Origin of the sequence: Sphingomonas plantiphila (genome assembly GCF_046000505.1) — a bacterium.
GTDB classification, from domain to species: Bacteria; Pseudomonadota; Alphaproteobacteria; order Sphingomonadales; family Sphingomonadaceae; genus Sphingomonas; species Sphingomonas plantiphila.
On the sequence record NZ_JBELQC010000001.1, the window covers coordinates 57,672 to 113,396 of the forward strand.

The window sequence follows — 55,725 nt, forward strand, 5'->3', positions numbered from 1 at the left end:
TCGCGACGGACCGATCGGCGCGCGCTAGGATCGGCACGCATAAGAGGGGGCCGGAATGAAGTTCGATCACCGCGCGGTACCGATCGCGCTCGCCGCAGTGCTGATCGATGCGATCGGCTTCGGGATTGTCATCCCGGTGCTTCCGACGCTGATCGTCGAATTGACCGGCGACACGCTGACGGATGCAACGCGAACCGGCGGATGGCTCGCCATCGTCTTCGCGCTGGCCCATTTCTTTGCCGGCCCGGTGCTGGGCAACCTCGGCGATCGTTTCGGCCGTCGCCCGGTGATCCTCGCGGCGATGCTGATCTTTGCGATCGACTATGCGCTGATGGCATTTGCGCCGACCATCGCCTGGCTCTTCGCCGGGCGGCTGATCGCGGGCATCGCAGGAGCGGTCTACGGCCCCGCCAACGCGATCCTCGCGGATGTGACCCGGCCCGAACGGCGCGGCGCGGTCTTCGGGCTGATGGGCGCTGCATTCGGGATCGGATTCATCATCGGCCCGGCAATCGGCGGGCTGCTCGCCGAGTTCGGGCCGCGCGCGCCGTTCATGGCTGCCGGGGCGCTGGCGGCGCTCAACGCGACATGGATCTTCTTCATTCTGCCCGAGACGCTGGCACCCGAACATCGCCGTCCGTTCAACTGGAAACGCGCCAATCCGCTGGGCACCTTCGGCCCCCTGTTCGCGATGAAGGGAGCACTGCCGCTGCTGGCGGTGGCGTTCATCTGGCAGCTGGCGCACCAGGTCTATCCATCGACCTGGGCCTTTTATGCCGAGCTGGCGCATGGCTGGGACAGCCGCGCGATCGGCTGGTCGCTGGCCGCGTCGGGGACCGCGATGGCGCTCACCCAGATTTTCGTCACCGGCCGCGCGATCGCCGCGCTGGGTGAGGCGAAGACGCTGATGATCGGGCTGGTCGTCGGCACGCTTGCCTACGCCGCTTATGCCTTCGCCACCGAAGGGTGGCAGGTCTATGTCATCCTGACATTCGGCGCGCTCCAGATGCTCGCCTATCCCTCGCTCAATGCGATGCTGAGCCGCCGGGTGGATGCGGCCAATCAGGGCGCGTTGCAGGGCGGGATGGCGAGCATCGCCAGCGTCGCGGCGATCCTTGGCCCGCTCAGCCTGACGCAGACCCTGGCCTATGGCGCCGAGCGCGGCTTTCCGGGAGCGGCCTTCGCGCTCGCCGCGGGACTGACGACCATCGCGGCGGGGATCGTGCTGATGTTCCTGCTCCGGCGCGGGATCGAACCGGCGCCGGTTGCGTAAGAGCGCGCTCACCCCATCTGTCCGCCTTAACGCTGGAGACCCGCGCCCATGATCGACCTGCATTACTGGCCCACGCCGAACGGCCACAAGATCACGATGTTTCTCGAGGAGGCGGCACTCCCCTACACCATCCAGCCGGTAAACATCGGGCAGGGCGAGCAGTTCAGGCCCGATTTCCTGAAGATCGCGCCCAACAACCGGATGCCGGCCATCGTCGATCACGAACCCGCCGATGGCGGCGAGCCGATCAGCGTGTTCGAGAGCGGCGCCATCCTCGTCTACCTCGCCAACAAGACCGGCAAGTTCTTCGGCCCCGGACAGCGCGACAAGATCGTCCAGATGCAGTGGCTGATGTGGCAGATGGGCGGGCTCGGCCCGATGGCGGGGCAGAACCACCATTTCAACCGCTACGCGCCCGAGCAGATCCCTTACGCGCAGAGGCGATATATTGACGAGACCAACCGCTTGTACGGCGTGCTCGACCGCCAGTTGGCGGGCAAGCCGTTCGTCGGCGGCGAGGATTATTCGATCGCCGACATGGCGATCTATCCGTGGATCGTCCCCTACGCGGCGCAGAGCCAGAACCTCGACGACTTCGCGCATGTGAAGCGCTGGTTCGAGGCGGTCGGCGCGCGGCCGGCGACGGTGCGCGCCTATGCCAAGGGTGAGGAGGTTCGGCCGGGCAATCCGGCGATGACCGACGAGCAGAAGAAGGTGCTGTTCGGGCAGACGGCGGCGGTGACCAAGGGGTGAACGTCCGCATTGATCAACGGTGCCCGCTCACATCAGCGGGCTGAAGCATCAGATAGCCGGCCGGCCGGTCAGAGGCCTGCCTTTTCGATCGCGATGGCGAGTTCGCTGGCGGCCGACTGGTCGTCCGCGGGCCGCAATCGGTTCAGCGCCGTCTGCACCCGTGTCTGCGCGACCTGCAGCGTCTTGTACCGCGTCTCGCGCGCGAGATTGGTGCGCCATGACGGGCTTTTCCCGAGCAGCGGCAACCATTTCGCCTCTTCGGTGGCGAGTATTTCAAGCGCAAGCCGCAGGCCGTCGCGTCGGCCATGGTCGTAGTCATCGGCCATTCGTCACCTCCTGCGCGGCGCGATTGACAGATCGCGACGGCGCAGAACAGCGATAACGCGTCGGTCGGACGTTCTATGTCGCAGAGGAATGCCCTTCCTTTCCGCACCGCTTCCGCTCGCGGGGACGGGCTTTACCCCCGCCCTGCCCCGGTCGCGCGGCAGCGATCGGAGCAGTATTTGACGTTCTCCCAGTCGCGCTCCCATTTCTTGCGCCAGGCGAACGGGCGGGCGCAGGCCACGCAGAGCTTGGTCGGCAGGGTGAGCTTCTTGTGCGCCACCTTCAGCCCTTCCCCGGTCTCCGCGACAGCCCCACATCGAGATGCGCGCCAGCATCGAGCAGCATCACTTCGCCGGTGATCACGCGGCTGGCGGGATCGAGCAGGTTGACGATCGGGCCGGCGATATCCTCGGCATGCGCCGCCATCGCCATCGGAGTCTGGCTGGCGATATAGGCTTCGAACTTGTCGAACGCCTCCGATGTCATCCGCTCGCTGAACCACCCGGTGCCGACATAGCCGGGCGCAACTGCGTTGACGCGGATCGCCGGAGCGAGGACGCGGGCGAGGCTCTTGGTCATCGTCGCCAGCGCGCCCTTCGACGCGGCATAGGCGACCGAGGAGCCGTTGCCGAACACGCCGGCGACCGAGGCGATGTTGACCACCGCGCTCGCCGGGCCTTCGCGCATCGCAGGGGCGCAGGCGCGGATCATCTGGAACGGCGCGACGGCGTTGAGCCGGTAGATGTCGAGAAAGTCGTCGGCGGTCAGCGCTTCCAAGTCCTCGTGATTGGCGAACTTGGTCTTGCCGGCATTGTTGACCAGCAGGTCGATGCGGCCGAACGCATCGCTCGCCGCCTTGGCCAGCGCGCGGCACTGGGCGTCGTCGGCGATATCGGCCTGTACCGCGATAGATCCGTTGCCGATCTCCGCCGCCAGCGCCTCGGCGGCATCGCGGCTGTTGGCATAGTTGATGACGCAGCGCACGCCGCGCTCCGCCAGCCGCCGGACGACCGCGGCGCCGATCCCGGTCCCCCCGCCGGTGACGATCGCCGCCATGCCTTCCATGGTCATGCCTTGGCGCTTTCCCGCGCGGTCACGCGCCGGTGCCAGTCGTTGAGCCGGGCATGTTCCTCGGCGATCGACAGACCGATAAAGGTGCCGAAATCGATCGTCGTGAGCAGCAAAATGTCTGCCATCGAATAGGTTTCGCCCGCCAGGAACGGGGTTTCCCCCAGCGCATCGTCGAACAGCGCGTGCGCCCGCGCCACCAGCGCCCGATTGCTCTCGCCGAATTCCTTATACTGATGCGGGTTCACCCGCGCGGTGAAGGGGTGGGTATGCACCCAGATCATGCCGGTCGGAACCATCAGGCGCAGCTCGACGCGACGGCTCCACATTTCGATCTGCGCGATTTCTGTCGGAGTGGCGCCGAACAACGGCGGCTGCGGATGCAACGCCTCGAGGTAGCGGCAGATCGCGACGCTTTCCGACAGGCAGACCCCCTCGTCGGTCTGAAGCGCGGGGGTCTGGCCGAGCGGGTTGATCGCCTTGAACGCGTCGGTCTTGTGTTCGCCCTTCAGGATCGACACGTCCTGCCGGGGCAGGTCGATCCCTTTCTCCGCCGCGAAGATGCGCACGCGGCGCGGATTGGGGGCTGGCATCGCCGAATCGTAGAAGATCATTCGTCTCTCCGCGTCGTTTTTCGAAGATCGCGTATGGCAGCGATTGGCGGTTTCGCATAGCAGTCGATCCGAATCGAGGAGAGAGAATGCAGACGGCACGCAAAATCCTGGACCTGCCTTTCGGCACGCTGCCCGACCTGATCGCCGCCCATGCACGCGAGCGCGGGGACAAGCCGGCGGTGGTGCATGGCGATGCGACCCTCAGCTATGCGCAGCTCGACGCGCGCATGGATCGCGTGGCGGCGGCGCTGCAGCGCGACGGACTGACGCGCGGGCAGGCGGTGACGATCGTCGGTGCGACCAGCATCGACTATGCCGCGATCTTCCTGGGCGCGATCCGGGCAGGCGGCGCGCCGGCTCCGATCGCACCCTCCAGCACCGGCGAGCAGATGGCGGCGATGATCGCCGATAGCGGCGCGGGCATGCTGTTTCTCGACGCCGATGCGGCCGCGACGCTTGGCGATCGAAAGGTACCCGCGCGCCGCGTCGCGCTGGATCGGAGCGATGCGGGCGAAGCGCTGGAAGCGTGGCTGGCCGACGCAGGCGCCCCGCGCCCCGTCACAATCGCTCCCGAAGACCCGTTCAACATCATCTATTCGAGCGGCACGACGGGCACGCCCAAGGGGATCGTCCAGCCGCACGCCATGCGCTGGGCGCATATCGCGCGCAACGAGGCGGCGGGGTTCGGCGACGCGGTGACGATGATCGCGACCCCGCTCTATTCGAACACGACGCTGGTGAGCTTCATCCCGACGCTTGCCTGGGGCGGCACCGTCGTGCTGCTCGGCAAGTTCGACGCACGCAAGTTCCTGGAGGCGGCGGAGCGGCATCGCGCCACGCACGCGATGCTGGTGCCGGTGCAATATCAGCGCATCATGGCGATCGAGGATTTCGACCGGTTCGACCTTGGCAGCTTCAGGCTCAAGACGTGCACCAGCGCACCCTTTTCCGCCGCACTGAAGGCCGATGTGGTCGCACGCTGGCCGGGGCTGCTGGTCGAATATTACGGGATGACCGAGGGCGGCGGCACCTGCATCCTCAATGCGACGACGCATCCCGACAAGCTCCACACCGTCGGCCAGCCCGCCCCGGGCCATGACATCCGCCTGATCGACGAGGACGGGAACGAGGTCGCACGCGGCGAGATGGGCGAGGTCGTCGGCCGCAGCCCGGCGATGATGAGCGGCTATCACGGACGCAAGCAGGCCAGCGCCGAGGCGGAATGGTTCGATCCGGACGGCAATCGCTTCATCCGCCACGGCGATGTCGGGCGGTTCGACGCCGACGGCTTCCTGATCCTGATGGACCGCAAGAAGGACCTGATCATCTCGGGCGGGTTCAACATCTACCCCAGCGACCTCGAGGCGGAACTGGCCAAGCATCCGGGCGTGCGCGATTGCGCGGTCGTGGGCGTGCCGTCGGAGCAATGGGGCGAGACGCCCGTGGGCTTCTATGTCCCCGCCGATGCCGCGCCGGCAGCCGACATCCTTGCGACGGTCAACGCAACGCTGGGCAAGACCCAGCGGCTGGCCGACCTGGTGGCGATGGACGAACTGCCGCGCAGCGCGATCGGCAAGGTGCTCAAGCGCGAACTGCGCGATCTGTACATGGAGAAGACCCCGGCATGACCTCGCTTCCCCGATTGCTGGCCGATGCGGTACGGACCGAGAGCGGCTTCACCACCGAGATCCCGGCCAACTGGCTGCAGGGGCGCACCGCCTATGGCGGGCTGTCCTCGGCGCTGGCGCTGAGCGCGGCGAAGCAGGTCGAGCCCGATCTGCCACCGCTGCGATCGGCGCAGGTGGCGTTCGTCGGGCCGCTGGCGGGGCCGGTGACGGTCACCGCGACCAAGCTGCGGCGCGGGCGGAATGCGGCGTTTATTCAGGCGGATATCAGCAGCGAGGCAGGCCTGGGCCTGCGCACCAACTTCGTGTTCATGGCGCGAATGGAGTCGGCGATCGACCATGACGGCACCGCACGCACTCCGCACGCGCCGCCAGCTGCGGATACCGCGCTGTACACCGGGCCGAAGGAGTTCTTCACCGGCAATTTCAACTTCTTCGACCTCAAGGCCGAAGCCGGGCCGACCGAATGGCTGCGCTGGGGCCGGCTGATCGACCGAGCGGGGCTGGACCCCGAGGTCGAGCTGATGGCGATGGGCGACGCGCTGCCCCCGGCCGCCTTCAAGCTGTTCGCCAAGATGACTCCGCTGTCGTCGCTGACCTGGCAGGTCAATGTCCTCCAGCCCGCCCCCGCGACGCAGGATGGCTGGTGGCTGCTCGAAGCGGAAACGGACAGCGCGCGCGGTGGCTATTCGAGCCAGACGATGCGGATGTGGAGCGCCGACGGGACGCTAGTGGCGGAGGGCATGCAGGGGGTCGCGATTTTCGGCTGACGCCGACACATTTTGCGACACTTTCCCGTCCGGCTGACAAATGGCTGCGACAGGCGGCGTTCAGAAGGGGCATCACAGCGGCTGCCCCTTGCCGCCTGACAGGAGCCACCGATGAAGACCTTTCTCACCACTGCAGCGATCGGCGCGATGCTGACCGCGGGCGTCGCTGTCGCGATGCAGAATCCGGCGCCGACCACGCCGAAACAGCCGATTTCGAAAGCCGAAATGCTCGCCCGTGCGGACGCGCGGTTCGACCGGCTGGACACAAACAAGGACGGCCAGCTGAGCGCCGACGAGCGCAAGGCCGGCATGGACGCCGCACGCGCGGCGATGGCCGAACGCAAGGGCGGCGAGTTGCAGGACTTCATGCCCGGCGGTCGTCGCGGCGGTGCCCGCATGGCCGAACGCATGATGAAGCGCGTCGACACCAATGGCGATGGCATGATCAGCAAGGCCGAGAACCGCGCCATGGTCGAAGCCCGCTTCGCCCGGATGGATGCCGACAAGGACGGCATGATCGAGCAGGGCGAGCGGCGCGGCGCGGGCAAGGCCAAGTGGAAGCGCGGCGGCGAACGGCGCGGCGCATCCAAGGGCATGGGCCGCCGCGGCGGCGCGATGGCGATGATGAAGGCCGACACCAATGGCGACGGCGCGATCAGCAAGGCGGAATTCGACGCCATGTCGTCCGCGCGCTTCGCCAAGCTCGACACCAACAAGGACGGCAAGATCGACGCCGCCGAGATGCAAGCGCAACGCGCCAAGGCCCGCGAGCGCATGAAGACGATGCGCGAGCGTCGCGGAACCACGCCGCCCGCCCCTTCCCCCGAAGGCGAGTAAGCGGCGATGCCGGGCGGGATCGACGACCTCCTCCGTGCCCGCCCGGCACTTCCCGAGCGGATGGAATCTGCTAACCACGGCGAGATGACCGCCGAGACCCCGCATCTGCTGCTCGTCGACGACGAGCGTTCGATCCGCGAGCCGCTCGCCCAATATCTCACCAAACAGGGCTTTCGCGTCACCCAAGTGGGGGATGCGGAGGCGGCGCGGGCGCGCTTGTCGGCCTATTCGATCGACCTCGTAGTGCTCGACATCATGATGCCGGGCGAGGACGGCCTCAGCCTGACGCGGCATATGCGCGCGACGGGCGATACCCCGGTGATCCTGCTGACCGCGCGCAGCGAAGAGACCGACCGCATTGTCGGCCTCGAAATGGGCGCCGACGACTATGTCGTGAAGCCCTTCTCCCCCCGCGAACTGTCGGCGCGGATCAAGGTGGTGCTGCGCAGGTTGCAGGCGGGCGGCACGCGCCAGCACGCCCCGGAGACCGGCAGCTACGCCTTTTCGGGGTGGGTGCTGAAGACCAGCGAGCGCGCGCTGGTCGACCGCGACGGCGTGTCGGTGCCGCTGTCGACCGGCGAATATAATTTGCTGCTTGCCCTCGTCATGCGCCCGCGTGCGGTGCTGACCCGCGACCAGCTGCTCGACCTGACCCAGGGTCGCGAGGCGGCGGCGTTCGATCGTGCGATCGACAACCAGGTCAGCCGCCTGCGCAAGAAGATCGAGCCGGATGCGAAAAACCCGACGCTGATCAAGACGGTGTGGGGCGGCGGCTATACCCTCGCGAGCGACGTGACGCGCCTGTGATCCGGCGATGAGGCGGTTCGTCCCCCGCAGCCTGACCGGGCAGATCGCGCTGATGGTGGCGCTGGCGCTGTTCGTCGCACAGGCGATCAACTTCGCCCTACTGCTGCGCGAACGCCGCATGCTGCGCTTCGAGCAGGTGACCGCGCCCGCCATCACGCGCGTCGTCGACGCCGCCGAGCGGATCCGCGACGGCCGCTTTCGCGAGCCCCCCGAACAACGCCGGACGCGGTTGCGGCTGGAGCCGCGCAACCCGATCCCGCCCGGACTGCGTCGCCAGCCGGATGTCGAGGAGGGGCTGCGCCAGGCGCTGGCGGAAGCAGGCATTCCGGTCGGCGGAATCGTGACCGGGCTCAGCCGCATTTCCGAAACCGACCCGCGCTTTGCCCGCATGAACGCCCTGCGCGCGCAACGGATGAAAAGGCTGGGCGGCGAGTTGTTCGTCGCGGTCGAGCTGCCGGGACACGGATGGCTGGTGCTCAAATCGGGCTGGCCGTTCAGCGATCGCGACATCATCTGGCGGCTGATTTTTCAAACGCTGATCATCTATGCGATCGTGCTGGTGCCGGTGCTGTGGCTCGGCCACCGCGTCGCGCGCCCGCTGCGATCGCTCGCCGCCTCGGCGCGCGACTTCAATCCCGCCACGCCGCACGAACCGATCGAGGAACACGGGCCTGGCGACGTGCGCGCGGTGATCGCCGCCTATAATCTGATGAGCCGCCGCGTGACCGCGATGCTCGATGAAAAGGACCAGATGCTCGGCGCGATCGGCCACGACCTGCGCACCCCGCTCGCGGCGCTGCGCGTCCGCATCGAATCGGTCGAGGACGAGGAAGACCGCCTCCGCATGGCCGACACGATCGACGAGATGAACGGCACGCTCGACGATATCCTCAGCCTGGCACGGCTGGGACGGCCCAGCGAGGCGCCGACCGAAACCGACTTGTCCGCGCTGATCGACGCGGTGGTCGACGATTTCCGCGATCTGGGCCATGCCGTCGACTATGAGGACGGGCAGCGCGTGATCCTGCGCCTGCGCCCCTCGTTGATGCGTCGTGCGGTCCGCAACCTGATCGAAAACGCGGTGAAATATGCCGACGGCGCCGATGTGGCGCTGCGCCGCGACGCCGGGAGCGTCCGGATCGAGGTCGCCGATCGCGGCCCCGGCATTCCGGCCGATCAGATCGCGGCGGTGTTCGATCCCTTCACCCGGCTCGACGCGTCGCGCAATCGCAGCACGGGCGGCGTCGGACTGGGGCTGACCCTGGCCCGCGCGATCGTGCGCGAGGCGGGCGGCGATATCACCCTGGTAAACCGCGATGGCGGTGGACTGTGCGCGACGATCACCTTGCCGGGGCGATAGCACACCATTGACAACCCGCGTGGCTAACCCGACCAACCGGATCGGGGAGACATGACGTGAGCGGGTTCTAATTCATCTTTTCGCTGTTCTGTGCGATGCTGGACATGCTCGCATAAAAGATCCGTTGACTACATATGTAGTCAACGGATCGGCCGATGAACAGATTTATGCCGATCGTCCTTGTTGCCGGCGCGACTGCACTGCCGGCTGCGGCGCAGGACCACATCTCCGGGCAATGGATCGTCACGGTTGATCGCTTGGGGACGCCTGAATATTCGACGCTGAATCTGCGTCGCGACGGCGATGCGCTGCGCGGCGACTGGGACGGCGAGTCGGTCACCGGCACGATCAAGGGCCGCGGCGTGGTGCTGACGATCCGCGACCGGCGTACTGCAGTCTATCGCTTCACCGGGACGAGCGGTCGCGATGGAATCAGCGGGGTCGCCGACTATCCAGATAACAACCACCCGGAGTTGCGGCTGCGCTTCGGCTTTTCGGCGCGGCGCGTTCCCGACCGACCGCCTACCGGGCCACAGGTGCATGTGTTCACGCCCGCCGATTATTCGAACAGCTTCTCCGCCGAACGCCGCCCGGTCCTGACCATCTGGCCGGGGGATACGGTGCGTACCACCACGGTGGATTCGGGCGGGATGGACGCGCAGGGGGTGACGCGCGCACTGTTCGGCAATCCACAGACCGGCCCGTTCTTCATCGCGGGTGCCGCTCCGGGCGACACTGTCGTCGTCCACATTCTCAAGCTGCAACCCAATCGCGATTGGGCGGAGAGCCTGGACAGCATCGTCGGCCGGGCGCTGGGCACGGCGCTGGTGCCCAAGGCAGGAGCACTGGGAAAGACGGTCAGGTGGCGGCTCGACCGTGAGGGTGGATTTGCGACCCCGGCGGAGGCGAGCGGACGGCTCAAGGACTTCCGCGTCCCGCTGCGCCCGATGCTCGGCGGCCTGTCGCTCGCACCCGGCTTCGCGACCCCGCCGATGTCGACCGGGGACACCGGTCGCGCAGGCGGAGACATGGACTTTCCGGAAGTGATCGCGGGTAACGCCGTGCTGCTGCCGGTCCAGCAGCCGGGCGGCCTGCTTTATCTCGGCGATGGTCATGCGGCGCAGGGCGACGGCGAGACCAGCCAATATGGGCTGGAGACATCGATGGACGTGGAGTTCCGCGTCGAACTGATCAAGGGCCGCGCAATCGGGATGCCTCGCGTTGAATCGCCCACCGAGCTCATGGTGCTGGGGCAGGCCGGGTCGCTGGACGAAGCGCTCAAGAGCGCGACGACCGGCCTGATCCTGTGGCTCCAGCAGGATTACGGACTCACGCTGTCCGAAGCGGCGCAGGTGATCGGCGCGGCGATGCGCTATTCGGTGCCGAACTTGGCGGGTCGCAGCGTCGGGGTTGCCGCGCGGATCGGCAAGGCGCTGCTGCCGCCGCGCGAACCGCCCAGGCCCTGACGCAAAGCGGGCCGGAGTTGCCCCCGGCCCGCTTCGCGTTTGTCAGGTGATCGGATCGATCAGCCGACGATCTCTTCCGGCTTGAAGAAGTAGGCGATCTCGATCGCCGCATTCTCGTCGCTGTCCGAACCATGGACGGTGTTGGCCTCGATCGACTCGGCCAGTTCCTTGCGGATCGTGCCCGGCTCGGCGTTCGCCGGGTTGGTCGCGCCCATGATGTCGCGGTTGCGCTGCATGGCGTTCTCGCCCTCGAGCACCTGCACCACGACCGGGCCGGAGATCATGAATTCGACCAGCTCACCGAAGAAGGGGCGCTCCTTGTGGACCGCGTAGAAGCCCTCGGCCTGCTCGCGGGTCATGTGGATGCGCTTGGAGGCAACGACGCGCAGGCCGGCTTCCTCAAGCATCTTGGTGACCGCGCCGGTCAGGTTGCGGCGGGTGGCATCGGGCTTGATGATCGAAAAGGTACGGGTCACGGCCATGGCCATGCGGCTCCTGTCATATGGGGGATGGGATTGCGCGCGCCCTTAGAGACAGGCGCGGGCGGTGGCAAGGGGCCGCAGGTGCGCCGTGTCAGGCCGCCTGCCCCCAGCGTCCGTTTTCGTCCTGTTTCCAGTAGCGGCGCTCGACGCCGTCGCGTTCGGCAAGGGTCTTCCACGCGATCCGCGCCGCGCCGATGCTGTCTTCGCCGAAGAAGTGGAAGGCGCGTTCGAAGCTGAGCGCGTCGTCGCGCCATTCGCCGTCGATCAGGGCGACGTGGCGCGCGCCGTTGCCCGGGGCGACCGCTTCGCCGATCAGCACCGGCTGCAGCCTGTCGTCCCCTGCCCCCGCCTGTGCATGCGGCAGGAAACTGTCGGGGCGGAAGGTCCACAGCAGCTGGTCGATCCGGCGACGCTGTTCGGCATCACCGGAGACGATAAGCAGGCGCTGGCCGCTTTCCACCACCTTGGCCGCGATCTGCGGGAGCGCGCGCTCCAGCGGGGTCGCGGTCAAGTGGTAGAAATCGACCTGCATGGCTCCCAGCTCAGCGCTCGAAATTGTCGCGGACGAAGCGGTCGAGCAGGCGCACGCCATAGCCGGTCGCGCCCTTGTCGTAGTTCGGACCGGGCTTGTCGGCCCATACCATGCCGGCGATGTCGAGATGCGCCCAGCGCACGCCGGGTTCGACGAAGCGCTGGATGAACTGCGCGGCGGTGATCGACCCCGCGCCGCGCGGCCCGACATTCTTCATGTCGGCGATCTGGCTGTCGAGCAGCTTGTTATACGCGTCGCCCAGCGGGAAGCGCCACAGCTGATCCCCGGTCGCGCGGCCCGCCGACAGCAGCTGCTCGGCAAGGCCGTCATCGTTGGCGAACAGGCCGCCATGTTCGTTGCCGAGCGCGATGATCATCGCACCGGTCAGCGTAGCGAGGTCGACGATGGTCCTGGGGCCATGCGTCTTCTGGACCCAGGTGATCGCGTCGCACAGCACCAGCCGCCCTTCGGCGTCGGTGTTGATCACCTCGATCGTCTGGCCCGACATCGACGTGACGACGTCGCCGGGACGCTGGGCATTGCCGTCGGGCATGTTCTCGACCAGGCCGCACACGCCGATGACGTTGACCTTGGCCTTGCGCAGCGCCAGCGCCTTCATCGCGCCCGCGACGGCACCCGCGCCGCCCATGTCCCACTTCATGTCTTCCATGCCGGCCGCGGGCTTGATCGAAATGCCGCCGGTGTCGAACGTCACGCCCTTGCCGACCAGCGCGACATCGACGTCGCCTGCATCCTTGCCGTTCCAGCGCATCGCCAGCAGGCGCCCGTCACGGCGCGAACCCTGCGCCACGCCCAGCAGCGCGCCCATGCCGAGCTTTTCCATCGCGGCGCGATCGAGCACCTCGATCTCGATGCCGAGATCGGCGAGGTGACGGCAACGCTCGACGAAGCTTTCCGGGTAGAGGATGTTCGGCGGCTCGGACACGAGCGTGCGCGTCAGCTCCATGCCCTCGGTCACTGCGGCATGCGCGGCCCAGGCCTCGTCGCTGCCCTCCGGCGCGCCGACAATCACCAGCGTGTCCAGCGTCGGCTTCTGCTTCTCGGTCAACTTGGTGCGATAGGCGTCGTGGCGCCAGCCGCGCTGCTTTGCCGCTGCGGCAAAGCGGGCGACGGCACGCGCGGTCGGCGCGCCGCCCAGCGCTGCGAAGTCGACCGTGATCGTGGTCACGCCCGAGGTCAGGAAGCGCGCGGTCAGCGCGCCGCCGGCGCGTCCATAATCGGCTTCGCTCCCGGCGCCCACGCCGACCAGCAATACGCGATCCGCGCCATCCTTGCCCGGCACGAACACTTCGGCGATCGATCCCACCTCACCCTCGAAGCGCCCCGAACGCGCGGCGCCGCGCACCAGCGCCAGCGTCGTATCGTCGAGCGTGCCGCCGGGCATCCGGTCCAGCCCGTCCTTTTCGACCGGCAGAGCGAGCACCGCCGCGTCGGCGGGGCGGGCGGCGGAAAATGTTACCTGCATGAAGCTTCCTGTTCCTGTGGGTCACCGCTTATGGCGAGTCGACCCTATCTAGGGAAGCGCATGCGATGGGGCAAAGGCCGTGCGCGGCGGGTGGCGATTGCGAAGCGGCGCGCACGGTGCGATAGGGCCAGGGAACGGATTGGTTCGGCCCTGCGCGGGGCAGTGTTTGTACAAGGGGTAGAACGACGTCGTGACGCGCAAGGCTCTGCTGCTCGCCGGGATCGTGCCGCTCGCGCTGTGCCTGTCGCCGGGCGCGACCGCACGGAGCGCGCAGGACCTTCAGGATCGCGCGGTCGAACCACCCCCGCCGTCCGAAACGCCGCTCCCGGACGACCCCAACCAGATCCAGTTCTCCGCCGATCTCGCCGAATATGATTCGAGCGGCGACGTCGTCACCGTGACCGGCGATGTCCGCATGTTCCGCGACGGCAACCGGCTGCGCGCCGACAAGGTGGTGTGGAACCGCAAGACCGGACAGGTCGTGGCCGAGGGCGATATCGCGGTCACCAACCCGGAGGGTGACACCGCCTACGGCGATCGTATCGAACTGACCGATTCGCTCAAGGACGGCATGATCGACAACATGCTGGTCGTGCTCGAGCAGGGCGGCCGGCTCGCCGCCGAACGCGGCACGCGCGATGATGGCGGCGTGATCCGCGTCGATCGCGCCGCCTATACCCCCTGCGCGGTCGTCGATTCGGGCAATTGCCCCAAGGAACCGTCGTGGAAGATCACCGCGGTGCGCGTCGTCTACGATCCGGTGAAGCAGCGCATCCGCTACACCGGCGCGCGCGTTTCGCTGTTCGGCATCGCGTCCCTGCCGCTGCCGGTCTTTTCGCATTCGGTCGGCACCGAAAATGCCAGCGGCCTGCTCGCGCCGGAGCTGCGCTACGATGCGGTTAACGGGTTCGAGGTCGCACTCCCCTATTATTTCGACCTCGGCCCCAGCAAGGGGCTGACCGTCACCCCCCGCGTCTTCACCGGCGCGCTGCCGATGCTGCAGGCCGAATATCGCCAGCTGTTCGACAAGGGCGCGTTCCGCGTCACCGGATACGGCACCTACAGCCGCCGCAGCGATGACTTCATCTCGCCGACCCCCGGCGTGTCGAGCGAGAATGCGTTTCGCGGCTATATCGACGCCGCCGGGCGGTTCCAGTTCGACCCGAACTGGAGCGCGAGCGGGTCGGTGCGGCTCGCCAGCGACCGCACCTTCCTGCGCCGCTACGATATTTCCAGCGACGACCGGCTGCGCAACAACCTGCGCGTCGAACGGATCGACCGCGATTCCTATTTCTCGATCAACGGCTGGTTCGTCCAGACGCTGCGCCCGACCGAGAATCAGGGGCTTCAACCGGTGGCGCTGCCCGAAATCGACTATCGCCTGCGCTTCGGCCAGAACCTCATCCCGGGCGGCCGGTTCGAGCTCCAGGCAAACAGCCTGGCGATCAGCCGCGGACAGGGACAGGACACGCAGCGCGCCTTCACCTCGCTGCGCTACGACCTGCGCAAGCTGACGGCATGGGGACAGGAGGTCACGCTGACCGCCTATGGTCGCGGCGATCTGTATAACACCCAGGATACGCTCGCGACCACGGTGGCGAGCTATCGCGGGCTCGAGGAGTTTCACGCCCGCGCGATCGGCGCGCTCGCGCTCGACATGAAATGGCCGCTGATCGGCGAGGCGTTCGGCGGCACGCAGCGGATCACGCCGCGCTTCCAGATCGTCGCCGCGCCCAAGCTCGAGAATTTCGACGTGCCGAACGAGGACGCGCGGTCGGTCGATCTGGAGGATTCGAACCTCTTCGCGCTCAATCGCTTCCCCGGATATGACCGGTTCGAGGATTCGACGCGCTTCACCTTCGGCGTCGACTATGCGCTGTATCTGCCGGGTCTTTCGGTCGAGGCGAATGTGGGCCAGAGCTATCGCCTGACCTCCCGCCCCGCCATCCTGCCCGACGGAACCGGGCTCGACGATCGCCTGTCCGACTTTGTCGGGCGCACCGTCGTACGATTCCGCGACTTCGTCGCGTTCACCCACCGCTACCGGCTCGACAAGGACAATCTGGCGATCCGCCGCAACGAGATCGACGCGACAGTCGGGTCGCGCGCCACCTTCGTCACGCTCGGCTATCTGCGGCTCAACCGCAATATCGGGTTCGCGCTGGAAGATCTGCAGGATCGCGAGGAGGCGCGGGTAGGCGCGCGCGTCCAGATTTCGCGTTTCTGGTCCGCCTTCGGTTCCGCCGTGGTCGATCTCACCGACAAGGAAGAGGATCCGACCTCGCTCGCCGACGGGTTCGAACCCATCCGCCACCGCCTGGGGGTGGAATATGAGGATGACTGCCTGCGGATCGGACTGACCTGGAAGCGGGATTATCGCACGACCGGCGACGCGCGGCGCGGCAGTTCCTACCTGTTCACGCTGGCTCTCAAGAATTTGGGGCGCTAAACGCGATCGCGCGTGGACTGGTACCCGCGATAAAATCATGTAAGCCCCAGTTCAGGCACAATTGACGATTAGACGGCGTCCGTTCGCAGAATCGGATTCGTTTCAGGCACAGGTGAAGATGACCTCGAAAGTCGCGCGTTTCGGCCGTTACTCGGCTCTTTTTCTCGGTATCGCAGCAAGCACCGCGATCGGCGCCCAGACGGTGCCCGACAGCGAAGTGCCGTCGACCGCCAATCTCAACCTGCCGCAGAATTTGCAGTTGTTTGCGAAAGCTGACCCCAATATCCGCAAGCCGACGGCGATCGTGAACGGCTATGTCATCACGCGCACCGATATCGAGCATCGCGTCAATCTGTTCATGGCGCTCAATCAGCTCAAGCTGACCCCGGCCGAGCAGGATCAGCTGCGCCTTCAGGTGCTGCGCCTGCTGACCGACGAGACGATCCAGATCCAGCAGGCCAAGGCGAAGGATGTCACCATCCCCGCCGAGCAGATCGAGCGCAGCTTCATCGGCATCGCGCGGCGCTATGGCCGCTCGCCGGACGAGATGCGCGCCTGGTTGCGCGACATCGGCTCGTCGGAGCGTTCGTTCAAGCGCCAGATTGAGGGTGAACTGGCGTGGCAGAGCCTGATCCGCCGCACAATCAACCCGTTCGTCAATGTCGGCGAAGAGGAAGTCAACGCGATCATCGCGCGCCTCGAGGCTGCCAAGGGCACCGAGGAATTCCAGCTGCGCGAGATCTATATCTCGGCAACGCCCGAACGCGCGGGCGAGGTGTTCCAGGGCATGCAGCAGATGATCCAGCAGATGCAGCAGGGTCGTCCGTTCGAATATTTCGCGCAGTTCTCCGAAGCCACGACGCGTGCGCAGGGCGGCGATCTCGGCTGGGTGCGCGCCGAAATGCTGCCGGCCCCGCTCGCGCAGGCGACGCAGCAGATGCAGGTCGGTCAGGTGGCCGGACCGGTCGAGGTTCCGGGCGGCTTCTCGATCCTGTATCTGGTCGACAAGCGCCAGGTGCTGATGTCCGATCCGCGCGACGCTCAGCTCAGCCTGCGTCAGATCACCGTCAAATTTCCCAAGGGGATCACCGAAGCGCAGGCGCAGGCGCGGGTCGCCGAATTCGCCGGAGTGCTGAAATCGACCAATGGCTGCGGCGCGGTGGGCAAGGCCGCCGAAACGCTGGGCGCCGAAGTGGTCGACAATGACTCGGTTCGCGCCCGCGATCTTCCGCCCCAGCTTCAGGACATCGTTCTGGGCCTTCAGGTCGGACAGGCCACGCCCCCGTTCGGATCGCAGACCGAGGGTGTGCGCGCGCTGGTACTGTGCGGACGCGACGAGGCGCAGGCATCGAACCAGCCGTCGGGCGAGGCGATCCGCAACGAGATCGAGGAGCGCCGCACCAATCTGCGTGCCCAGCGCCTGCTGCGCGATCTGCGCCGCGACGCGATCATCGAGTATCGCTGAGCCGTGAGCGGCGCCCTGCGCCCGCTCGCGGTCGCGATGGGCGATCCCGCCGGGATCGGACCCGAGATCATTGCCAAGGCATGGGCGGCGCGCGCGCTGCACACGCTCGCGCCCTTCTTCGCGGTCGGCGAACCGACGGCGGTCGCGAAGGTGTGGGACGGCCCGATCGCGCGGATCGGCAGCCCGGATGAGGCGGCACGCGCGTTCGATACGGCGCTGCCGGTGCTCACCGTTGCCTGTACCGAAGAGGTAAATCCCGGAACGCCGGACGTCGCGGGTGCGCGCTGCGCGCTCGACAGTCTTGAGCTTGCCACCGGGCTGACGCGATCGGGTGCGGCGGGCGCGCTGGTCACGGGCCCCGTGTCGAAGGCTCAGCTCTATCGCATCGGGTTCACCCATCCGGGCCAGACCGAGTTCGTCGCCGAACGCTGCGGCATCGCCCATGCCAACGCCGTGATGATGCTCGCCGGCCCCACGCTGCGCGTCGTCCCGGTGACGACGCATATCCCGCTGATCGAGGTGGCGCCGTCGCTCAGCGTCGAGCTGGTCCTGGCCAAGGCGCGGGCGACGGCGCGCGGGCTCGCCCGCAATTTCGGCATCGCAGCGCCGCGGCTCGCCTTTGCGGGTCTCAACCCCCATGCGGGCGAGGGCGGCGCGATCGGCCATGAGGAAATCGACATACTGGTGCCCGCGATCGCGCAACTGCGCGCCGAGGGGATCGACGCGACCGGCCCGTTCGCGGCCGACACGATGTTCCACGCCCGCGCCCGCGCCACCTACGACGCCGCGATCTGCCTCTATCACGATCAGGCGCTGGTGCCGCTCAAGACGCTGCATTTCGACGAGGGCGTCAATCTGACGCTTGGCCTGCCGATCGTGCGCACTTCGCCGGATCATGGCACGGCATTCGGCATCGCGGGGACCGATCAGGCGGAACCCGGCGCGATGATCGCGGCGATCCGCATGGCCGCGCAGGCCGCCGAACACCGCGCCGTCTACGACGCAGCCGCCGCGTGAGCCCCCTCCCCCCGCTGCGTGAGGTCATCCGCAGACATGGCCTGTCGGCCAGCAAGGCGCTGGGCCAGAATTTCCTGTTCGATTCGCAGTTGCTCGACCGGATCGCGCGCGTCCCCGGCGATCTGAACGGTCAGGAGGTGTTCGAGGTGGGCCCCGGCCCCGGCGGCCTGACCCGCGCGCTGCTCGGAGCGGGCGCGCAGGTGACCGCAGTCGAGCGCGATCGGCGCTGCATCCCCGCGCTGGAGGAACTGGGCGAGGCCTTTCCCGGCCAGCTGCGCGTGATCGAGGGCGATGCGCTGGAGGTCGACGCTCCCGCGCTGTTCGCCACCAAGCCGCACATCGCATCCAACCTCCCCTATAATGTCGGCACGGCCCTGCTGGTCGGCTGGCTGTCGGCGGACTGGCAACCGTGGTGGGCGAGCCTCACCTTGATGTTCCAGAAGGAAGTCGCCGAGCGCATCGTCGCCGCGCCCGGAACCGACCATTACGGCCGCCTCGCCGTGCTCGCCCAATGGCGCAGCGCCGCGCGGATCGCGATGCCGGTCCATCGCAGCGCCTTCACCCCACCGCCCAAGGTGATGTCGGCCGTGGTCCATATCGTCCCGACCGATGAGCCGCCGGGCGTGCAATTCCGCGTCCTCGAAAAGCTGACCGCCGCCGCCTTCGGCCAGCGACGCAAGATGCTGCGCCAGAGCCTGAAGGGCGTCCCGGGCGCGGTGGAGGCCGCCGAAGCGCTCGGGATCGATCCGACCCGCCGCGCGGAGACGGTCAGCGTCGCCGAATTTGTCGATCTGGCGCGCGCATTGTCCTAAGCCGAGTGCACCCGGACTAAAGCTCCAGGCCGGGTCGGGCTTCTCGCGGAGGCGCTATGGTTTTCGTCAGCATCACCCGGTTGCGCATCCGCGCGTGGCGCTTCATGCCCGGCTTTACGGTCGACGCGCTTCGCACGCGCGCGCAGGTCAGCCGTGCCGAGGGCTTCCTGACCGGATCGCTCCTGCCCGATCGCCAACGCACCTTCTGGACGATGACGCTGTGGCGGAGCCAAGCGGACATGCGCAACTACATCACCAGCGGATCGCACCTTAAGGCGATGCCCAGGCTGATGAACTGGTGCGACGAGGCCAGCATCGTCCACTGGGAGCAGGAAGATGCGGTAGCGCCCGACTGGACCGAGGCCGACCGCCGCATGCGCGCCGAGGGCCGGCCGTCCAAACTCCGCCACCCCTCAGCCCGACATCTCGACCTGAGCTATGCCGCGCCGCGAACGGACCGGGCGGCCCCGATCGTCCCCCGGTACCCGCCCGCGCGGCGCGCCTAGTTCTTCTTTTCCTCGGCCTTGGGCGGAACGACCTGCGCCGTGGCGGTCGCGGGCGGGCCCTTGGCGATCGCGGCGGCAAGCTGGGTCGCGTCGGCACACGTACCGCACAGCGTCTTCACGCGCGCCAGATTCTCCTTGGCGCGTTCAACCGCGCCCTTCTGCACCATCGCCTCGCCCTGGCCGCGCAACGCGACGAGGTCGTTGGGCTCCAGCGTCAGCGCCTCGCGATAGAAGCGGATCGCCTTGCCGGGCAGTCCCTGCGCACGCGCGATCTCGGCGAGCACGATATAGGCCTGGCGGTTGCGCGGATCGACCGCCAGCGCGCTCTCCACCAGCCCGTTGGCGTCGGCAAGATTGCCTGCACCGCGCGCAGCCTTGCCCTTTTCGAGCAGCGCGATCGAGCGCGCATCGATCTGGTCGTCCGCCCGCTGGCCATAGAGCGAGGTCGAAACGCTGAGCAGGGCGAGTGCGGCTGCGGCCGACACCAACGTGATACGCATGACGGTCTCCAACTTCGGAACGGGCATGGCTATCACGCGCGCACCAGCCGCGCGACAAAAAACCCGTCGGTTGCATCGTTGAGCGGGGTGAGGCGCATGCCCGGTCCATGCGGCGTGCCCAGGGGAAGCGCAAGCGGCTCGACACGAAACGCCGGGTTGCGCGCGAGAAAGGCATCGACCTGCCCTGCTCCTTCCGCATCGAGCAGCGAGCAGACGATATGCACCAGCGCTCCCCCCGGCCGCACCAGCCCCGCCGCGACGTCGAGCAGCCGCGCCTGCGTCTCGACCAGTCGGGCGAGCCGCGCCGGGGTGAGCCGCCAGCGCGCCTCGGGATTGCGGCGCCAGGTGCCGGTCCCTGAACAGGGCGCATCGATCAGCACGAGATCGGCGTTGTCACTCCAGTCGGCGAGCGCATCCGCCTCCGCTCCGGGGTTGAGCAGGCGCGTCTCGACGATCGCCACGCCGGCCCGCCGCGCACGCGGTTCGAGCCGCGAGAGCCGCGGACGATCGGTATCGGTGGCAAGGATCTCGCCGCGTTCGTCCATTCCGGCAGCGAGCGCGAGCGTCTTGCCACCGCCCCCGGCGCACAGGTCGACCACGCGCATGCCCGGCTGCGCGGCGGCGGCGAGCGTCACCGCCTGACTGCCCGCGTCCTGCACCTCGACCGCGCCGGCGGCATAGGGCTCGCTCGCCTCGAGCCTGGTGTCGGGCGGCAGGCGCAGGGCGAGTGCCAGTCCGGGGGTCGGCTGCGCGTCCGGGAACGCGTCCTGGATCATCGCCACGGAAGCCTTGGCGGGGTTGACCCGGATATCGAGCGACGCCCGCCCGAGCAGCGCCGCCGCCTGATCGCCATCGACGCCCGAAGCGGCCAGCGCATCGATCAGCCAGGCGGGCGCGACACCCCCGGTCGCCACTGGTTCGCCGAAAGCGATCGGCGCAGGCCCATAGGACGAGCCGTCGAAGCTTTCCGCCACTGCCGGGTCGTCAGCCGCGACTGCCAGCATCGCCGCCCGCCCGGACTGCGGCACCTCGCCACAGCGCCGGATCGCCTCATAGATCAGCGCGCGGATGGCGCGGCGATCCTTCGACCCGGCATAGCGCCGCGCCGCCATCGCGCGCGCGATCAGCACGTCCGCCGACGCACCCCCCTCCCGCGCGGCGGCGATGATGGCATCCAGCAGTTCGATGGCAGTTTGGGTGCGCGCGGCGGGGGTCATGCGGCTCCCTTATGGGACGGACACGGGTTCGGCGAGGCTTGCCGGAAAGGCCCGCAGGATCGCAGGCGCAAGCTTCGCCGCAAGCGCCGCGGGCGCGTCAGCCTTGGTTCCCTCCGCCTGCGCGGTCAGCGCACTTCCGCGCCACACCGGCTGCAGGTCCGCGCGCGCGACCAGCTCGATCGTCAGCTGCGTCACGATCAGCCCGCGCAACTGGCGCTTGTCGGAGGGCAAGGTGACGCCGAACGCACCGCCCCAATTGCCGACGCTGCCGCGCGCGCCCTGCTCCGGCCCGTTCGAGGCGACCGCACCGCGTGCCGCGCGGGTGATCGCGAAGCGCGCGATATAACGCCCGCGCGCCTGACCCGGCAGCGCGGTGAAGCGGGCGTCGAGCAGCGCCTGTTCGATCGCATCGGCGAACACGCTGCGGACCGGTGCGGGGGCGGCGTCACCCTCCGCCGCCTCGACCGTCACGGTCCCTGGGGTGAGCGCGGGGGCTTCGTCTTGCGCCGCTGCCGGGGTCGCTACCATCATCGCCAGTGCCGCAATCCACATCGTCCGCTTCCTTTTCGTTACCCTTATTCGACCGACACGGTCCGCAGCTCATAGATGATCTTGATCCGCACCCACTCACCGACCTGATACTGGCCGCGCAACCGGGGCGGGCGGACGCGGAATTGCCAGGCAGCGGCGAGCACCGCGCGGCCGATCTGCGCCCCGTCGGGATATTCGTCGAGCAACGCGCAATTGTCGACGCGAAACTCCGCCACGGTGCGGCACGCGATCAGCGCCCAGCCGGGGGGACGTGCGGTCGACAGATAGCCGCGCAACTCGCTGTCATAGGGCTCGCGAAACCAGCTTGCGGCATAGAGCGGCTCGCCATTGGGCCCGCGTCCCTCGACCCGGCGGCTGTCGCGCGGATCGGCGGGCGGTGCGGCGGGACCATAGGCGCGCCGTGCCGGGGCGGGCGCTCCGGACGCGCGCGGCAGCGTCGCGATATCGGGCATGCCGCCCAGCGGGATATCGAGCATCGCCGGCGGCTGGGGCGCCGGGGGAAGCGGCGCTGCGGGCGGCGCCGCTTCGGGTTCGGGACGCGGCGGCACGGGGTCGGCGCGCTCGGTCGGCGCCGGCGGCGCCGATTCGGTATCCTCGGGGTCCGGGTCGGGAACCGGGTCGGGCGTGACCCCGAACACCGCCATCGGCACGGTCTCCTCGGGCGGAGCGAGCAGCTTCGGCGCGATCGAGAGCAGGACGAGGCCCAGCGCCAGTTCCACCGCGATCGCCAGCGCCACCGCCAGCGCACGGTCGCCAAAACGCGCGCGCAGCCGCTGTTTCAGCGGGCGCGGGTCGTGGTTCGGTTCGGGATGCTCGGCGCTCGACAAGGCGGGGCTGCAATGCCGCGCCATTGCGTCGAAATCATGTCGGGGCGCGGTTCACGCGTTCGCCGGTACCGCCTCCGCCAGCGCGCGGCGCAAGTCGCCCTGGGTGAACGGCTTGGCGAGCCGCTTGATCCGTGCAGACACGTCGGCGGGCGTCTCGCCATAGCCGGTCGCGAGGATGATCGGCAGATCGGGTCGCAGCGCGCGCGCATGTTCGACCAGCTGGCTGCCGGTCATCCCGGGCATCGCCTGATCGGTGATGAGCAGCCCGATCTCGCCATGCGTCTGCAACTGCGTCAGCGCTGCCGCGCCCGAATCCGCTTCGAACACCTGATGCCCGAGATCGACGAGCAGGGCGGCCGTGTTCGTCAGGACCAGCGGATCGTCGTCCACGACCAATATCGTGAGCGCGCGCGCACCCTCCTCCGGCTCGGCTTCGGTGGGCGTGGCTGCCGGGCGGCTTCCCTCGGCCGCAAGCGGGAGCCAGATATGCGCGCGTGTCCCCACCCCGGGCGAGCTCTCGATCTCCAGCGCGCCGCCGTTCTGCTGCGCGAAACCATGGATCATCGACAGGCCCAGGCCCGTCCCCTTGCCCACGCCCTTTGTCGTAAAGAAGGGTTCGGTCGCCCGCGCGAGCGTCCCCTGATCCATGCCGACGCCCGCGTCGCATACGCTCAGCCGGACATAGCTTCCCGGCGCCAGGTCGCCGCGCGCACCGTCGACCGTCCGCTGTGCCGCCTCGATCGTGATCGCTCCGCCCTCGGGCATCGCATCGCGTGCGTTTACGACCAGGTTGAGCAGCGCCATTTCGAGCTGGTTGGTGTCCGCGGAAACCGCCGCGAGATCGTCGGGAAACTGGGTTTCGATCTGCCAGGACGGCCCGATCGTGCGCTGCAGCAGTCCCGTCATGTCGGCCACCAGCGCGGCGACATCGACCCGCTCGGTCTTGAGTTGCTGGCGCCGCGCAAAGGCAAGCATGCGCTGCGTCAATGCGGCGCCCCGCTCTGCCGCCTGCATCGAATTGTCGATCAGGCGCGCGATCTGCGGATCGTCCGGCACGCGTTTCTTCAGCAGCGTAAGGCCGCTCATGATCGCCATCAGCAGGTTGTTGAAATCATGCGCGACGCCGCCCGTCAGCTGGCCGATCGCCTCGATCTTCTGTGACTGGAACAGCGCCTCGCGCGCAGTTTCCAGCTCGCGCTGCGTCTCTTCGCGCTCGGTCACGTCGCGCGTGATCTTGGCGAAACCGATCAGTCGGCCGTCATCGTCGCGGATCGCGTCGATCACCACGCTGGCGCGGAACCGGGTCCCATCCTTGCGCACCCTCCACCCCTCGGCCGCAAAGCGCCCGTCGCGACGCGCCGTTTCGAGCGCGCGTTGCGGATCGCCCCGTCCGCGCTCCTCGTCCGGATAGAAGGTGGAGAAATGCTGCCCGATGATCTCGTCGGGCGAATAGCCCTTGATCCTTTCCGCTCCGGCATTCCAGCTCGATACCACGCCGGCGCTGTCGAGCATGTAGATCGCATAGTCGCTAACGCCCTGCACCAGCAGGCCAAACTGCCTCTGGCTCTGCTGCAGCGCGGCTGCGCGCTCGATCACGCGCCGTTCGAGGTCCGCGTTGAGCTCGCGCAGCTGAGCGGCGGCGTGACGCAGCTCGGCTTCGGCCGCAGTGCGCTCGACATGCGCCCAGCTGCGGTCGGTCACCTCGCGGATCAGCGCGATTTCCTCCGGCGTCCACACATGCGGCTCGCGATGATGCGCCGCCATCAACGCCGTCAGCCGTCCGTCCTTGACCAACGGGATGCACACGGTCGCGCTGATCCCGATTGCCTGGAACGTCGCCGCCTCGTGCGGCGCCAGTTCGGCCAGATTATCGTCGATGATCAGCGGCCGCGCGGCGCTAAGCTCCTGCACAGCCAGCGCTCCGAAATCGGCGAGCTTGTAGCGGCCGACGATCGATGGCGATCCTTCGCGCGCCCAGTCGCCGCGGATCGTGAACCCGTCCTCGTCCGGGTCCATGACGGCATAGGCGCAGTTGGACGCGCCCAATTGGGCGGCGAGCATGCGGGTGGTGACCTCCAGCACCTCGGCGGGGTCGGTACTGCGCGCAGTCTCGATCGACAGCGAATCGAGGAAGCGCAGCCGTGCCTCGCTTTCGCGCAGCGCCTGGTTGGCGCGGACCGTGTCGGTCGTTTCGACGACCACCGCGAGCACCCCGGCAGGCGCGCCTGCGCCGTCGTAGACGGGGGAGTAGTCGAGATCGAGCCAGCACTCCTCGAACGCGCCCGTTCGATTGAGGATCAGCTTGTGATTGCGGTAGGCCAGCGTGCCTCCGGCCAGCCCCACCCGCATCACATTGGCGTTGAAGTCGGCGACTTCGGGCCACGCCTCCAGCACTTTCATGCCCAGCAACCCGGGATGCCGGTCGCCCGCGAACACCGAATAGCCGTCATTGTAGATCAGGTTGCCGTCCTCGCCCCACAGCATCACGATCGGAACCGGGCAGTGGATCAGGAAGGCGACGATGGCGCGCAGGCTGGGCGACCAGCCTTCGATCGGGCCGACCCGCGTCGCCCCCCAGTCGAACGTCGCGATGCGCCGCCCCATCTCACCCCCATCGCTGAGGAAGGCTGGCACTTCCAACGTACTCGCCATATTACGGTTCATTAGCCCCCTGAAAGCTACCCATGCGCGCTACGGCGCATGGCCGAACGCACAAGCGTAACGATCGCTCCCAGCGGCGGATAGATTTTTGAGTCGTCGGGTGCGGTTCAGCGCGTGGGGTAGTTGGGCGCCTCGCGCGTGATCGTCACGTCATGCACATGGCTTTCGCGCAGGCCGGCATTAGTGATGCGAACGAACCGGCCCTTCTTCTGCAGGTCGGGAATCGTCGCCGCGCCGGTATAGCCCATCGCCGCCTTGACGCCTCCGACCAGCTGATGGATCACGTCCTTGGCCGGTCCCTTGAACGCCACCTGCCCCTCGATCCCCTCGGGGACGAGCTTCAATTGATCCTTGATATCGCCCTGGAAATACCGATCGGCCGAACCCCGGCCCATCGCGCCGACACTTCCCATGCCACGATAGGATTTATACGCGCGCCCCTGATAAAGGAACGTCTCGCCCGGCGCTTCCTCGGTCCCGGCGAGCAGCGATCCGACCATGCAGGTCGAGGCACCCGCCGCGAGCGCCTTGGCGATGTCGCCCGAGGTCCGCAGACCCCCGTCGGCAATCACCGGCACGTCCGACTTGGCGGCCTCGTTGGCGGCGTCCATCACCGCCGTCAGCTGCGGCACGCCGACGCCCGCGACGACGCGGGTGGTGCAGATCGATCCGGGGCCGATCCCGACCTTCACCCCATCCGCGCCCGCGTCGATCAGCGCGCGGGTGGCGGCGGCGGTGGCGACGTTGCCGGCGACGACCTGAACGCGGTTCGACAGCTTCTTCACCCGCTCGACCGCGCGCGCGACGTCCTTGTTATGGCCGTGCGCAGTGTCGATCACGATCAGGTCGACCTCGGCATCGACCAGCGCCTCGGTGCGCTCGAACCCCTTGTCCCCCACCGTGGTCGCGGCGGCGACGCACAGGCGGCCCGCGCCGTCTTTGGTCGCGTCAGGGTAGGTCACGGCCTTCTCGATATCCTTGACGGTGATCAGGCCGACGCAGCGATACTGGTCGTCCACCACCAGCAGCTTCTCGATCCGCCGCTGGTGCAGTAACCGCCGCGCTTCTTCCTGGCCCACGCCGATCGACACCGTCGCGAGATTGTCGTGCGTCATCAGCTCGCTGACCGGCTGCCCCGGATTTTCGGCAAACCGCACGTCGCGGTTGGTGAGGATGCCGACCAGCTTGCCGCTCTGCTCGGTGATCGGGATCCCGCTGATCTTGTGCCGCGCCATCAGCGCCTGCGCCTCGGCGAGCGTACCGGTCGGCGCCATCGTGATCGGATTGACGACCATGCCGCTCTCGAAGCGTTTGACCTGGCGCACCGCCTCGATCTGCTCGTCGATCTCGAGATTGCGGTGGAGCACGCCGATGCCGCCCAGCTGCGCCATGACGATCGCCATGTCCGCCTCGGTCACCGTATCCATCGCCGAAGAGAGGATCGGGATGTTGAGCTTGAGCGACCGCGTCACATAGGTGCTGGTGTCGGCCATGCTCGGCAGCACCTCGCTCTCGCCCGGATAGAGCAGAACGTCGTCGAAGGTGAGACCGAGAGGGATATCCATGAACCGGGCCAATGTCCTTGAGTCGAGAATTGGCGGCCCATGTAACGACGCTTTGAGACGGACGCTAGGGGGCTCCCCGCTCCACCCGAGCCACCAAGCCGGTTCATTCCCGATCGACTGGCGATTGACTTGCCGTGCGCCTGCAATAGCGTGGCACCACGATCGAACGGAGGGGGCTATGTCACACAGCGAAAAGGATTTTCAGTCTGTCCCGGCGCATCTCGTCATCGCGCCGGAAACCGAAGGGGCGCCGCTGGCGGTGGAGGACATCCGCCTGCTGGTGAAGGGCCAGGGCACGATCGGGTTCGCGATCGCCGAAAAGTCGGGCTTTTTCGTATCGGTGCGCAACGATGGCTGGGGGGCCCCCGAGTTTCGCTGGGAAATCGGATTCGGCGGCGTTTCGCTGAGCGAGCATCGCGACGGCGAATGGCACGCGCTGAACCTGATTGCCAGGCCGGACAGCGGCCTCGATCCCGACCCGGACTGCCTTTACTGGTTCAGCTTCGACGCGAACAACCGCGCGCTGCGCTATGGCAAGGGCGAGATGCGCCTGGGCTGCGAACTCGCGCGGCATGAGCTCGCCAAGCCGCAAAAGGACCAGCCCGATCTCTATGCCTGGCTGAAAGAGGCGCAGACGGTCGCGGTGAGCGCGACGATCCGCGACGAGGTTGATCTGTGGCGCGACCCGGTGACCATCGAACCGCCGATGGTGGTGATCCCCCACGACCGCATCACCATGGAGGACATCGCCCACGGCAAGGTCACCGTCCCCGCGAACCTCACCCCGACCTGCCAGATCCTCTACGACAATGTCGCCGGTGAGAATTTCCGGCTCGACACGCCCGACTTCCCGCAGTTCGCGCAAGCGATCAAGGAGAGCATCGCCGACCCCGATGGCTGGTGCCACAGGACGCTGGTCGACAAGGCGAACGAGTTCGGCAAGCCCGACCTCAACCGCACCTATCTGCGGATCACGCTGGGGCAGAATCAGGGCGATTCACCCGGCGTGCCCTTCGTCATGGAGATCTGGCCGGTCGGCCATTATTCGCCGATCCACGACCATGGCGGCGCCGATGCGGTGATCAAGGTGTTCCACGGCGAGATCACCGCCGATCTCTATCCGATGCTCTCGCACCATCATCGCGAACCGTTCGGAAGCGCGACCTTCGTCAAGGGCGACGTGACCTGGATCTCGCCGCGCCTCAATCAGGTCCACCGGCTGATCAACCGTGGCAAGGAAGAGCCGTGCATCACCATCCAATGCTATATGTATGCCGAGACCAACACCACGCACTGGCCCTATTTCGATTATCTCGAGGACAATGCGATCGGCCTGTTCGCACCCAATTCCGACGCCGACTTCCTGGAGTTCAAGGCGCGGATGAAGTCCGAATGGGACAAGCGCCACCCCTGACTCCGACGGCGTGGGCGGAGGTCAGCCGCCCGCCCGCGCCAGCAGCGCCTTGGCGCGGTCGACGTGCATCTCCTCGATCATCGCGTCCTTGTGCCGTTCGGCGCCGCCCGTGAACGCCGCGACCAGCGTGCGGGCATCGTCGAGCTCGGCCTCGGTCGGATCGAAGGACGCGCGGGCGATGTCGATCTGGTTGGGGTGGATCAGGCTCTTTCCGTCGAAGCCCAGCAGACGGCCCTCGGCGCATTCCGCGGCAAGGCCGTCGGGATCGTCGAGGCGGTTGAACACGCCGTCGAGCACCCACAGCTCGCGCGCCCGCGCAGCCAGCACCACCAGCTGCAACGACAGCGCCATCTGCGCGCGACCCGCAGCGGCCGGCAGCTTCAGCGACGCCGCCAGATCGTTCGTCCCGACGATCAGCCCCGCCACCTCGACGCCCCAGCCGGTCGCGCTCGCGATCGGACCGACATTCATCACCCCCGCCGCGGTCTCGATCATCGCCAGCACCGGCCGGTCGGCATAGAGCGCGGCATGCGTAATCGTGTCGGGCGTCTCGACCTTGGGCACGATCACATGCGTCGCGCGCGATTTCTTGACCGCCTTCAGGTCGGCCTTCCAGTGATCGCTGTCCTTGGCGTTGACGCGGACGCCGAACGGGCGATCGCCGAACCCCTCGACCGCCCTCACCGCCTCGCGCGCACGCTCCTTGTCCTCCGCCTTCACCGCATCCTCGAGGTCGAGGATCACCATGTCAGCCTTCAACTCTTTCGCCTTCTCGATCGCGCGTTCATTGGACGCGGGCAGAAACAGCGCGGTGCGCGGCGGGGCGTAAATCGCTTTGCTCATGCCGCCTCTATGCTAGGATCGGCGCGTTGTGGGAAGCAGTGGCAGCCCGCTCCCCCACCCGGCCACCCAACGCCAGTATCCTTTGGGTGGCCGGGTGGGGGAGCGGGCTGGCGCCGAACCGGATCAAGCCATGCTTGATCCGACAGACAGAACGGGGACGCGGAATGGAACTCACGATCGGCACCTTTTTCGTCCTGATGCTGCTGGTGCTGATGTACCTGTTCGCCAGCATCAAGATAGTGCGACAGGGCTATCATTACACGATCGAGCATTTCGGCCGCTTCACCACCGTCGCGACGCCGGGGTTCAATCTCTACCCCGCCTTTTTCTACCGCGTCGGCCGCCGCGTGAACATGATGGAGCAGGTCATCGACATTCCGGGGCAGGAGATCATCACCAAGGACAATGCGATGATCTCGACCGACGGGGTCGTGTTCTTCCAGGTGCTGGAGGCGCCCAAGGCCGCCTATGAGGTCAGCGACCTGTATGTCGCGCTGCTCAACCTCGTCACCACCAATCTGCGCACCGTGATGGGATCGATGGACCTCGACGAAACGCTGTCGAAGCGTGACGAGATCAATGCGCGGCTGCTCAACGTCGTCGATCACGCGACCACCCCCTGGGGCGTCAAGATCACGCGCGTGGAGATCAAGGACATCCGCCCGCCCGCCGATATCGTCAACGCGATGGCGCGGCAGATGAAGGCCGAGCGTGAGAAGCGCGCAAACATCCTCGAGGCCGAGGGCAGCCGCGCGTCGGAGATCCTGCGCGCCGAAGGCCAGAAGCAGGCCCGCATCCTCGAGGCCGAGGGCCGCAAGGAATCCGCGTTCCGCGACGCCGAGGCGCGTGAGCGCGCCGCCGAGGCCGAGGCGAAGGCGACCGAGCTGGTCAGCCAGGCGGTCGAAGGCGGTTCGGCCGCGTCGCTCAACTATTTCATCGCGCAGAAATATGTCGAAGCGGTCGGCAAGTTCGCGACGAGTCCCAACGCGAAGACGATCCTGTTCCCGGTCGAGGCGACCCAGTTGATCGGCACGCTGGGCGGGATCGGTGAGCTGGCCAAGGACGCGCTGGGCAAGATCGAACCGCCTGCCGCCCCGCCGGACAAGCCGACCCGCATGCGCCAGTCGCCGTTGGCCAATCCGGAGGAGTGATGGACTGGGTGTCCGAACAGGCCGGATTTATCTGGCTGATCATCGCCGCGCTGTTCGCGATCTGCGAGCTGCTGATCCCGGGCGTCTATCTGACCTTCCTCGCACTCGGCGCGGCGGCGACGGGCATTCTCGCGCTGATCTTCCCGGAGCTGGGCGCGATCGGCCAGTTCATCAGCTTCGCCGCCTGGTCGACGGTCGCGGTGCTGATCGGCAAGCGCTGGTATGGGGCCAATCCGGTCCCGAGCAGCGACCCCGATCTCAACAACCGCGCCGCGCGGATGATCGGACAGAGCGTGACCGTGGTCGAAGCGATCGTCGGCGGAACCGGCCGCGTCCGCGTCGGCGACGGCGAATGGCCGGCCGAGGGCCCCGACCTCGCCCCGGGCGAAAAGGCACGGATCGTCGCGGTGCGCGGGGGCGCGGTAGTCGTCGATCGCATCCGGACCATCTCGGAAACCCCCACGACATGAAGGCCCATTTTGCGATTCCCGCGCTCGCCCTGGCGATCAGCGCCTGCTCGACCGCGCCCGATCCGGATAATGGTGCGCAGGATGTGCCCGCGCCTGTGGCCACACCAGTCGTGTCCGAGCCGGCACCCGCGCCGAGCGCGACGCCCGCTCCGGTCGCTCTCGCAGAGCCCGTCGCCAGTGTGCAGAGCGGGAAGCGCGCCAAATGCGCGATCTCGCACGGCGGATATGACGACGACGGCAACCCGACCAAAGGCGATTCCTATGAGGGGCCGTGCCTGTTCAAATCGGAAAAGGGCGGCCATTTCACTGTCTCGCGCGAAGGCGATGAGCCCTTCTGGACGGGCGACGATCCGGTGACCACGGTCAGCGTCGGGGTGAGCGGCGAAAATGCGCAAGTGACCGGCATGACCAAGGACGGTATGACACGCTGGGGCTATGCCAAGCGCCTCGCAAGCGACCGCGCCTGCTGGTCGGGCGATGAATTCACCGTCTGCGCATGGTGAACCGGCGCGGGTAATTGCCCGATCACTCCCACCGGCTTTCGCCCCGCCGTCGCACGCCCTCGGTCCGCCGCACCGCCTGTCACATTCGGCTTGAACCGCGCTCGCAAAAAGAACATACAGCGAACAATGGCAAAGCTTAGTCGCCTCGAAAAATTGGAGATTCTCGCCGACGCGGCGAAATATGACGCCTCGTGCGCCTCAAGCGGCGCGCAGAAGCGCAATTCGCGCGACGGGGCGAAGGGCGGCATCGGATCGACCACTGCGATCGGCATTTGTCACAGCTATGCGCCCGATGGTCGCTGCATTTCGCTGCTCAAGATCCTGATGACGAACATGTGCATGTTCGAATGCACCTATTGCATCAATCGCTCGTCATCGAACGTCCGCCGCGCGGCGTTTACCGTCGACGAGGTGGTCGACCTCACGCTCGATTTCTACAAGCGCAACTATATCGAAGGGCTGTTTCTGTCGTCGGGCATCATCCGTAGCCCGGACTATACGATGGAACAGATCGTCGAGGTCGCCCGGCGCCTGCGGGAGGATCACGACTTCCGCGGCTACATCCATCTCAAGACGATTCCGGAGGGCGATCCCGACCTGATCGCCCAGGCTGGACGCTATGCCGACCGGCTGTCGATCAACATCGAATTGCCGAGCGACGCGGGCATTCGCGATCTCGCGCCGGAAAAGGATGGCGGCCGCATCCGCCGAACGATGGGCGATCTGGGCAAGCGGATCAGCACGGCCAAGGCGGAGCGCAAGGAATCGCGCAAGGCGCCGGTTTTCGCCCCTGCCGGCCAGAGCACGCAGATGATCGTCGGCGCCGACGACAGCAGCGACGAGACGGTGCTGAACACCAGCGCGCAGCTTTATGGACGGTTTGGCCTTCGCCGCGTCTATTATTCCGCGTTTTCGCCCATCCCCGATGCGAGCCGCACGCTTCCCGCGCAGCCGCCGCCGCTGATGCGCGAGCACAGGCTGTACCAGTCGGACTGGCTGCTACGCTTCTACGGCTTTTCGGTCGGCGAGATCGCCGCGACCATGCAGGACGGGCGGCTCCCGCTCGACATGGACCCCAAGCTCGCCTGGGCGATGCAGCGCCGCGACCTGTTCCCGGTGGACGTCAACCGCGCGCCGCGCGAAAGCCTGTTGCGCGTTCCTGGGCTCGGTGCGCGCGTGGTCGATCGGCTGATCGCGGCACGGCGGCACCAGCGGCTGGCGCTCGCCGATGTCGGTCGGCTGTGTCAGTCGCTGCGCAAGATCCGGCCGTTCATCGTCGCCGCCGATTGGCGCCCCACCGCGTTGCTCGACCGGGCGGATCTCAAGCAGCGCCTGATCCCGCCGCCGCGCCCGGCGCAGCTGTCGCTGTTCGAGGCATGAGGCGCATCGATGCATGTCGCACGACTCGAGGCTGAGGATGATTTCGCCGGGTGGCGCGATGCTGCGCGGCGGTTTCTGAATGCCGCGGTCCCGCCCGCACAGATCGCATGGCGGGTCGACGGCGACGGGTCGGGCGACCTGTTCCCGTCGTCTCCGATTCCCTGTTCCGACACCGAATCCCAGGTCCGGGTTCCGCGCGCGCTATTGAGTCTCCTGCGGGTCGCGCTGCTCCACCACGATCCCGGCCGGTTCGCGCTGGCCTATCGCCTGCTGTGGCGGCTGCGCACCACACCGACGCTGCACGCCAACCCCGCCGACCGCGACATGATCGCGATCAACGCCATGGCAAAGTCGGTGCGGCGAGACATGCACAAGATGCATGCCTTTGTCCGCTTCCGCAAAATCGGCTCAGCCGGGGGACGCGAACAATTCGCGGCATGGTTCGAACCCGAACATCACATCACCCGCGCCGTCGCTGGATTTTTCCGCGATCGCTTCGCGGGGATGGACTGGATCATCGTCACGCCCGAGGCGACGATCGCATGGGACGGCGCCGCGTTGACGACCGGCCCCGGCGGCACGCGCGCGGACGTGCCCGACAGCGATACGATCGAGGACGAATGGCGCGCCTATTATTCCAGCATCTTCAACCCCGCTCGGGTTAAGGTGGCGGCGATGAAAAAGGAGATGCCGGTCAAATACTGGCGCAACCTTCCCGAGGCGATGCTGTTTCAACCGCTGCTACGGGCAGCAGGCGCAAGGGTCGAGGCGATGGTGAAGCGAGCGCGGGACGAAGATCGACTGCCGATTGCGGAAGAGAGCGCACCGGCGGGCCGGTTCGAGACGCTCGCTGCGCTCAATGCGGCGATCGTGCGCGACGATGTCCCCCCATCACCCGACTTTTCCGACCGGATCGTGGTCGGCGAAGGCCCCGCTTCGGCGCGGCTGATGTTCGTCGGCGAGCAGCCCGGCGATGTCGAGGATGTGGAAGGCCGCCCCTTTGTCGGGCCGGCCGGCCAATTGCTCGACCGATGCCTGTCTACGGCCGGGGTCGATCGCTCCGGCGCCTATCTCACCAATGCGGTGAAGCGGTTCAAATTCAGCGAGCGCGGCAAGCGGCGGCTGCACCAGACGCCCAACGCCGGCGACATCGCCCATTATCGCTGGTGGCTGGACGAGGAAATCCGGCTGGTCGATCCCGCGGTCGTCGTCGCGCTCGGTGCCACCGCGGTCCACGCGCTGACCGGACGCAAGCAGGCGCTCGCCCCGCTGCGCGACGGTCCGCTCCCGCTCGGCGAGCGGCGAATGATCGTCACAGTCCACCCCAGCTTTCTGCTGCGCCTCCCCGACGAACAGGCGCGCGGGATCGAACGCGAACGCTTCGTGCGCGATCTGGCGGCGGCGCGGCAGCTGGCCGAGGAGTGGGGGGTGACGCCCCCCGGCCTTGCCGCTACCGTTACGCACGCAACCATTCCTCCAGCGTAATCCGGAGACCGCATGACCACTCGCCGCCAGTTTCTCAGCAGCACCGCCAGCCTCGCCGCATTGCCCGCGCTCCCCGCCTGCGCCCGCCCGGCCGCCCCGTCGGCGGACGCGGCGGCGGGCAAGTTGCTCGATGCGACCGCTGAACAACTGCTGGCGAACACGCCCGAGGCCGCGACCTCGCTCGGTATCGACAAGGGCGAGCGCGCGCATCTGCGCTCAATGGTCGAGGATCGCAGCATCGCCGGCCGCAAGCGCGTCGCGGACGGCCTGCGTGCCCGCGTCGCACAGTTCGATGCGCTCGACCGCGACGCGCTGTCGCCGGTGATGCGGACCAATGTCGACGCGGTCCGCACCGCGTTCCAGATCGGCCTCGACGGCATGGCCTTCCCCTATGGCGACGTTGCCGTCGGCGGATGGCGCAACGCGCCCTATGTCGTCGTCCAGAATGTCGGCGCCTATCTCGACATGCCGCGCTTCCTCGACAACGAGCACAAGGTCGAGAGCGCCGCGGATGCGGCAAGCTGGCTGTCGCGGCTCGACGGCTGGGCGGGGCAGATCGACGGCGAAACCGAACGGCTCAAGGTCGCATACGACAAGGGCGTGATCGCGCCCGACTTCCTGCTCGACAAATGTTTGAAGCAGATCGCGCTGACGCGCGGCACCGATGCCGACAAATGGGAACTGATCGAGAATTTCACCGCCAAGAAGCCGGTCAGCGGCAGCCAGGCGGCCGAGGCGGCGAAGATCGCCGCGGGCAAGGTCGCCCCCGCGCTCGACCGCCAGATCGCGGAACTCAAGCGCCACCGCGCCAAGGCGACCTCCGACGCCGGCGTGTGGAAATTCCCCGACGGCGATGCCTATTATGCCTGGGCACTGCGCGCAGGCACGACCACGACGATGACCCCCGACGAGGTCCACCGCACCGGGCAGGAGGAGCTGAAGGCGCTCCAGTCCGAAATGGACGGCATCCTGCGCAAGCTCGGCTACAGCCAAGGCACGGTCGGCGCGCGCATGACCGCGCTCGGCAAGGACGAGAAATATCTCTACCCGAATACCGACGAGGGCCGCCGCGAAATCCTCGCCTTCATGACCAAGACGATCCAGGACATGCGCGCCAAGATGCCGCAGGCGTTCCACACACTGGTCAAGGGCAATGTCGAGGTGAAGCGCCTCCCGCTCGCGGAGGAGCCCGGCGCGCCGGGCGCCTATGGCGGCGCGGGATCGATCGACGGCACCGTGCCGGGGCGCGTCTGGCTCAACCTGCGCACCACGCATCTCCACACCCGCTACAGCCTGCCCACGCTCGCCTATCATGAGGGCATCCCGGGTCATGCGTGGCAGGGCGAATATACCTTCAAGCTCCCGCTGGTGCGCTCACTGCTTTCGTTCAACGCCTATACCGAAGGCTGGGCGCTGTACGCCGAGCAGCTCGGCGCGGAACTCGGCGCCTATGACGACGATCCCGTCGGCCGGCTCGGCTATCTCCAGAGCCTCGCCTTTCGCGCCTGCCGCCTCGTCGTCGATACCGGCCTGCACGCCAAGCGCTGGACGCGCGCGCAGGCGATCGACTGGTTCGCGACCGCCAACGGTTCGTCGGTCGACGAGGTCACCGGCGAGGTGGACCGCTATTGCAGCTGGCCGGGCCAGGCATGCGGCTACAAGCTCGGCCATACCGAGATCAACACGCTGCGCACCAAGGCGAAGACCGCGCTCGGCGACGCCTATGACTTCCGCGCGTTCAACGACGCGGTCGTGATGGGCGGCAGCGTGCCGCTGACCGTGCTCGAAAGCGTGATCGACCGGCATATTGCCGAACGAAAGGTGTGATCGCGGTCTGAAGTTATCGCGCCGCCGCGGCACGCAGGACCGGGGCGGCGGCGATCGGCGCGTTAGTCCGCCGGATTTCCCTCGGGAATAGTCCCCGCCCCGCCGCTCGCGCCCTCCTCGCCCGATGGCGCGGGGGCAGGCGGTTCGGCGGGATCGGCCCAGCCGGGCCGCCCGATCTCCATGCGGCCACGCGGCAGCGCTTCGGGCATGTCGTCGCGGATGAATGCCAGCATCGCCTCGCGCAGGTCGCAGCGCAGATCATAGGTGGTCGGCGCATCCTTGGCGGTGGCCAGCACACGGACTTCGATCGCGTCCGGCTTGGTGTCGGTCACCTGCAGGACATAGCCGCGCCCGTCCCAGCGCGGATTGGCGCGCACCACTTCCTCGAACTTGGCGCGCAGCCGCGGGATGTCCGCCGTGGGGTCGAGCCAGAAGAACGCCGAGCCCAGAAGATGGCTGGTCGATCGCGTCCAGTTCTGAAAACTCTCCTCCAGGAACTTCGATACGGGCACCACAAGTCGCCGTTCGTCCCAGATCGCCACGACGACATAGGTCAGGCGAATCTCCTCGATCTTCCCCCATTCGCCGTCGATGATCACCACGTCGTCGATCCGGATCGGCTCGGTGAACGCCATCTGCACGCCGGCGATGATATTCTTGAGCGCGGGTTGTGCCGCCGCGCCGACCGCCAGCCCGACCAGCCCGGCCGACGCCATTAGCGTGACCCCGACCGACCGTACGCTGGGGATCGACAGCAGCATCAGGCAGACCGTGACGAAGCCGACCACGAATACCGCGATGCGCGTGAGGATCGCGCTCCGCGTACGGCGACGGCGCGCCCGCAGATTGTCGGCGACGCTGATGTCGGCAGAGAGTTCGACCGCTTTGCCGCCGGCACGGATCAAGTTGATCGCGAGCCAGCCGAGCAGCAGGGGCACGATCATTCCAGCTGCCTGCCCCCAGAGCGTCCTGGCGCCATCGTCCAGATGGAGCAACGGCCGTACCGAAGCGAGCGCAAGCGCGACGAGAATCCAGCGCACGGGCCGCGCCGCCGCCTCGACGAAGACGTCGTCGACGGACTCCGGCGTCCGTCCCGCAATCTTTCGCGCAACCCCCATCGCGATCGAGTGCAGGCCAAGCGCAAGCAATACGGCGACGACGACCGTCAGCCCGTCGGCCAGCTGTACCGGGACATCCCAGCTGCGAGGCAAAATCTGCTGCATTGCAACATAATGTCTCCGCGCCGGTGCGGTTCCATTTGTCGCGTTTCCCCTGACCCGCACCGCTTCACATGAGCGAGCCGGCGATCGTTCAGGCTCCCATGCGCCGGGCGTCCAAAGCGGCGATCAGTATCCCGCGTCGAGATCGACGACGTTCGTCATCGGCGTTCCCGCAACGAAAGCCTCCGCATTCTTCAGAAACAACGCGGCGGCGCGCATGAACATCTTCGTCTGCGAGCGCCCGGACAAATGCATCGAATGCAGGACATTGGGCGCGGTCCACAGCGGATGGTCGGCGGGCAGTGGCTCGGGAGCGACGACATCGAGGAACGCGCCCGCAATCTGTCGTCCCTCCAGCGCCGCGATCAGCGCATCTTGATCGATCATGTCACCGCGCGCGATGTTGATCAGCCAGGCGCCCGGCTTCATCGCCGCCAGCTCCGTCGCCCCGATCATCGCACTGGTGGCATCGGTCGAGGGGGCGGCCAGCACGACCCAGTCGAACGTGCCGATCCGGTCCCGCCACTGGTCCGGCGAAAGCGTGTCATCGCGACCCGATCGGGTGACGCCGGTCACCGCGACGCCGAACGCCGCCAGTCGCTCGCCGATCATTCGGCCGATCGTGCCATATCCGATGATCAGCGCACGCGTTTCGAACAGCTCGACCCTGCCCGGCGCGGCGGTCGGCCATTCGCGTCGGTCGGCGCTGCGCACCACCTCATCGTATCGCTTGGCGGCTGCCAGCATTCCCATGACCGCATATTCGGCGACCGCGATGGCGTTGATCCCGCTTCCGTTGGTCAGGATCGTGCCGCGCGCCTTGAGCAGCGCGGTGTCGAACGCGTCGATCCCGGCATAGACGGTCGAAAGCCATTTGAGCCGCGCACCCGCGGCGGCGACCTCACTGGTCCAGCCGGGGCGGTTCATGTCGACCCAGCCGACATCGGCGTCGGTGATCATAGCCAACGCTTCCTCGCGACTGGTAAACCAGTGCGCATCGATTTCGGCGGGCAGACCGGCTTCGATCAGCGGCCGGGCGAGTGCGGGAAGGACTGCCTTCATAGGTCGACCTTCCAGTCCCAGCCGAGCGGGTCGCCGTCCATCACCTCGACCCCGGCGCCGAGCAATTCATCGCGGATCGCGTCGGATCGTGCGAAGTCCTTGGCGGCGCGGGCCTCCCTGCGCTGGGCAAGGCGCGTTTCGATCTCGGCCTCGGTCACCTGCGCATCGGCGGGGCGCACGCGCAGGTCGGCGCGGCTGAGGTCGAGCAGGTTGAGACCGAGCGCGGTGTCGAACTGTGTAAGCGTCATCAGCCGGGCTTCCTGCCCCAGCTGCTTGTCGGCGAGCAGCTCCTCGAGCACGGGCAACGCCTTAGGCGTGTTGAGATCGTCGGACATGGCCGCGTCGAGCCGCTCGAGATAGCCCGCGGCGTTACCGCCGCCCTTGCCCTCCGCCTCGCGAAACTTCTCCGCCGCGAGGACCAGCCGGCGCAGGCGCACCAGCGCCGCGAGCAGGTTGTCCGCGCTGAACTCGAGTTCGCTGCGATAATGCGCGCTGAGGCACATCAGACGATAGGCAAGCGGGTGCACGCCCTTCGCCACCAGCGCGTCGAGCGTGGCGATGCCGCCCTTCGATTTCGACATCTTCCCGCCGCGATCGACCAGGAAGTTGTTGTGCATCCAGATCTTTGCACCGCTGTCGCCGCAGCGGCAATGCGCCTGGTTCTGCGCGATCTCGTTGACATGGTGGATCTCGCGATGGTCGATCCCGCCGGTGTGGATGTCGAACGGCAGACCGAGCAGCTCCGCGCTCATCACCGAACATTCGAGGTGCCAGCCCGGCGCGCCGCGGCCCCATGGCGAGTCCCACTCCATCTGCCGCGTCTCGCCCGGCGGGGTGGTGCGCCAAATCGCGAAGTCCTGCGGATGGCGCTTGCCCTCGACGCTCTCGATCCGGCCCTCGCCGGCATCGTCCTGCCCGCCGGACAGCTTGCCGTAATCGGGCACTGTCGTGCTGTCGAAATAGAGCCCGCTGTCGAGCTGGTAGCAGTTGGTCTCGGCGAACCCCTTGGCGAAATCGATCATCTTGGCGACATAGTCCGTCGCCAGCGGCATATGATCGGGGGTGCGGATGTTGAGGTCGCGCAGGTTGCGGCGGAACACGTCCGCGTAATGGCGCGAAATGTCCCACGCGCTCTGCCCGCGCCGCTTCGCCGCCGCCTCCATCTTGTCCTCCCCCGCATCGGCGTCCGAGGTCAGATGCCCGACATCGGTAATGTTGAGGACATGGGTGAGCGGATATCCCTTCCAGCGCAGTACGCGGCTGAGCGTGTCGGTGAACACATAGGCGCGCAGGTTGCCGAGATGCGGGTCGCTATAGACCGTCGGTCCGCAGGAATAGACGCGCACGCCCTTGGCGGGGTCGATCGGCGCGAACGCCTCGGTCGCGCGGGTGAGGCTGTTGTAGAGCGTGAGAGGTGCGCCGGTCATGCCAGCGCAATAGCGCGGCAGCAGCGGCGGTCAAACCGCCGCCGCGCACGCATCACGCGGCAAGCGGATTGGTCGACTGGCTCGTATGAAAGCGTCCGGCGCCGAAGCTGCCGCCATTGTTGATCGGCAGCGCGGTCGCGCAGAACGCGCATTCGGCCGTCATCCGCCCGATCGACCAGTGCGACTGGCCGCATCCCGGACAGATATTCTGCTCGCCGGGGCGAAAGGCAATGCGATAGCCGCTGTTCGCGGCGGTGAAGGGGGTCGTGTCATAAAACATCGGCTCGTCTCCAGACTTGCTCGACTCGACGCACGGAATCGCGAATTTGTTCCGAGCATGTATCGATGTGGCAGATCGGGTGTCGCCAAACTGCAACAGTGTTGACGTCAGGACGAGGGACGAATTCGGTCGAGAACGGTATAGGCCATGACTGCGGTCGCGACCGCGGCATTGAGGCTGTCGGCCTTGCCCAGCATCGGGATTTTCACCCGGATGTCACAGGCTTGCGCATAGGCGTCGGGCAGGCCCTGCGCCTCGTTCCCGGTCAGCAGGAAAACCGGGGCGGCAAAGTCCGGTGCGCGATAATCGACCGCACCGTCGAGTGCGAGCCCGACGAGCTGGCTGGGTCCGCTGCGCAGCCAGTTATGAAACTCGGCCCAGGGTGCGCGCGCGATCGGGATCGTGAACAGCGCGCCCATGCTGGCGCGCACCGCTTCGACGCTGAACGGATCGACGCACTCGTCGACCAGGATCAGCCCGCCGGCGCCGACCGCATCGGCGGTGCGCAGGATCGTGCCGAGATTGCCGGGATCGCGCAGCCGCTCCGCCACCAGCCAGATCGGCGCGGCGGTCCGGTCGATACGCGAAAGCTCGGTCGGCAGCTCGGCATAGACGCCGACCACCGCGCCGGGATTGTCCTTACCCGACAATTTGGAGAGGATATCGCTGTCGGTCTGGATCACCTCGCCGCCCGCGCCCTCGGTCGCGGCGATCAATTCCTGCGCGAGCGGGTGGCTGTCATGCCCCTTGGCGAAGAACAGATAGGCGGGCAGATGCCCCGCCTCGCGCGCTTCGGTCAGGATGCGCAGCCCTTCGGCCAGGAACAGCCCTTCGTCGCGCCGATGCTTCTTGTCGCGCAGCGACCGGACCCGCTTGACCAGCGGGTTGGAAAAGGCGGTAATCTCGCGGGGCATCAGTCTTCGCCGAACCGGTCCTCGACCAGTTCGACCAGCTTGAGCACCGCATCCTCGGCGCCGTCGCCGGTGGCGCTGATCGTGATCGTGTCGCCCATCGCCGCGCCCAGCATCATCAGCCCCATGATCGACGTGCCGGTGACCGCGTTACCGTCCTTCTCGACCGTCAGCTCGCACGGCTGCGACGAGGCGAGCGTGACGAACTTGGCGCTGGCACGCGCGTGCAGCCCGCGGCGGTTGCCGATCAGGACGGTCCGGCTGACGCGGCTCAAGCAGCGGCCTCGCCAAGCACTTCGGACGCAACCGTGATGTATTTACGCCCCGCTTCGCGCGCCGCCGCCACCGCTTCCGTAACTTTCATCGTCTTCCGCGCACCGCCGAGGCGAATCAGCATGGGCAGGTTGATGCCGGCAATCACCTCGATCTTGCCCGCTTCCATCAGGGAGATGGCGAGATTGGACGGGGTTCCGCCGAACAGGTCCGTGAGCACGATGACCCCGCGACCGCCATCGACCGCGGTGATCGCCTTGGCGATATCGGCGCGGCGGCCTTCCATATCGTCCTCCGGCCCGATCGAGATCGTCGCGATTCGATCCTGCTTGCCCACGACATGCTCCATCGCGACGACGAACTCCTCCGCGAGCCGCCCGTGCGTCACGAGTACCAGTCCAATCATGTCTTTACGCTTGTCCCATGCGGTTCATTTTGCACCCGGCGGGCCTTCTAGCGAGTCCTGCGGCGCGGTCTGCAAGTCACGATGCGTCACCGTGGGCGAAAATCCAGCCGCGTGCAACCGCGCAGCGACCCGTTCGGCGACATGGACCGACCGGTGTCTCCCCCCGGTACAGCCGAAGGCGATGGTAACATAGGATTTTCCCTCCGCCTGATAGCGGGGCAGGAGCAGTTCGATCAGTCCCTCGATCCGCTCCAGCGCCTCGTCATAAGCAGGGTCGCCCGCCACATAGGCGGCGACGTCTGCGTCCTTTCCGGTCCCCGGCCGCAGCGACTCGACCCAGTGCGGATTGCGTAGGAAGCGCATGTCGAAGACGAGATCGGCGCCAGCGGGAATGCTGCGCGCAAAGCCGAAGGACATGATCGAAACGACGGTCTCGCCGAGCCCGGGCCCGGAAAAGGTCTTGCGAATCTGCTGCGCAAGGTCGTTGGACGAGAGGTTGCTCGTGTCGATGACGCGATTGGCCCAGCGCCGCAACGGCTGAAGCAGATCGCGCTCACGGGTAATGCCGTCGCTGGCCGGGCGGTCCAGCGCCAGCGGGTGGCGGCGGCGCGTTTCCGAATAGCGACGTTCGAGCTCGGCGCCCGAGCAATCGAGAAACAAGGTTCCCATGTCGTAACCGCGCTCATCGCGCAGCTTCTTGATCCGACGCACGATGCTCTCGGCATCGAACGCACGCGTGCGCGTCCCGATGCCAAAGGCAAGCGGCCGGTCGTCTCCATCGATGCCCTCGGGCGGTTCGGTATCGAGCAGGCGGTTGAGGAGCAGCAGGGGAAGATTGTCGACCACCTCCCAGCCCAGATCCTCCAGCGTGCGCAACACGGTCGACTTGCCCGCGCCCGACATGCCGGTGACGAGCAGGATTTGCTTGGGCCGACGCGTCTTCATGCTCCAGTCGCCGCGATATGGCGTAACGCCAGTTCGATCTTGATCGGGGCGGAGGGCTCGAGCGCGGGAAGCATCACCTCTGGCACGTCCACTCCGGCAATGCGGCGCGTGCGCGGCCCCTCGGGCATGCGCGGCGGCGCATCCAGGATCGAGACGATCAGTGCAATGGGCGCGCGATCGGCATGCGGCATTGCGACCACGCCGATGCCGCGCACCTCGATCTTCCCGGCGATGTTGGCCGGCGCGCAGGCGTGCAGCACGCCATTCGTCCGCGCGCAGATCGTGTAATCGTCCGCGACGAGGAGCGCACCACGATCGATCAGGCGCAGCGCCAGATCGGACTTGCCCTCGCCCGAGCGCCCCTCGATGAGCACAGCGCGCCCGTCGATCGCCACACTGGTCGCGTGAAGCGTTTCGGAAGAAAGGATCGCCACGGGTCTCTTATAACCTCCGATACGTCATGCCGGTTGCACCAGCGGCAGCCGCACGACGAATCGTGCGCCATGCATCCGGTCTTCACGCGATTCCACGCCGAGCGAGCCCTGATGGCCTTCGACGATGGTCCGTGCGATCGCAAGCCCTAGTCCCGAATGCTTTCCGAATTCCTCGGTATCGGGTCGGACGGAGTGGAAGCGTCGGAAAATCGCCTCGCGCGCGTCTTCCGGCACCCCGGGGCCTTCGTCCTCCACTCGCGCCTCGAGCATCTCGCCACGCACCGCGAGCGACAGTGCGACCGTCCCGCCCTCCGGCGAAAAAGAGATGGCATTGTCGATCAGATTCTCGAACACCCGCTCGAGCCGCGCGCCCTCACCCATCACCATCGGCAGGATGTCGACGGGTCGATCGAACCGCAGCCGCACGCCGCGCTCGACCCCCCGCGTCTCGCGTTGCGCGATCAGTCCCGCGATCATCGCGGAAAGATCGATGGGATCGAACTTGGCGCGGGACAGCTGCGCGTCCAACCTCGACGCTTCGGAAATATCGCTGATCAGCCGGTCGAGCCGCAGCACGTCGTCACGCACTACCGCCAGCAGCTTTTCCTGAAGCGCCGGGTCACGGATCGACGAAAGGCTGTCCACGGCCGAACGTAGCGACGCCAATGGATTCTTCAGCTCATGGGTCAAATCGGCGGCAAAGGCCTCGGTCGCATCGATCCGCGCGCGCAACGCGAGGCTCATGTCGGAGAGCGAGCGTGCGAGATGGCCGATTTCATCGCGACGTTCGGGCAGGCGCGGCACCACCACTTCGCGCGCGCGTCCCAGTCTCACCCGTACCGCCGCGCGCGCCAGGCGACGCAGTGGCCGCACGATCGTCCGCGCGAGGAACAGCGACAGGAACACCGACAGGCCGACCGCCACGCCCAACACAACGCCAAGGCGAAAGCGCTCGACCCGCACCGTCTGGGTGATGTCGCGCGCATTCACGGTGGTGAAAACCGCACCGTCAGCACTGAACGGGGCTGCAGCGGTGATGACGGGTGTGCGGTCCGGCGCGCGCCACACGGTCGCGGTCGCGCCGCCGGTATCGAACGCGGTGCGTAAATCGGGCCAGTCCAGCCCCCTGTCCGGTGCGCGTTCGCGGAATTGCGACACGCGATCGGCGCCCGCTACCTTGTCGATCACCGCGTCAAGAAAGCGCGCTGCGATCTGGCCCCACGGATCCTTGTCGGGATCGCGCAGCACGACGTTGGCGAGCCCCATCGATCGAGTGTCCAGCTGCACCCGGCCCGCGCGGTCATAGATGCGGATGCGGCTGCCGCTGGTGCGTGCGAGGCGCAGGATCAGCGCGTCGCGATCGATCTTCGGCGTCGAAGCGATCGCCTGGGCGATCAGCGTGGCCTCGCGGCTGGCCTGGGCTACACGGCTGTCGACGATGCGCGCGCGATAGCTGTCGAGGTAGAAGAAACCGCCAGCGAGCATCGCCAGCGCGAAGATGTTCACCGCCAGGATGCGCGGCGTGAGGCTGAGCCGCGCCGACCAGCGCAGCGCCAGATCCCGCTCGTCGCCCGGGGCAGCGGGCCTATTCGTCGGAGAAGCGATATCCGGCGCCATAAAGGGTCTCGATCGCGTCGAATTCGGGATCGACCTGCCGGAATTTGCGCCGCACGCGCTTGATATGGCTGTCGATGGTGCGGTCATCGACATAGATGTCGTCCTGATAGGCCGCGTCCATCAGCTGGTTGCGCGTCTTGACGATGCCGGGGCGCTGGGCGAGCGTTTCGAGGATCATGAACTCGGTGACGGTAAGCGTCACATTGTCGCCCTTCCAGGTCACCTTGTGCCGCGCTGGGTCCATCCTCAGCGGCCCGCGTTCGAGTACGGGCTGGGCCTCCTGCGCCGGTTCTTCCCCGACGGGCACGGCGAGCGCTTCTGTTCGCCGCAGGATCGCGCGGATGCGCGCGATCAGCAGGCGCTGGCTGAACGGCTTGGCGATATAATCGTCGGCGCCCATCGCCAGGCCCAGCGCCTCGTCCAGCTCGTCATCCTTGCTGGTGAGGAAGATCACCGGGATCTGGCTCTTTTCGCGCAGCCGGCGGAGCAGCTCCAGCCCGTCCATCTTCGGCATCTTGATGTCGAGCACCGCAAGGTCCGGCGGATTGTCGACCAGCGCCTTCAGCGCCGCCTCGCCATCGGAGTAAACGCGCGTCACGAAGCCCTCGGCTTGCAGCGCGATCGACACGGAGGTCAGGATATTCCGGTCGTCATCGACGAGCGCGATCGTTGCGGTCATGGCACGGGACTAGCGGAATGCGGGGCGAGGCTCAACGGGGGGCGGACAACGATCCCCACGCGACAGCGCCGCATGTCGGCAACAGGTCAACGTTGTCTCACGAAAATAGAGGCTTAGGGTTGAAATGACACCGGTTACTGTTGTTGACCCTCCTTTTTGCCGCTGCCTATGCGCGATTCAATGCATACGAATGCAGCCGCCCGCCGGGCGGATTGCGACGAGGAGAGAAACGTGACGGATCGCAAGCCGAAAATCGGCCTGGACGCGCTGGGCGTCGCGGCTGGGACCACCATCCACTGGAACCTGCTGCCGGCCCAACTGGTCGAGCATGCGCTGAAGCGCGGCGAAGGACGCCTGGCCAAGGATGGGCCGCTGGTGGTCGAAACCGGCAAGCACACCGGGCGCAGCGCCAAGGACAAGTTCATCGTCCGAGATGCGGAAACCGAGGGCACCGTCTGGTGGGGCAGCACGAATGTCGGCATGACGCCCGCGCATTTCGCGGCGCTCAAGGCCGATTTCCTGTCGCACCTCGGCACCAAGGACACGCTGTTCGTCCAGGACCTGTATGGAGGTTCGCAGCCAGAGCATCGCGTCAAGGTGCGCGTCGTCAACGAATATGCCTGGCACAGCCAGTTCATCCGCACCCTGCTGGTCCGCCCGCAAGAGTCGGAACTGCGCGATTTCGAGCATGAATATACGATCATCGACTTGCCCAGCTTCCGCGCCGATCCGGCCAAGCATGGCTGCCGCAGCGAGACGGTGATCGCGGTCAACCTCACCGAAAAGCTGATCCTGATCGGCGGCACCGCCTATGCCGGCGAGATGAAGAAGAGCGTGTTCGGCCTGCTCAACTATCTGCTCCCGCCCAAGGGCATCATGCCGATGCACTGTTCGGCCAATATCGGGCCGAATGGCGACACGGCGGTGTTCTTCGGCCTGTCCGGCACGGGCAAGACCACCCTGTCCGCAGACGCCAGTCGCACGCTGATCGGCGATGACGAGCATGGCTGGTCGGATACCGCGGTCTTCAATTTCGAAGGCGGCTGCTACGCCAAGATGATCAACCTCTCGGCGGAGGCCGAGCCGGAGATCTTCGCCACGACCAAGCGCTTCGGCACGGTGCTCGAAAATGTCGTGATGGACCCCGAAACGCGCGAGCTCGACTTCGACGACAACAGCCTCGCCGAGAATAGCCGCGGCTCGTACCCGCTCGACTTCATCCCGAACACGAGCGCGGATAATCTGGGGCCGGTTCCCAAGAACATCATCTTCCTCACCGCCGACGCCTATGGCGTGCTGCCCCCGATCGCGAAGCTGACCCCGGATCAGGCGATGTATCACTTCCTGTCGGGCTATACCGCGCGCGTCGCGGGGACCGAGATCGGTGTGACCGAGCCGACCGCGACCTTCTCGACCTGCTTCGGCGCGCCGTTCATGCCGCGTCACCCGTCGGTCTATGGCAATCTGCTGAAAGAGCGGATCGCGAAGGGCGGCGTGGACTGCTGGCTGGTGAACACCGGCTGGAGCGGCGGCAAGGCGACGATGCCGGGGATCAAGCGCATGCCGATCAAGGTGACGCGCGCACTGCTCAACGCGGCGCTCGATGGCAGCCTGAAGGACGCCGAGTTCCGCAAGGACCCCAATTTCGGGTTCATGGTGCCGGTGGCCGTCGGGGAGATCGATCCGGACATGCTCGACCCGCGCGCTGCCTGGGCGGACAAGGCCGACTATGACGCGACCGCAGCCACATTGGTGGACGCGTTCGTCGCCAACTTCGCCCAGTTTGCGGAGCATGTCGACGATGGGGTGCTTCAGGCCGCTCCCCAGAGCCGGAAACACGCGACGGAAGCGGCCTGAAACACCGGGTCATCGATCGGGGCGCATCGAACCCGATCGGTGACCGCCGCCGTATCGTGTCGCGCCGAGGATCTGGAGGTTATGGCATTTCCGCAAGGAAGCGATTAGCGCCGATTCCATGATCCTCGTCATCGATAATTACGACAGCTTCACCTGGAACCTGGTCCATTACCTGATGGAGCTGGGTGCCGAGGTGAAGGTCGTACGCAACGACGCGCTGACCGCGGCGGAGGCCATAGCCAGCAACGCGCAGGCGTTCCTGCTCTCGCCCGGCCCCTGCACGCCCAACGAGGCGGGAATCAGCCTCGATCTCGTCGCCGCCTGTGCCGATGCAGGCAAGCCGCTGCTCGGCGTGTGCCTGGGACATCAGGCGATCGGCCAGCATTTCGGCGGCAAGGTGGTGCGCGGCGGGCTGATGCACGGCAAGACCAGCCCGGTCAGTCATGACGGCACGGGGTTGTTCACGGACCTACCCTCCCCCTTCACCGCCACGCGCTATCATTCGCTGATCGTCACCGACATCCCGGACTCGCTGGTGGTCAACGCGAGGGCAGAAGACGGCAGCGTGATGGGTTTCCGCCACGCCGCGCTGTCGATCCATTCGGTACAGTTCCACCCTGAGAGCATCGCGACCGAACATGGCCATGCGATGCTGGCGAATTTTCTGAGGATCGCCGGCATCGCTGCCGCGGTTCCTGCCTGAGGGATGCGGCGCGCACCCCGATTGCTCCGGAGGCTGAACGTCCTCGCGCGCCGTTATGGCGATCGCGAGATGATCTGGCGCCGCCGCATCGCAATCCTGGGCGGCGCGATCCTGATCGGCCTGATCGCCCTGCTGTTCGCCAGCCTGGCGGACGCGGCGGCGAACCTGTTCCACGCGATGGTGCAGGCAGCGTGGTGGATCCCGCTGTTGATCACTCCTGCGGGCTTCGCCGGATTCGCCTGGGCGACCAGCCGCTTCGCTCCGCTCGCGCGCGGATCGGGCATTCCGCAGGTCATCGCGGCCGCGCGCGACCCCGAGCGGGGAATGCGCGGCCTCGTCTCCGCGCGCACCGCGATCGTCAAATTCTTCCTGACTATCGGTACGTTGGTCTTCGGCGCGTCGGTCGGACGCGAGGGGCCGACGGTGCAGATCGCGGCGAGCATCATGGGCTATGCCCATCGGCTGATGGGGATCCCGTTGCGTGCATCGGTGTTCATCGCCGGTGGCGCGGCGGGCGTCGCGGCGGCGTTCAACACGCCGCTCGCCGGGGTCGCCTTCGCGATCGAGGAACTCGCCGCCGCCTATGAGCAGCGCATGACGCTGCTGGTGATGGCAGCGGTGCTGATCGCGGGCATGGTGAGCCTCGGCATCGCGGGCGACTATGTCTATTTCGGCGTGATGCGCCAGACGCTGCATATCAGCCAGGCGCTGATCGCGGCGCCGGTCGCGGGGGTGTTCGGCGGGGTCATGGGCGGCCTGTTCGCGCGGCTGATGCTCGGCGCCGGGACGACGCTGTGGCGCCCGTTCGCGGCGTTGCGCGCGCGGCCGATCCTGCTTGCCACCGCCTGCGGCGTGTTGGTCGCGGTGATCGGCGTCGTCAGCGGGCTGACCTGGGGCACCGGTTACGAGACCGCCAATGCGGTGATCGCGGGCGACGACGTGCCCCTCTGGTTCGGCGCCGCCAAGTTCGTCACAACGCTGGCTACGGCGGTCTCGGGCCTGCCTGGCGGCATCTTCGCGCCCTCGCTGTCGGTCGGCGCCGGAATTGGCGACATGCTGCGCAGCGTCTTCCCCGGCTATCCGCCCGGCGCGATCGTGCTGCTCGGCATGGTCGCCTATTTTACCGGCGTCGTGCGCGCGCCGCTGACCGCGGTCATCATCATTTCGGAGACGACCGCCAGCCGCGGGCTGATGATGCCCCTGCTCGCCACCGCGCTGGTCGCCGACTTCGCAGCGCAACTGGTGTGCAAGGACCGCCTGTATCACAAGCTGGCGGAACGGTTCGTCGGCGGCAGTGGCGCCAAAGCCTGAGCGTCACGCTTGGCCGCGCGGTAGCAGGAATTGCTCGACTCGCCGCGCGCGCCCCGGAATAGAGGCGGCGTGACGACATTCAGCCTCCTCCCCGACCCCGCGACCCCGCTCGCGCGCGAAAGCGCGGCGCAGGCCTTTGCCGATATCCTCGACGGTACCGCGGCCGAGGCGGAAATCGAACGGTTTCTGATCGCCCTGTCCGAGCGCGGCGAAACCAGCATCGAGATCGCCGAGGCGGCGCGCGCAATGCGCCATCGGGTGATCCCGGTCAGCGCGCCTGACACCGCGATCGACGTGTGCGGCACCGGGGGCGACGGACATCACACGCTCAACGTCTCCACCGCGGTGGCGATCGTCGTCGCCGCGGCTGGGGTGCCGGTCGCCAAGCATGGCAACCGCGCCGCCTCCTCCAAGTCGGGCGCCGCCGATACGCTTGAGGCGCTGGGTCTCGACCTCGACCGCGCTGCGGCGAATGCGGAAGCGCATCTCAACGATCTCGGCATCGCGTTTCTGTTCGCCGCGAAGCACCATCCCGCGCTCGCCCGCATCGCCCCGATCCGGCGGCGCATCGGACGGCGGACGATCTTCAACCTGATGGGGCCGCTCGCCAATCCCGCCGGTGTACAGCGCCAGCTGATCGGCATCGCCCGTCCCGACTACGCCCCCGTCTATGCCGAGGCGCTGGAGCAGCTGGGGGTCACGGGCGCGGCGATCGTTGCGGGCGAAGAGGGGCTGGACGAACTCTCGCCTGAAGGTGGCTCGCTGGCGGTCAGCGTCGGCGATGTCCGTCTGCCCGCACGCATTACCCCCGCCGATGCCGGGCTGCAGACGCATCCGCTCTCCGCGCTGCGCGGCGGCGACGCGCGGGAGAATGCCGCCGCGCTCCGCCGCCTGCTCGATGGCGAGCACGGCGCCTATCGCGACGCCGTGCTGCTCAACGCCGCCGCCGCGCTCGTCGTCGCCGGCGAGGCCGCCGATTTGCGCGAAGGCACAGAGGAAGCCGCCGAAACGATCGACAAGGGGCTTGCCAAGGCACTCCTCGACTGCTGGATCGCTGCCGCATGATTACGATGCTGGACACGATCCTGGAAACGAAGCGCGAGGAGGTTGCCGCGCGCAAGGCCGCCAATGCGCTGAGCGAAATCGAGGCGCTGGCCATGGCGCAGACCCCGCCGCGCGGATTTCGCGCCGCGCTCGATGCCAAGGCTGCTACCGGATACGGGCTGATTGCCGAGATCAAGCAGGCATCCCCGTCGGGCGGGCTGATCCGTACCGATTTCGATCCGGTCCGGCATGCGCAGGATTATGAGGCCGGGGGCGCGGCGTGCCTGTCGGTGCTGACCGACCTCACCTATTTCCAGGGGCATGAATCCTACCTGATTGCCGCCCGCGCCGCGGTAAAGCTGCCGGTGCTGCGCAAGGATTTCATGATCGATCCGTGGCAGGTGCTGGAAGCGCGCGCGATCGGTGCCGACGCCATCCTCATCATCGTCGCCGCGCTCGACGATGAGCAGATGGGGGAGATTGAGGATGCGGCGATCGGGCTCGGAATGGACGTATTGGTGGAAGTGCATGACGCCGCCGAACTGGACCGTGCGCTGGCGCTGAAATCGCGGTTGATCGGCGTCAACAATCGCAATCTCAAGGACTTCAGCGTCTCGTTCGAGCGCACCTACGAACTGGTCGGTCGCGCGCCGGAGGGCTGCACGTTCGTCGCCGAAAGCGGCCTGACCGGCCGCGCCGATCTCGACGCGATGGCCGAACGTGGCGTGCGCTGTTTCTTGATCGGCGAAGCGCTGATGCGCGAGGCGGACATGGTAGCGGCGACGCGGGCGATGGTGGGGTGAGCGAGCTCACCCATCTCGACGCGACCGGCGCCGCGCGCATGGTCGATGTCGGCGGGAAGACGGAAACGCAGCGCGAAGCCGTCGCCACGGGGCGCATCACCATGTCGGCCGCCGCCGCCGCCGCGATTCGCGCGGGCCTGGTCAGGAAGGGCGACGTGCTCGCCACCGCGCGCATCGCCGGGATCATGGCGGCGAAACGGACCAGCGAACTCATCCCGCTGTGCCACCCGCTCGCGCTGACCAAGATCACCCTCGATCTCGCCCCGGACGAAGCCGGCGTCACCGCGACCGCCACCGTCGCGCTCAACGGGCGCACCGGAGTGGAGATGGAAGCACTGACCGCAGTCTCGGTCGCGTTGCTCACCATCTACGACATGGCCAAGGCGATCGACCGCGCGATGGAGATCGGCGCGATCCGCCTGATCGCGAAGCGCGGCGGCAAGTCCGGCGACTGGACCCCGGAACAACCCGGTAGCCAGAGTTAATCCCGCGTCTACCCCGATCGCTTAGCAAATCTTGATTGCACCGCGCGCAAGTCCGTTGCGTTCAGTTGTGGGGCTTTATGTCGGTTTCGGCGCGTTCGACCATTTTCTCCCTCTCCGGGGGACTCGAGCCCGTGGCCCGTGAGGGCCATGCGGACTCGTCCAGAGCCCGGCTGGTCAGTGCGGACGCCGGGGAGCGCGAATGCTTCGTCCACCGCCTGACGTCCGAAGGCGCGATGCTGTCGGTGCGCGGCGCGGTGACGCATGGCGAACGCGCGACCATCGAGCTGCCGTTCGGGCTATCGGTCGAGGGCGCGATCGTCGGTGACGACCCCGCTGCGCTCGCCTTCCGCTTCGACGAACCGATGGACGTGGTCGGCGCGCTCGCCCGCTGTCTCGCCGCGCTGCCCGCCGAGCGCCGCCAGATGCCGCGCATCGAATTGCGCCAGCGGCTGTGCATCCGCCATGGCGGCCAGGTGGATTTCGCCTGGACCCGCAACCTTTCCCCCGCAGGACTGGGCGTGGAGACTCGCGTCGCGCTGGAAGTCGGCGAGGCGGTGGAGATCACGCTCGACGGGCTGCGACCGATCCAGGGCGAGATTCGCTGGACCGAGCAGGGGCAGGCCGGCATCGCCTTTTTCGAGGAGATCGGCTGGCAACTGCTGATGCCCTGGCTGCGCCAGGTCGCCGATCGCCGCCCGCCCCTCACCGCGCCCAAGCCCGACATCGCACCCTCGCCGCTCGGCGCGGTCAAGAACGCGCTCAAGCTCGAAATCGCCAGCCATGTCCGGTCGGGCAGCAGCTGGTGGAATGCGCAGGTCCTGTCGCTCAGCAATGCGCTGGTCGAATTCGAAAGCGATACCGAGTTCGAGCCGCTGTCGAGCCTGTGGCTGTCGCTGCCGGAGATCGGCGGCTGGCCGATCCGCGTGATCGAATGCCATGGCGCACGCCACGTCGCCGAATTTCGCCTGCCGCTGCGTCCGCACGAGATGGGGCTGCTGAGCGACGCGGCGCGCCCGCGCTGACGCTCGACCCGGGGCACCGTCGCCGCTAATCGGGACGCGATGGCCGAGATGATTTCCGTCGCCGAGGCGCAAGCCCGCCTGTTCGCACTGGCCGCGCCGGTTGCGGCGACGCAGGTTCCGTTGCAGGCGGCCGCCGGACGCTGGGCCGCCGAAGCCGTCGCCGCGTTGCGCACCCAACCCGACCGCCCGCTATCGGCGATGGACGGATATGCGATCCGCTTCGACGACCTGCCCGGCCCCTGGCGATTGGTCGGCGAAAGCGCCGCGGGTCGCCCGCTCGCACGCGTCGTCCAGCCCGGCGAGGCGGCGCGCATCTTTACCGGCGCCGCGCTCCCCGATGGCGCCGACTCCGTGCTGATCCAGGAGGAGGCACAGCGCGATGGCGACACGGTCATGCTCGACGGTGAAGGGCCGCCGCACGCGCGCGCGCATGTCCGCGCCGCGGGACTGGACTTTCACGCGGGCGACACGCTGATCGCGCCGGGTGCGCGCATCACGCCGACGCGCATCGCGCTCGCCGCGGTCGCGGGCCATTCCACCCTCCCCGTTCGCCGACGACTCCGCGTCGCTATCGCCGCAACCGGCGACGAACTGTGCGCGCCCGGCGAAACGCTGGCGCCCGGCCAGGTGCCGGAAAGCAACGGCGCGATGCTCGCGGCGATGCTTGCCCCCCTCCCCGTCGAGCTGACCGATCTCGGCATCCTGCCCGACCGGCGCGATTCGCTGACCGCGGCCTTCGCGGCCGTCGATGCCGACCTGCTGGTGACGACCGGCGGAGCGTCGGTCGGGGACCATGACCTGGTCCGTCCTGCGCTGGAGGCGGCGGGCGCCGCGATCGATTTCTGGCGCGTCGCGGTGCGGCCGGGCAAGCCGATGATGGCGGGCAGGATGCGCGACACGGTGGTGATCGGATTGCCCGGCAACCCGGTCTCCGCCCATGTCACCGCGCTGTTGTTCGTTTGTCCGATGATCGCGCATCTTGCGGGCGCCGCTGACCCGCTCACGGCCACGCGCCGCGCGACGCTCGGCCATGATCTGCCCGCCGGGGGTGCGCGCACGGATCATCTGCGCGCGGTGCACCGTGACGGGCGGGTGCACGCCGCCGCCCGGCAGGACAGTTCGATGCTGCGGACCCTTGCCGAATCCGACTGCCTGATCGTGCGTCCCGCGCACGCACCCCCGGCGAAAGCGGGCGACTCGGTACAAATCCTCGACCTTGGATGATCGTCGCGCTTGACGGAGGGTAGAACAAGGCGTAAACGTTCCGCGTCTGTTCTGGATGGAGACCGTCCTATGCTTACGAAGAAGCAGCACGAGTTGATCTGCTTCATCGCCGACCGGCTGGCCGATACGGGTGTGTCGCCATCGTTCGAGGAGATGAAGGACGCGCTCGACCTGAAATCCAAGTCGGGCGTGCACCGCCTGATTTCCGCGCTCGAGGAGCGCGGCTTCCTGCGTCGCCTGCCCAATCGTGCGCGCGCGCTCGAAGTGGTCAAGATGCCCGAGCGTGGCGAGGCCAAGAAGCCTGCTGCACGGTCGAACGTCGTTGCGATGCCGCGCCCTGCGCCGCAGCCCGCCAATGACGTGGTCGAAATCCCGCTGCACGGCCGCATCGCCGCGGGTGTGCCGATCGAGGCGCTGGAGGGATCGACGATGCTTCCCGTCCCCGCCGCGCTGCTGGGGTCGGGCGAGCATTATGCGCTTGAGGTCGCCGGGGATTCGATGGTCGATGCGGGGATCTTCGACGGCGACTATGCGCTGATCCGCCGCCAGGATTCGGCGCGCGACGGCGAGATCGTCGTCGCCCTGATCGAGGATATGGAAGCGACGCTGAAATATTTCCGCACCGAGGGCAGCATGGTGCGGCTCGATCCCGCCAACCGCAGCTATGACCCCCAGCGCTATCGCCCCGATCAGGTGCGCGTGCAGGGGCGGTTGGCAGGGCTGCTGCGGCGCTACTGAGACGTGCGATCGCCCCTCTCCCGTGGGCGAGGGGCGAACGTCGCGAGGGCTAGAAAGCGCAGCATTGCCCCTGCGCAAGACCATGGGAGAGCGACATGGCCCTGACCGGTGGATGTCATTGCGGCGCGGTGCGGTACGAGATCGCGGGCGAGCCGATGCATGGCGGGCAGGCACTCTGCCACTGCACCGATTGTCGGCGCTGCGCTGGCGCGCCGATGGTCGGCTGGGCGATGTATCCCGAAGATGCCCTGAGCGTGACCAAGGGCGAGCCGCGCGAATATGCCTCGTCCGAGACTGGCCAGCGCTGGTTCTGCTCCACCTGCGGGACCGGGCTGTTCTACCGCAATGCGCAGAACCTGCCGGGACTTGTCGACATCCAGGCATCGACCCTCGACGATCCCGACGCCGTCCCCGCCGCCGCGCATATCCAGGTCGCCGACCGCGTCGGCTGGATGAAGGACGCGCACGGCCTTCCCGAGTTTGAGCGGTTCCCGGGTGGGGCGTAGATCAGGCTGGCACGTCACGCTTGCTTGCCGCCAGACGACGGTTTTTCGTATCACGCCGAACCAGGAAACTGCCGCGGGCCATGCGTGAACGCGCCCGCGCGGGTGAGTGGCGCCTAATCGATCCCGTCGCTGTCCGGATCGTGTACGATCACCCGCTCTGGCTCCTCGGCAAGATCAGACCAGAAGGCGATGCGGCGCGAGGCGCCATCGTGGTGCGTGCCGCAGAACTCTTTGCTGAAATATTCAGCGAGGTTCGCGCCGTACTGGATCGTGTCGAATCCATGCATGGAAAATACTGGATTACCGGCTTCGTCCGGCGTCGCGGGAAGGAACCGATGCCCAAGAATGGGGATCAGCTTCGGCGCAGCGCGGATCGCATCGCGCACAACTTCGTGTCGCGCCATACGGTCGATCGGTCGTTCACCCCAAGCTGGCCACCACGACCCATGATCGACATCGAACAACAGGCAGTCGAGCGGCCATGCCAGCATGTGGCGAATTGTCGGATCTTCACGGTCCCACGCGTAGCCGCGCGCGGGATTGCGATCGAGGAGCAGCGCATACAGGTCCGACGGAAACCGGACGTCATAGCGATCCTGCGCCTGGTCCAGTTCGGATCGCGAATAGCCGGACTTCCAATCTGACACGGTCAGCGCCGCCCTAACGCATCGCGGAAGGTCGAGATGTCCGAACGCGGCATCCTCGGGTCGATCAAGCCGTCTCCGCCGCCGGGATCA

Annotated in this window: 57 protein-coding genes (1 of these 57 cut by a window edge); 30 read left to right on the forward strand and 27 right to left on the reverse strand. The window is 67.3% G+C overall.

The window, feature by feature from the left end:
* Positions 1-55: 55 nt before the first annotated feature.
* On the forward strand, positions 56-1,273 hold the full coding sequence (locus ABS767_RS00260; protein ID WP_408076361.1) for a TCR/Tet family MFS transporter: 1,218 nt from the start codon (positions 56-58) through the stop codon (positions 1,271-1,273).
* Between the two features lie 48 nt (positions 1,274-1,321).
* Positions 1,322-2,026, forward strand: a complete 705-nt coding sequence (locus ABS767_RS00265) for a glutathione binding-like protein (RefSeq protein ID WP_408076362.1) — start codon at positions 1,322-1,324, stop codon at positions 2,024-2,026.
* A 68-nt stretch (positions 2,027-2,094) separates the two neighbouring features.
* Here ABS767_RS00265 and ABS767_RS00270 read toward each other — a convergent pair whose 3' ends face one another.
* The 4 genes from ABS767_RS00270 to ABS767_RS00285 all read right to left on the reverse strand — a co-directional run bounded on the left by ABS767_RS00270 (position 2,095) and on the right by ABS767_RS00285 (position 4,032).
* The gene (locus ABS767_RS00270) at positions 2,095-2,352 is read right to left on the reverse strand and encodes a hypothetical protein (protein WP_408076363.1); all 258 of its coding nucleotides are present in this window, start codon (positions 2,350-2,352) and stop codon (positions 2,095-2,097) included.
* A 131-nt stretch (positions 2,353-2,483) separates the two neighbouring features.
* Positions 2,484-2,630, reverse strand: coding sequence for a DUF2256 domain-containing protein (locus ABS767_RS00275; RefSeq protein WP_408076364.1), 147 nt, complete (start codon positions 2,628-2,630; stop codon positions 2,484-2,486).
* A 2-nt stretch (positions 2,631-2,632) separates the two neighbouring features.
* Positions 2,633-3,421 (reverse strand): SDR family NAD(P)-dependent oxidoreductase, encoded by a 789-nt coding sequence (locus tag ABS767_RS00280; protein WP_408076365.1) that lies wholly within the window; start codon positions 3,419-3,421, stop codon positions 2,633-2,635.
* The gene (locus ABS767_RS00285) at positions 3,418-4,032 is read right to left on the reverse strand and encodes a glutathione S-transferase family protein (RefSeq protein ID WP_408076366.1); all 615 of its coding nucleotides are present in this window, start codon (positions 4,030-4,032) and stop codon (positions 3,418-3,420) included. The genes ABS767_RS00280 and ABS767_RS00285 overlap by 4 nt, the downstream gene beginning before the upstream one ends.
* Positions 4,033-4,118: 86 nt before the next feature.
* On the opposite strand from ABS767_RS00285, the gene ABS767_RS00290 reads away from it, so the two are divergent.
* The 6 genes from ABS767_RS00290 to ABS767_RS00315 all read left to right on the forward strand — a co-directional run bounded on the left by ABS767_RS00290 (position 4,119) and on the right by ABS767_RS00315 (position 10,897).
* A complete protein-coding gene (locus ABS767_RS00290; RefSeq protein ID WP_408076367.1) occupies positions 4,119-5,660 on the forward strand; it encodes a class I adenylate-forming enzyme family protein in 1,542 nt (513 codons plus the stop codon).
* Complete coding sequence (locus tag ABS767_RS00295; protein ID WP_408076368.1) at positions 5,657-6,427, forward strand: thioesterase family protein; 771 nt, start codon at positions 5,657-5,659, stop codon at positions 6,425-6,427. The genes ABS767_RS00290 and ABS767_RS00295 overlap by 4 nt, the downstream gene beginning before the upstream one ends.
* Positions 6,428-6,538: 111 nt before the next feature.
* Complete coding sequence (locus ABS767_RS00300; protein ID WP_408076369.1) at positions 6,539-7,264, forward strand: hypothetical protein; 726 nt, start codon at positions 6,539-6,541, stop codon at positions 7,262-7,264.
* 84 nt (positions 7,265-7,348) lie between these two features.
* Positions 7,349-8,071, forward strand: a complete 723-nt coding sequence (locus ABS767_RS00305; RefSeq protein ID WP_408076370.1) for a response regulator — start codon at positions 7,349-7,351, stop codon at positions 8,069-8,071.
* Positions 8,072-8,078: 7 nt separating this feature from the next.
* Positions 8,079-9,431 carry a sensor histidine kinase gene (locus ABS767_RS00310; protein WP_408076371.1) on the forward strand — a complete coding sequence of 451 codons (1,353 nt, stop codon included), beginning with the start codon at positions 8,079-8,081 and terminating at the stop codon, positions 9,429-9,431.
* A gap of 155 nt (positions 9,432-9,586) precedes the next feature.
* Complete coding sequence (locus ABS767_RS00315; protein WP_408076372.1) at positions 9,587-10,897, forward strand: acetamidase/formamidase family protein; 1,311 nt, start codon at positions 9,587-9,589, stop codon at positions 10,895-10,897.
* 59 nt (positions 10,898-10,956) lie between these two features.
* Here the strand turns inward: ABS767_RS00315 and ndk are convergent, their stop codons facing one another.
* The 3 genes from ndk to ABS767_RS00330 form a co-directional block, all read right to left on the reverse strand.
* The gene (gene ndk / locus ABS767_RS00320) at positions 10,957-11,379 is read right to left on the reverse strand and encodes a nucleoside-diphosphate kinase (protein WP_264423901.1); all 423 of its coding nucleotides are present in this window, start codon (positions 11,377-11,379) and stop codon (positions 10,957-10,959) included.
* A 91-nt stretch (positions 11,380-11,470) separates the two neighbouring features.
* On the reverse strand, positions 11,471-11,911 hold the full coding sequence (locus ABS767_RS00325) for a DNA polymerase III subunit chi (RefSeq protein WP_408076373.1): 441 nt from the start codon (positions 11,909-11,911) through the stop codon (positions 11,471-11,473).
* Positions 11,912-11,921: 10 nt separating this feature from the next.
* On the reverse strand, positions 11,922-13,397 hold the full coding sequence (locus ABS767_RS00330) for a leucyl aminopeptidase (protein ID WP_408076374.1): 1,476 nt from the start codon (positions 13,395-13,397) through the stop codon (positions 11,922-11,924).
* A 190-nt stretch (positions 13,398-13,587) separates the two neighbouring features.
* Between ABS767_RS00330 and ABS767_RS00335 the strand changes: the two genes are divergently transcribed.
* The 5 genes from ABS767_RS00335 to ABS767_RS00355 all read left to right on the forward strand — a co-directional run bounded on the left by ABS767_RS00335 (position 13,588) and on the right by ABS767_RS00355 (position 19,646).
* The gene (locus tag ABS767_RS00335; protein ID WP_408076375.1) at positions 13,588-15,846 is read left to right on the forward strand and encodes an LPS-assembly protein LptD; all 2,259 of its coding nucleotides are present in this window, start codon (positions 13,588-13,590) and stop codon (positions 15,844-15,846) included.
* A 118-nt stretch (positions 15,847-15,964) separates the two neighbouring features.
* A complete protein-coding gene (locus ABS767_RS00340) occupies positions 15,965-17,311 on the forward strand; it encodes a peptidylprolyl isomerase (RefSeq protein WP_408076376.1) in 1,347 nt (448 codons plus the stop codon).
* A 36-nt stretch (positions 17,312-17,347) separates the two neighbouring features.
* Positions 17,348-18,328 (forward strand): 4-hydroxythreonine-4-phosphate dehydrogenase PdxA, encoded by a 981-nt coding sequence (gene pdxA, locus ABS767_RS00345; protein WP_408078623.1) that lies wholly within the window; start codon positions 17,348-17,350, stop codon positions 18,326-18,328.
* On the forward strand, positions 18,325-19,140 hold the full coding sequence (gene rsmA / locus ABS767_RS00350) for a 16S rRNA (adenine(1518)-N(6)/adenine(1519)-N(6))-dimethyltransferase RsmA (protein ID WP_408076377.1): 816 nt from the start codon (positions 18,325-18,327) through the stop codon (positions 19,138-19,140). Before pdxA ends, rsmA begins: the two co-directional genes overlap by 4 nt.
* 56 nt (positions 19,141-19,196) lie before the next feature.
* Entirely contained in the window at positions 19,197-19,646 is a 450-nt protein-coding gene (locus ABS767_RS00355; protein ID WP_408076378.1) for a DUF3291 domain-containing protein, read from the forward strand.
* On the opposite strand, the gene ABS767_RS00360 is transcribed toward ABS767_RS00355, so the two are convergent.
* The 6 genes from ABS767_RS00360 to guaB all read right to left on the reverse strand — a co-directional run bounded on the left by ABS767_RS00360 (position 19,643) and on the right by guaB (position 26,968).
* Complete coding sequence (locus ABS767_RS00360) at positions 19,643-20,146, reverse strand: tetratricopeptide repeat protein (RefSeq protein WP_408076379.1); 504 nt, start codon at positions 20,144-20,146, stop codon at positions 19,643-19,645. The two genes, ABS767_RS00355 and ABS767_RS00360, sit on opposite strands and share 4 nt — an antisense overlap.
* A 32-nt stretch (positions 20,147-20,178) precedes the next feature.
* Positions 20,179-21,363 carry an RsmB/NOP family class I SAM-dependent RNA methyltransferase gene (locus ABS767_RS00365; protein WP_408076380.1) on the reverse strand — a complete coding sequence of 395 codons (1,185 nt, stop codon included), beginning with the start codon at positions 21,361-21,363 and terminating at the stop codon, positions 20,179-20,181.
* Between the two features lie 9 nt (positions 21,364-21,372).
* Positions 21,373-21,915, reverse strand: a complete 543-nt coding sequence (locus ABS767_RS00370; protein WP_408076381.1) for a hypothetical protein — start codon at positions 21,913-21,915, stop codon at positions 21,373-21,375.
* 23 nt (positions 21,916-21,938) lie between these two features.
* Positions 21,939-22,742: a hypothetical protein gene (locus ABS767_RS00375; RefSeq protein WP_408076382.1), complete on the reverse strand. Its 804-nt coding sequence runs from the start codon at positions 22,740-22,742 to the stop codon at positions 21,939-21,941.
* Positions 22,743-22,793: 51 nt separating this feature from the next.
* Complete coding sequence (locus ABS767_RS00380) at positions 22,794-25,394, reverse strand: GAF domain-containing hybrid sensor histidine kinase/response regulator (protein WP_408076383.1); 2,601 nt, start codon at positions 25,392-25,394, stop codon at positions 22,794-22,796.
* A gap of 116 nt (positions 25,395-25,510) precedes the next feature.
* On the reverse strand, positions 25,511-26,968 hold the full coding sequence (guaB, locus tag ABS767_RS00385; protein ID WP_408076384.1) for an IMP dehydrogenase: 1,458 nt from the start codon (positions 26,966-26,968) through the stop codon (positions 25,511-25,513).
* Positions 26,969-27,146: 178 nt separating this feature from the next.
* On the opposite strand from guaB, the gene ABS767_RS00390 reads away from it, so the two are divergent.
* On the forward strand, positions 27,147-28,382 hold the full coding sequence (locus ABS767_RS00390) for a cysteine dioxygenase (protein ID WP_408076385.1): 1,236 nt from the start codon (positions 27,147-27,149) through the stop codon (positions 28,380-28,382).
* Positions 28,383-28,403: 21 nt separating this feature from the next.
* Here the strand turns inward: ABS767_RS00390 and ABS767_RS00395 are convergent, their stop codons facing one another.
* The gene (locus tag ABS767_RS00395) at positions 28,404-29,225 is read right to left on the reverse strand and encodes an HpcH/HpaI aldolase/citrate lyase family protein (RefSeq protein WP_408076386.1); all 822 of its coding nucleotides are present in this window, start codon (positions 29,223-29,225) and stop codon (positions 28,404-28,406) included.
* 164 nt (positions 29,226-29,389) lie between these two features.
* Here ABS767_RS00395 and ABS767_RS00400 point away from each other — a divergent pair, with 164 nt between their 5' ends.
* The 6 genes from ABS767_RS00400 (at position 29,390) to ABS767_RS00425 (ending at position 36,041) form a co-directional block, all read left to right on the forward strand.
* On the forward strand, positions 29,390-30,376 hold the full coding sequence (locus ABS767_RS00400) for an SPFH domain-containing protein (RefSeq protein WP_408076387.1): 987 nt from the start codon (positions 29,390-29,392) through the stop codon (positions 30,374-30,376).
* Positions 30,376-30,846, forward strand: coding sequence for an NfeD family protein (locus tag ABS767_RS00405; protein WP_408076388.1), 471 nt, complete (start codon positions 30,376-30,378; stop codon positions 30,844-30,846). The genes ABS767_RS00400 and ABS767_RS00405 overlap by 1 nt, the downstream gene beginning before the upstream one ends.
* A complete protein-coding gene (locus ABS767_RS00410; protein ID WP_408076389.1) occupies positions 30,843-31,349 on the forward strand; it encodes a hypothetical protein in 507 nt (168 codons plus the stop codon). Before ABS767_RS00405 ends, ABS767_RS00410 begins: the two co-directional genes overlap by 4 nt.
* A 126-nt stretch (positions 31,350-31,475) precedes the next feature.
* The gene (locus ABS767_RS00415; RefSeq protein WP_408076390.1) at positions 31,476-32,729 is read left to right on the forward strand and encodes a putative DNA modification/repair radical SAM protein; all 1,254 of its coding nucleotides are present in this window, start codon (positions 31,476-31,478) and stop codon (positions 32,727-32,729) included.
* A gap of 9 nt (positions 32,730-32,738) precedes the next feature.
* Positions 32,739-34,214, forward strand: coding sequence for a UdgX family uracil-DNA binding protein (locus tag ABS767_RS00420; RefSeq protein ID WP_408076391.1), 1,476 nt, complete (start codon positions 32,739-32,741; stop codon positions 34,212-34,214).
* A gap of 12 nt (positions 34,215-34,226) precedes the next feature.
* A complete protein-coding gene (locus ABS767_RS00425; RefSeq protein WP_408076392.1) occupies positions 34,227-36,041 on the forward strand; it encodes a DUF885 domain-containing protein in 1,815 nt (604 codons plus the stop codon).
* Between the two features lie 62 nt (positions 36,042-36,103).
* Here ABS767_RS00425 and ABS767_RS00430 read toward each other — a convergent pair whose 3' ends face one another.
* From ABS767_RS00430 to ABS767_RS00480, 11 genes are all read right to left on the reverse strand, one after another.
* Positions 36,104-37,264, reverse strand: a complete 1,161-nt coding sequence (locus ABS767_RS00430) for a mechanosensitive ion channel family protein (RefSeq protein WP_408076393.1) — start codon at positions 37,262-37,264, stop codon at positions 36,104-36,106.
* Between the two features lie 123 nt (positions 37,265-37,387).
* Entirely contained in the window at positions 37,388-38,323 is a 936-nt protein-coding gene (locus tag ABS767_RS00435; RefSeq protein ID WP_408076394.1) for a D-2-hydroxyacid dehydrogenase, read from the reverse strand.
* The gene (gene cysS, locus ABS767_RS00440; RefSeq protein ID WP_408076395.1) at positions 38,320-39,750 is read right to left on the reverse strand and encodes a cysteine--tRNA ligase; all 1,431 of its coding nucleotides are present in this window, start codon (positions 39,748-39,750) and stop codon (positions 38,320-38,322) included. The genes ABS767_RS00435 and cysS overlap by 4 nt, the downstream gene beginning before the upstream one ends.
* Positions 39,751-39,802: 52 nt before the next feature.
* Positions 39,803-40,030: a hypothetical protein gene (locus ABS767_RS00445; RefSeq protein ID WP_408076396.1), complete on the reverse strand. Its 228-nt coding sequence runs from the start codon at positions 40,028-40,030 to the stop codon at positions 39,803-39,805.
* Between the two features lie 107 nt (positions 40,031-40,137).
* Positions 40,138-40,944, reverse strand: a complete 807-nt coding sequence (locus tag ABS767_RS00450; RefSeq protein ID WP_408076397.1) for a TrmH family RNA methyltransferase — start codon at positions 40,942-40,944, stop codon at positions 40,138-40,140.
* The gene (locus ABS767_RS00455; protein ID WP_300499465.1) at positions 40,944-41,216 is read right to left on the reverse strand and encodes an HPr family phosphocarrier protein; all 273 of its coding nucleotides are present in this window, start codon (positions 41,214-41,216) and stop codon (positions 40,944-40,946) included. Before ABS767_RS00455 ends, ABS767_RS00450 begins: the two co-directional genes overlap by 1 nt.
* Positions 41,213-41,620: a PTS sugar transporter subunit IIA gene (locus tag ABS767_RS00460; RefSeq protein ID WP_408076398.1), complete on the reverse strand. Its 408-nt coding sequence runs from the start codon at positions 41,618-41,620 to the stop codon at positions 41,213-41,215. Before ABS767_RS00460 ends, ABS767_RS00455 begins: the two co-directional genes overlap by 4 nt.
* A gap of 24 nt (positions 41,621-41,644) precedes the next feature.
* The gene (gene rapZ, locus ABS767_RS00465; protein ID WP_408076399.1) at positions 41,645-42,565 is read right to left on the reverse strand and encodes an RNase adapter RapZ; all 921 of its coding nucleotides are present in this window, start codon (positions 42,563-42,565) and stop codon (positions 41,645-41,647) included.
* Positions 42,562-42,999, reverse strand: coding sequence for an HPr kinase/phosphorylase (locus tag ABS767_RS00470; RefSeq protein WP_408076400.1), 438 nt, complete (start codon positions 42,997-42,999; stop codon positions 42,562-42,564). Before ABS767_RS00470 ends, rapZ begins: the two co-directional genes overlap by 4 nt.
* A gap of 24 nt (positions 43,000-43,023) precedes the next feature.
* Complete coding sequence (locus ABS767_RS00475; RefSeq protein WP_408076401.1) at positions 43,024-44,616, reverse strand: sensor histidine kinase; 1,593 nt, start codon at positions 44,614-44,616, stop codon at positions 43,024-43,026.
* Positions 44,585-45,295, reverse strand: coding sequence for a response regulator (locus ABS767_RS00480; protein ID WP_408076402.1), 711 nt, complete (start codon positions 45,293-45,295; stop codon positions 44,585-44,587). The genes ABS767_RS00475 and ABS767_RS00480 overlap by 32 nt, the downstream gene beginning before the upstream one ends.
* Before the next feature lie 231 nt (positions 45,296-45,526).
* Here ABS767_RS00480 and ABS767_RS00485 point away from each other — a divergent pair, with 231 nt between their 5' ends.
* The 10 genes from ABS767_RS00485 to ABS767_RS00530 all read left to right on the forward strand — a co-directional run bounded on the left by ABS767_RS00485 (position 45,527) and on the right by ABS767_RS00530 (position 54,988).
* Positions 45,527-47,152, forward strand: coding sequence for a phosphoenolpyruvate carboxykinase (locus ABS767_RS00485; RefSeq protein ID WP_408076403.1), 1,626 nt, complete (start codon positions 45,527-45,529; stop codon positions 47,150-47,152).
* A gap of 118 nt (positions 47,153-47,270) precedes the next feature.
* The gene (locus ABS767_RS00490) at positions 47,271-47,855 is read left to right on the forward strand and encodes an anthranilate synthase component II (RefSeq protein WP_408076404.1); all 585 of its coding nucleotides are present in this window, start codon (positions 47,271-47,273) and stop codon (positions 47,853-47,855) included.
* Between the two features lie 69 nt (positions 47,856-47,924).
* The gene (locus ABS767_RS00495) at positions 47,925-49,166 is read left to right on the forward strand and encodes a chloride channel protein (protein ID WP_408078624.1); all 1,242 of its coding nucleotides are present in this window, start codon (positions 47,925-47,927) and stop codon (positions 49,164-49,166) included.
* 69 nt (positions 49,167-49,235) lie between these two features.
* Entirely contained in the window at positions 49,236-50,231 is a 996-nt protein-coding gene (gene trpD / locus ABS767_RS00500) for an anthranilate phosphoribosyltransferase (protein WP_408076405.1), read from the forward strand.
* Positions 50,228-51,013, forward strand: a complete 786-nt coding sequence (gene trpC / locus ABS767_RS00505; RefSeq protein ID WP_408076406.1) for an indole-3-glycerol phosphate synthase TrpC — start codon at positions 50,228-50,230, stop codon at positions 51,011-51,013. The genes trpD and trpC overlap by 4 nt, the downstream gene beginning before the upstream one ends.
* Positions 51,010-51,498: a cyclic pyranopterin monophosphate synthase MoaC gene (moaC, locus tag ABS767_RS00510; protein ID WP_408076407.1), complete on the forward strand. Its 489-nt coding sequence runs from the start codon at positions 51,010-51,012 to the stop codon at positions 51,496-51,498. The genes trpC and moaC overlap by 4 nt, the downstream gene beginning before the upstream one ends.
* A gap of 131 nt (positions 51,499-51,629) precedes the next feature.
* On the forward strand, positions 51,630-52,520 hold the full coding sequence (locus ABS767_RS00515) for a PilZ domain-containing protein (protein WP_408076408.1): 891 nt from the start codon (positions 51,630-51,632) through the stop codon (positions 52,518-52,520).
* Between the two features lie 39 nt (positions 52,521-52,559).
* Positions 52,560-53,744, forward strand: coding sequence for a molybdopterin molybdotransferase MoeA (locus ABS767_RS00520; protein ID WP_408076409.1), 1,185 nt, complete (start codon positions 52,560-52,562; stop codon positions 53,742-53,744).
* Positions 53,745-53,813: 69 nt separating this feature from the next.
* On the forward strand, positions 53,814-54,482 hold the full coding sequence (gene lexA / locus ABS767_RS00525; protein ID WP_408076410.1) for a transcriptional repressor LexA: 669 nt from the start codon (positions 53,814-53,816) through the stop codon (positions 54,480-54,482).
* A 95-nt stretch (positions 54,483-54,577) separates the two neighbouring features.
* On the forward strand, positions 54,578-54,988 hold the full coding sequence (locus ABS767_RS00530; RefSeq protein WP_408076411.1) for a GFA family protein: 411 nt from the start codon (positions 54,578-54,580) through the stop codon (positions 54,986-54,988).
* A 113-nt stretch (positions 54,989-55,101) separates the two neighbouring features.
* Here the strand turns inward: ABS767_RS00530 and ABS767_RS00535 are convergent, their stop codons facing one another.
* Both ABS767_RS00535 and ABS767_RS00540 read right to left on the reverse strand, forming a co-directional pair.
* Positions 55,102-55,635: a hypothetical protein gene (locus tag ABS767_RS00535; RefSeq protein ID WP_408076412.1), complete on the reverse strand. Its 534-nt coding sequence runs from the start codon at positions 55,633-55,635 to the stop codon at positions 55,102-55,104.
* A gap of 64 nt (positions 55,636-55,699) precedes the next feature.
* Positions 55,700-55,725, reverse strand: partial view of a glutathione S-transferase family protein gene (locus tag ABS767_RS00540; protein WP_408076413.1) — the 3' portion only. 601 nt of this gene lie beyond the right edge of the window; only the last 26 of its 627 coding nucleotides appear in the window; its start codon lies off the right edge, out of view — the gene reads right to left on this strand; its stop codon occupies positions 55,700-55,702.

What these genes read in the sequence shown, in the direction of transcription:
- ABS767_RS00265 (WP_408076362.1), top strand. Translation starts at nt 1,322, where the DNA reads ATGATCGACCTGCATTACTGGCCCACGCCGAACGGCCACAAGATCACG.
- ABS767_RS00285 (WP_408076366.1), bottom strand. Translation starts at nt 4,032, where the DNA reads ATGATCTTCTACGATTCGGCGATGCCAGCCCCCAATCCGCGCCGCGTG.
- ABS767_RS00450 (WP_408076397.1), bottom strand. Translation starts at nt 40,944, where the DNA reads ATGCCCCGCGAGATTACCGCCTTTTCCAACCCGCTGGTCAAGCGGGTC.
- trpC (WP_408076406.1), top strand. Translation starts at nt 50,228, where the DNA reads ATGATTACGATGCTGGACACGATCCTGGAAACGAAGCGCGAGGAGGTT.
- ABS767_RS00475 (WP_408076401.1), bottom strand. Translation starts at nt 44,616, where the DNA reads ATGGCGCCGGATATCGCTTCTCCGACGAATAGGCCCGCTGCCCCGGGC.
- ABS767_RS00460 (WP_408076398.1), bottom strand. Translation starts at nt 41,620, where the DNA reads ATGATTGGACTGGTACTCGTGACGCACGGGCGGCTCGCGGAGGAGTTC.
- ABS767_RS00295 (WP_408076368.1), top strand. Translation starts at nt 5,657, where the DNA reads ATGACCTCGCTTCCCCGATTGCTGGCCGATGCGGTACGGACCGAGAGC.
- ABS767_RS00280 (WP_408076365.1), bottom strand. Translation starts at nt 3,421, where the DNA reads ATGACCATGGAAGGCATGGCGGCGATCGTCACCGGCGGGGGGACCGGG.
- ABS767_RS00290 (WP_408076367.1), top strand. Translation starts at nt 4,119, where the DNA reads ATGCAGACGGCACGCAAAATCCTGGACCTGCCTTTCGGCACGCTGCCC.
- lexA (WP_408076410.1), top strand. Translation starts at nt 53,814, where the DNA reads ATGCTTACGAAGAAGCAGCACGAGTTGATCTGCTTCATCGCCGACCGG.
- ABS767_RS00495 (WP_408078624.1), top strand. Translation starts at nt 47,925, where the DNA reads ATGATCTGGCGCCGCCGCATCGCAATCCTGGGCGGCGCGATCCTGATC.
- ABS767_RS00530 (WP_408076411.1), top strand. Translation starts at nt 54,578, where the DNA reads ATGGCCCTGACCGGTGGATGTCATTGCGGCGCGGTGCGGTACGAGATC.
- rapZ (WP_408076399.1), bottom strand. Translation starts at nt 42,565, where the DNA reads ATGAAGACGCGTCGGCCCAAGCAAATCCTGCTCGTCACCGGCATGTCG.
- ABS767_RS00420 (WP_408076391.1), top strand. Translation starts at nt 32,739, where the DNA reads ATGCATGTCGCACGACTCGAGGCTGAGGATGATTTCGCCGGGTGGCGC.
- ABS767_RS00380 (WP_408076383.1), bottom strand. Translation starts at nt 25,394, where the DNA reads ATGGCGAGTACGTTGGAAGTGCCAGCCTTCCTCAGCGATGGGGGTGAG.
- ABS767_RS00300 (WP_408076369.1), top strand. Translation starts at nt 6,539, where the DNA reads ATGAAGACCTTTCTCACCACTGCAGCGATCGGCGCGATGCTGACCGCG.
- ABS767_RS00410 (WP_408076389.1), top strand. Translation starts at nt 30,843, where the DNA reads ATGAAGGCCCATTTTGCGATTCCCGCGCTCGCCCTGGCGATCAGCGCC.
- ABS767_RS00260 (WP_408076361.1), top strand. Translation starts at nt 56, where the DNA reads ATGAAGTTCGATCACCGCGCGGTACCGATCGCGCTCGCCGCAGTGCTG.
- ABS767_RS00520 (WP_408076409.1), top strand. Translation starts at nt 52,560, where the DNA reads ATGGCCGAGATGATTTCCGTCGCCGAGGCGCAAGCCCGCCTGTTCGCA.
- ABS767_RS00405 (WP_408076388.1), top strand. Translation starts at nt 30,376, where the DNA reads ATGGACTGGGTGTCCGAACAGGCCGGATTTATCTGGCTGATCATCGCC.
- guaB (WP_408076384.1), bottom strand. Translation starts at nt 26,968, where the DNA reads ATGGATATCCCTCTCGGTCTCACCTTCGACGACGTTCTGCTCTATCCG.
- ABS767_RS00490 (WP_408076404.1), top strand. Translation starts at nt 47,271, where the DNA reads ATGATCCTCGTCATCGATAATTACGACAGCTTCACCTGGAACCTGGTC.
- ABS767_RS00415 (WP_408076390.1), top strand. Translation starts at nt 31,476, where the DNA reads ATGGCAAAGCTTAGTCGCCTCGAAAAATTGGAGATTCTCGCCGACGCG.
- ABS767_RS00390 (WP_408076385.1), top strand. Translation starts at nt 27,147, where the DNA reads ATGTCACACAGCGAAAAGGATTTTCAGTCTGTCCCGGCGCATCTCGTC.
- ABS767_RS00400 (WP_408076387.1), top strand. Translation starts at nt 29,390, where the DNA reads ATGGAACTCACGATCGGCACCTTTTTCGTCCTGATGCTGCTGGTGCTG.
- pdxA (WP_408078623.1), top strand. Translation starts at nt 17,348, where the DNA reads ATGGGCGATCCCGCCGGGATCGGACCCGAGATCATTGCCAAGGCATGG.
- ABS767_RS00305 (WP_408076370.1), top strand. Translation starts at nt 7,349, where the DNA reads ATGACCGCCGAGACCCCGCATCTGCTGCTCGTCGACGACGAGCGTTCG.
- ABS767_RS00425 (WP_408076392.1), top strand. Translation starts at nt 34,227, where the DNA reads ATGACCACTCGCCGCCAGTTTCTCAGCAGCACCGCCAGCCTCGCCGCA.
- ABS767_RS00365 (WP_408076380.1), bottom strand. Translation starts at nt 21,363, where the DNA reads ATGACCCCCGCCGCGCGCACCCAAACTGCCATCGAACTGCTGGATGCC.
- ABS767_RS00370 (WP_408076381.1), bottom strand. Translation starts at nt 21,915, where the DNA reads ATGTGGATTGCGGCACTGGCGATGATGGTAGCGACCCCGGCAGCGGCG.
- cysS (WP_408076395.1), bottom strand. Translation starts at nt 39,750, where the DNA reads ATGACCGGCGCACCTCTCACGCTCTACAACAGCCTCACCCGCGCGACC.
- ABS767_RS00395 (WP_408076386.1), bottom strand. Translation starts at nt 29,225, where the DNA reads ATGAGCAAAGCGATTTACGCCCCGCCGCGCACCGCGCTGTTTCTGCCC.
- ndk (WP_264423901.1), bottom strand. Translation starts at nt 11,379, where the DNA reads ATGGCCGTGACCCGTACCTTTTCGATCATCAAGCCCGATGCCACCCGC.
- ABS767_RS00270 (WP_408076363.1), bottom strand. Translation starts at nt 2,352, where the DNA reads ATGGCCGATGACTACGACCATGGCCGACGCGACGGCCTGCGGCTTGCG.
- ABS767_RS00340 (WP_408076376.1), top strand. Translation starts at nt 15,965, where the DNA reads ATGACCTCGAAAGTCGCGCGTTTCGGCCGTTACTCGGCTCTTTTTCTC.
- ABS767_RS00435 (WP_408076394.1), bottom strand. Translation starts at nt 38,323, where the DNA reads ATGAAGGCAGTCCTTCCCGCACTCGCCCGGCCGCTGATCGAAGCCGGT.
- ABS767_RS00330 (WP_408076374.1), bottom strand. Translation starts at nt 13,397, where the DNA reads ATGCAGGTAACATTTTCCGCCGCCCGCCCCGCCGACGCGGCGGTGCTC.
- ABS767_RS00315 (WP_408076372.1), top strand. Translation starts at nt 9,587, where the DNA reads ATGAACAGATTTATGCCGATCGTCCTTGTTGCCGGCGCGACTGCACTG.
- ABS767_RS00360 (WP_408076379.1), bottom strand. Translation starts at nt 20,146, where the DNA reads ATGCGTATCACGTTGGTGTCGGCCGCAGCCGCACTCGCCCTGCTCAGC.
- ABS767_RS00325 (WP_408076373.1), bottom strand. Translation starts at nt 11,911, where the DNA reads ATGCAGGTCGATTTCTACCACTTGACCGCGACCCCGCTGGAGCGCGCG.
- ABS767_RS00310 (WP_408076371.1), top strand. Translation starts at nt 8,079, where the DNA reads ATGAGGCGGTTCGTCCCCCGCAGCCTGACCGGGCAGATCGCGCTGATG.
- ABS767_RS00355 (WP_408076378.1), top strand. Translation starts at nt 19,197, where the DNA reads ATGGTTTTCGTCAGCATCACCCGGTTGCGCATCCGCGCGTGGCGCTTC.
- ABS767_RS00430 (WP_408076393.1), bottom strand. Translation starts at nt 37,264, where the DNA reads ATGCAGCAGATTTTGCCTCGCAGCTGGGATGTCCCGGTACAGCTGGCC.
- ABS767_RS00445 (WP_408076396.1), bottom strand. Translation starts at nt 40,030, where the DNA reads ATGTTTTATGACACGACCCCCTTCACCGCCGCGAACAGCGGCTATCGC.
- ABS767_RS00480 (WP_408076402.1), bottom strand. Translation starts at nt 45,295, where the DNA reads ATGACCGCAACGATCGCGCTCGTCGATGACGACCGGAATATCCTGACC.